Annotated in this window: 53 protein-coding genes and 1 tRNA gene (2 of these 54 cut by a window edge); 30 read left to right on the forward strand and 24 right to left on the reverse strand. The window is 73.7% G+C overall.

Annotated features, from left to right (window positions below; translation table 11 throughout):
- The 4 genes from PH189_RS10975 to PH189_RS10990 all read right to left on the reverse strand — a co-directional run.
- On the reverse strand, positions 1–711 hold the start of the coding sequence (locus PH189_RS10975; RefSeq protein ID WP_274188819.1) for a hypothetical protein. The gene continues 1,296 nt to the left of window position 1, outside the view; only the first 711 of its 2,007 coding nucleotides appear in the window; it begins with the start codon at positions 709–711; the stop codon falls past the left edge of the window.
- Positions 708–3,920, reverse strand: coding sequence for an ATP-binding protein (locus tag PH189_RS10980; RefSeq protein WP_274189044.1), 3,213 nt, complete (start codon positions 3,918–3,920; stop codon positions 708–710). Before PH189_RS10980 ends, PH189_RS10975 begins: the two co-directional genes overlap by 4 nt.
- 61 nt (positions 3,921–3,981) lie before the next feature.
- Positions 3,982–5,232 (reverse strand): hypothetical protein, encoded by a 1,251-nt coding sequence (locus tag PH189_RS10985; RefSeq protein WP_274188820.1) that lies wholly within the window; start codon positions 5,230–5,232, stop codon positions 3,982–3,984.
- 5 nt (positions 5,233–5,237) lie between these two features.
- Positions 5,238–5,504 carry a hypothetical protein gene (locus PH189_RS10990; RefSeq protein ID WP_274188821.1) on the reverse strand — a complete coding sequence of 89 codons (267 nt, stop codon included), beginning with the start codon at positions 5,502–5,504 and terminating at the stop codon, positions 5,238–5,240.
- A 455-nt stretch (positions 5,505–5,959) separates the two neighbouring features.
- On the opposite strand from PH189_RS10990, the gene PH189_RS10995 reads away from it, so the two are divergent.
- Positions 5,960–8,449, forward strand: a complete 2,490-nt coding sequence (locus tag PH189_RS10995; RefSeq protein ID WP_274188822.1) for a heterodisulfide reductase-related iron-sulfur binding cluster — start codon at positions 5,960–5,962, stop codon at positions 8,447–8,449.
- 116 nt (positions 8,450–8,565) lie between these two features.
- Positions 8,566–9,144 (forward strand): dCTP deaminase, encoded by a 579-nt coding sequence (dcd, locus tag PH189_RS11000; protein WP_274188823.1) that lies wholly within the window; start codon positions 8,566–8,568, stop codon positions 9,142–9,144.
- An 8-nt stretch (positions 9,145–9,152) separates the two neighbouring features.
- On the opposite strand, the gene PH189_RS11005 is transcribed toward dcd, so the two are convergent.
- Together PH189_RS11005 and PH189_RS11010 are read right to left on the reverse strand one after the other, a co-directional pair.
- Positions 9,153–10,874 (reverse strand): diguanylate cyclase domain-containing protein, encoded by a 1,722-nt coding sequence (locus PH189_RS11005; RefSeq protein ID WP_274188824.1) that lies wholly within the window; start codon positions 10,872–10,874, stop codon positions 9,153–9,155.
- A gap of 193 nt (positions 10,875–11,067) precedes the next feature.
- Positions 11,068–11,658: a hypothetical protein gene (locus PH189_RS11010; RefSeq protein WP_274188825.1), complete on the reverse strand. Its 591-nt coding sequence runs from the start codon at positions 11,656–11,658 to the stop codon at positions 11,068–11,070.
- A 257-nt stretch (positions 11,659–11,915) separates the two neighbouring features.
- On the opposite strand from PH189_RS11010, the gene PH189_RS11015 reads away from it, so the two are divergent.
- Together PH189_RS11015 and PH189_RS11020 are read left to right on the forward strand one after the other, a co-directional pair.
- Positions 11,916–11,989, forward strand: a tRNA-Gly gene (locus tag PH189_RS11015).
- A 121-nt stretch (positions 11,990–12,110) separates the two neighbouring features.
- Positions 12,111–12,620: a GNAT family N-acetyltransferase gene (locus tag PH189_RS11020; RefSeq protein ID WP_274188826.1), complete on the forward strand. Its 510-nt coding sequence runs from the start codon at positions 12,111–12,113 to the stop codon at positions 12,618–12,620.
- Positions 12,621–12,642: 22 nt separating this feature from the next.
- Here the strand turns inward: PH189_RS11020 and PH189_RS11025 are convergent, their stop codons facing one another.
- From PH189_RS11025 to PH189_RS11040, 4 genes are all read right to left on the reverse strand, one after another.
- Positions 12,643–13,041, reverse strand: coding sequence for a DUF6841 family protein (locus PH189_RS11025; protein WP_274188827.1), 399 nt, complete (start codon positions 13,039–13,041; stop codon positions 12,643–12,645).
- Positions 13,042–13,078: 37 nt separating this feature from the next.
- A complete protein-coding gene (locus tag PH189_RS11030) occupies positions 13,079–13,558 on the reverse strand; it encodes an SRPBCC family protein (protein ID WP_274188828.1) in 480 nt (159 codons plus the stop codon).
- Positions 13,558–13,926, reverse strand: coding sequence for an ArsR/SmtB family transcription factor (locus tag PH189_RS11035; RefSeq protein ID WP_337994081.1), 369 nt, complete (start codon positions 13,924–13,926; stop codon positions 13,558–13,560). The genes PH189_RS11030 and PH189_RS11035 overlap by 1 nt, the downstream gene beginning before the upstream one ends.
- 70 nt (positions 13,927–13,996) lie before the next feature.
- Complete coding sequence (locus tag PH189_RS11040; RefSeq protein ID WP_274188830.1) at positions 13,997–14,875, reverse strand: aminoglycoside phosphotransferase family protein; 879 nt, start codon at positions 14,873–14,875, stop codon at positions 13,997–13,999.
- 47 nt (positions 14,876–14,922) lie between these two features.
- Here PH189_RS11040 and PH189_RS11045 point away from each other — a divergent pair, with 47 nt between their 5' ends.
- The 3 genes from PH189_RS11045 (at position 14,923) to PH189_RS11055 (ending at position 17,949) form a co-directional block, all read left to right on the forward strand.
- Positions 14,923–15,861: an alpha/beta hydrolase gene (locus PH189_RS11045; RefSeq protein ID WP_274188831.1), complete on the forward strand. Its 939-nt coding sequence runs from the start codon at positions 14,923–14,925 to the stop codon at positions 15,859–15,861.
- Positions 15,862–16,334: 473 nt separating this feature from the next.
- A complete protein-coding gene (locus PH189_RS11050) occupies positions 16,335–17,072 on the forward strand; it encodes a transglycosylase SLT domain-containing protein (RefSeq protein WP_274188832.1) in 738 nt (245 codons plus the stop codon).
- Between the two features lie 31 nt (positions 17,073–17,103).
- Positions 17,104–17,949 (forward strand): oxidoreductase, encoded by an 846-nt coding sequence (locus PH189_RS11055; RefSeq protein ID WP_274188833.1) that lies wholly within the window; start codon positions 17,104–17,106, stop codon positions 17,947–17,949.
- A gap of 93 nt (positions 17,950–18,042) precedes the next feature.
- Here the strand turns inward: PH189_RS11055 and PH189_RS11060 are convergent, their stop codons facing one another.
- Together PH189_RS11060 and PH189_RS11065 are read right to left on the reverse strand one after the other, a co-directional pair.
- Entirely contained in the window at positions 18,043–19,932 is a 1,890-nt protein-coding gene (locus tag PH189_RS11060) for a propionyl-CoA synthetase (RefSeq protein ID WP_274188834.1), read from the reverse strand.
- A 122-nt stretch (positions 19,933–20,054) separates the two neighbouring features.
- Positions 20,055–21,320, reverse strand: coding sequence for an amidohydrolase family protein (locus PH189_RS11065; protein WP_274189045.1), 1,266 nt, complete (start codon positions 21,318–21,320; stop codon positions 20,055–20,057).
- Between the two features lie 194 nt (positions 21,321–21,514).
- Between PH189_RS11065 and PH189_RS11070 the strand changes: the two genes are divergently transcribed.
- A complete protein-coding gene (locus PH189_RS11070) occupies positions 21,515–21,991 on the forward strand; it encodes a hypothetical protein (protein ID WP_274188835.1) in 477 nt (158 codons plus the stop codon).
- Here PH189_RS11070 and PH189_RS11075 read toward each other — a convergent pair.
- The 5 genes from PH189_RS11075 to PH189_RS11095 all read right to left on the reverse strand — a co-directional run bounded on the left by PH189_RS11075 (position 21,939) and on the right by PH189_RS11095 (position 24,895).
- Positions 21,939–22,454: a polyketide cyclase gene (locus tag PH189_RS11075; RefSeq protein ID WP_274188836.1), complete on the reverse strand. Its 516-nt coding sequence runs from the start codon at positions 22,452–22,454 to the stop codon at positions 21,939–21,941. The genes PH189_RS11070 and PH189_RS11075 overlap by 53 nt on opposite strands.
- 34 nt (positions 22,455–22,488) lie before the next feature.
- Positions 22,489–23,196 carry an NYN domain-containing protein gene (locus tag PH189_RS11080; RefSeq protein ID WP_274188837.1) on the reverse strand — a complete coding sequence of 236 codons (708 nt, stop codon included), beginning with the start codon at positions 23,194–23,196 and terminating at the stop codon, positions 22,489–22,491.
- A 41-nt stretch (positions 23,197–23,237) separates the two neighbouring features.
- A complete protein-coding gene (trmB, locus tag PH189_RS11085; RefSeq protein ID WP_274189046.1) occupies positions 23,238–23,924 on the reverse strand; it encodes a tRNA (guanosine(46)-N7)-methyltransferase TrmB in 687 nt (228 codons plus the stop codon).
- A gap of 132 nt (positions 23,925–24,056) precedes the next feature.
- Positions 24,057–24,347 carry a hypothetical protein gene (locus PH189_RS11090; protein WP_274188838.1) on the reverse strand — a complete coding sequence of 97 codons (291 nt, stop codon included), beginning with the start codon at positions 24,345–24,347 and terminating at the stop codon, positions 24,057–24,059.
- 101 nt (positions 24,348–24,448) lie between these two features.
- Positions 24,449–24,895: a hypothetical protein gene (locus PH189_RS11095; RefSeq protein WP_274188839.1), complete on the reverse strand. Its 447-nt coding sequence runs from the start codon at positions 24,893–24,895 to the stop codon at positions 24,449–24,451.
- A gap of 125 nt (positions 24,896–25,020) precedes the next feature.
- On the opposite strand from PH189_RS11095, the gene PH189_RS11100 reads away from it, so the two are divergent.
- The 7 genes from PH189_RS11100 to PH189_RS11130 all read left to right on the forward strand — a co-directional run bounded on the left by PH189_RS11100 (position 25,021) and on the right by PH189_RS11130 (position 34,517).
- Positions 25,021–26,463, forward strand: coding sequence for a dynamin family protein (locus PH189_RS11100; protein WP_274188840.1), 1,443 nt, complete (start codon positions 25,021–25,023; stop codon positions 26,461–26,463).
- A 10-nt stretch (positions 26,464–26,473) separates the two neighbouring features.
- The gene (locus tag PH189_RS11105) at positions 26,474–28,162 is read left to right on the forward strand and encodes a dynamin (RefSeq protein ID WP_274188841.1); all 1,689 of its coding nucleotides are present in this window, start codon (positions 26,474–26,476) and stop codon (positions 28,160–28,162) included.
- 9 nt (positions 28,163–28,171) lie between these two features.
- Positions 28,172–28,531 carry a DUF6802 family protein gene (locus PH189_RS11110; protein ID WP_274188842.1) on the forward strand — a complete coding sequence of 120 codons (360 nt, stop codon included), beginning with the start codon at positions 28,172–28,174 and terminating at the stop codon, positions 28,529–28,531.
- 41 nt (positions 28,532–28,572) lie between these two features.
- A complete protein-coding gene (locus PH189_RS11115) occupies positions 28,573–30,090 on the forward strand; it encodes a TldD/PmbA family protein (RefSeq protein WP_274188843.1) in 1,518 nt (505 codons plus the stop codon).
- The gene (locus tag PH189_RS11120) at positions 30,087–31,505 is read left to right on the forward strand and encodes a metallopeptidase TldD-related protein (protein WP_274188844.1); all 1,419 of its coding nucleotides are present in this window, start codon (positions 30,087–30,089) and stop codon (positions 31,503–31,505) included. Before PH189_RS11115 ends, PH189_RS11120 begins: the two co-directional genes overlap by 4 nt.
- Positions 31,506–31,602: 97 nt before the next feature.
- On the forward strand, positions 31,603–32,487 hold the full coding sequence (locus tag PH189_RS11125; RefSeq protein WP_274189047.1) for an NAD-dependent protein deacetylase: 885 nt from the start codon (positions 31,603–31,605) through the stop codon (positions 32,485–32,487).
- A gap of 200 nt (positions 32,488–32,687) precedes the next feature.
- Positions 32,688–34,517: a phosphoenolpyruvate carboxykinase (GTP) gene (locus PH189_RS11130; protein ID WP_274188845.1), complete on the forward strand. Its 1,830-nt coding sequence runs from the start codon at positions 32,688–32,690 to the stop codon at positions 34,515–34,517.
- Positions 34,518–34,594: 77 nt separating this feature from the next.
- On the opposite strand, the gene PH189_RS11135 is transcribed toward PH189_RS11130, so the two are convergent.
- Together PH189_RS11135 and PH189_RS11140 are read right to left on the reverse strand one after the other, a co-directional pair.
- A complete protein-coding gene (locus PH189_RS11135; protein WP_274188846.1) occupies positions 34,595–34,789 on the reverse strand; it encodes a YbdD/YjiX family protein in 195 nt (64 codons plus the stop codon).
- Entirely contained in the window at positions 34,789–37,050 is a 2,262-nt protein-coding gene (locus PH189_RS11140) for a carbon starvation CstA family protein (RefSeq protein WP_274188847.1), read from the reverse strand. Before PH189_RS11140 ends, PH189_RS11135 begins: the two co-directional genes overlap by 1 nt.
- A 134-nt stretch (positions 37,051–37,184) precedes the next feature.
- Between PH189_RS11140 and PH189_RS11145 the strand changes: the two genes are divergently transcribed.
- Together PH189_RS11145 and PH189_RS11150 are read left to right on the forward strand one after the other, a co-directional pair.
- Positions 37,185–38,384 carry an alkaline phosphatase family protein gene (locus PH189_RS11145; RefSeq protein WP_274188848.1) on the forward strand — a complete coding sequence of 400 codons (1,200 nt, stop codon included), beginning with the start codon at positions 37,185–37,187 and terminating at the stop codon, positions 38,382–38,384.
- Positions 38,385–38,465: 81 nt separating this feature from the next.
- Positions 38,466–38,858 (forward strand): ankyrin repeat domain-containing protein, encoded by a 393-nt coding sequence (locus tag PH189_RS11150; RefSeq protein WP_274188849.1) that lies wholly within the window; start codon positions 38,466–38,468, stop codon positions 38,856–38,858.
- Here PH189_RS11150 and pntB read toward each other — a convergent pair.
- Positions 38,845–40,251, reverse strand: coding sequence for a Re/Si-specific NAD(P)(+) transhydrogenase subunit beta (gene pntB, locus PH189_RS11155; protein WP_274188850.1), 1,407 nt, complete (start codon positions 40,249–40,251; stop codon positions 38,845–38,847). The genes PH189_RS11150 and pntB overlap by 14 nt on opposite strands.
- Entirely contained in the window at positions 40,252–41,784 is a 1,533-nt protein-coding gene (locus PH189_RS11160; RefSeq protein ID WP_274188851.1) for a Re/Si-specific NAD(P)(+) transhydrogenase subunit alpha, read from the reverse strand.
- A 231-nt stretch (positions 41,785–42,015) separates the two neighbouring features.
- Between PH189_RS11160 and PH189_RS11165 the strand changes: the two genes are divergently transcribed.
- From PH189_RS11165 to PH189_RS11200, 8 genes are all read left to right on the forward strand, one after another.
- Positions 42,016–42,273 (forward strand): hypothetical protein, encoded by a 258-nt coding sequence (locus PH189_RS11165; RefSeq protein WP_274188852.1) that lies wholly within the window; start codon positions 42,016–42,018, stop codon positions 42,271–42,273.
- A gap of 36 nt (positions 42,274–42,309) precedes the next feature.
- Positions 42,310–42,612 carry a carboxymuconolactone decarboxylase family protein gene (locus tag PH189_RS11170; protein WP_274188853.1) on the forward strand — a complete coding sequence of 101 codons (303 nt, stop codon included), beginning with the start codon at positions 42,310–42,312 and terminating at the stop codon, positions 42,610–42,612.
- 63 nt (positions 42,613–42,675) lie between these two features.
- Positions 42,676–43,749: an LLM class flavin-dependent oxidoreductase gene (locus PH189_RS11175; RefSeq protein WP_274188854.1), complete on the forward strand. Its 1,074-nt coding sequence runs from the start codon at positions 42,676–42,678 to the stop codon at positions 43,747–43,749.
- 45 nt (positions 43,750–43,794) lie between these two features.
- Positions 43,795–45,939: a molybdopterin oxidoreductase family protein gene (locus tag PH189_RS11180; protein WP_274188855.1), complete on the forward strand. Its 2,145-nt coding sequence runs from the start codon at positions 43,795–43,797 to the stop codon at positions 45,937–45,939.
- The gene (locus PH189_RS11185) at positions 45,936–46,283 is read left to right on the forward strand and encodes a molybdopterin oxidoreductase (RefSeq protein ID WP_274188856.1); all 348 of its coding nucleotides are present in this window, start codon (positions 45,936–45,938) and stop codon (positions 46,281–46,283) included. The genes PH189_RS11180 and PH189_RS11185 overlap by 4 nt, the downstream gene beginning before the upstream one ends.
- A 2-nt stretch (positions 46,284–46,285) precedes the next feature.
- Positions 46,286–48,892: a nitrite reductase large subunit NirB gene (gene nirB, locus PH189_RS11190; protein WP_274188857.1), complete on the forward strand. Its 2,607-nt coding sequence runs from the start codon at positions 46,286–46,288 to the stop codon at positions 48,890–48,892.
- Positions 48,889–49,212 carry a Rieske (2Fe-2S) protein gene (locus PH189_RS11195; RefSeq protein WP_274188858.1) on the forward strand — a complete coding sequence of 108 codons (324 nt, stop codon included), beginning with the start codon at positions 48,889–48,891 and terminating at the stop codon, positions 49,210–49,212. The genes nirB and PH189_RS11195 overlap by 4 nt, the downstream gene beginning before the upstream one ends.
- Before the next feature lie 74 nt (positions 49,213–49,286).
- Complete coding sequence (locus tag PH189_RS11200; protein ID WP_274188859.1) at positions 49,287–50,051, forward strand: maleylpyruvate isomerase family mycothiol-dependent enzyme; 765 nt, start codon at positions 49,287–49,289, stop codon at positions 50,049–50,051.
- Here PH189_RS11200 and PH189_RS11205 read toward each other — a convergent pair whose 3' ends face one another.
- Positions 50,052–50,813 (reverse strand): hypothetical protein, encoded by a 762-nt coding sequence (locus tag PH189_RS11205; protein WP_274188860.1) that lies wholly within the window; start codon positions 50,811–50,813, stop codon positions 50,052–50,054.
- Here PH189_RS11205 and PH189_RS11210 point away from each other — a divergent pair.
- Positions 50,803–51,063, forward strand: coding sequence for a hypothetical protein (locus PH189_RS11210; protein WP_274188861.1), 261 nt, complete (start codon positions 50,803–50,805; stop codon positions 51,061–51,063). The two genes, PH189_RS11205 and PH189_RS11210, sit on opposite strands and share 11 nt — an antisense overlap.
- Positions 51,064–51,092: 29 nt before the next feature.
- Here PH189_RS11210 and PH189_RS11215 read toward each other — a convergent pair whose 3' ends face one another.
- On the reverse strand, positions 51,093–52,052 hold the full coding sequence (locus PH189_RS11215) for an NADP-dependent oxidoreductase (RefSeq protein ID WP_274188862.1): 960 nt from the start codon (positions 52,050–52,052) through the stop codon (positions 51,093–51,095).
- Between the two features lie 116 nt (positions 52,053–52,168).
- Between PH189_RS11215 and valS the strand changes: the two genes are divergently transcribed.
- Positions 52,169–54,736: a valine--tRNA ligase gene (gene valS, locus PH189_RS11220; protein WP_274188863.1), complete on the forward strand. Its 2,568-nt coding sequence runs from the start codon at positions 52,169–52,171 to the stop codon at positions 54,734–54,736.
- An 8-nt stretch (positions 54,737–54,744) separates the two neighbouring features.
- Positions 54,745–55,725 carry a DUF6925 family protein gene (locus PH189_RS11225; protein ID WP_274188864.1) on the forward strand — a complete coding sequence of 327 codons (981 nt, stop codon included), beginning with the start codon at positions 54,745–54,747 and terminating at the stop codon, positions 55,723–55,725.
- A 37-nt stretch (positions 55,726–55,762) separates the two neighbouring features.
- Here the strand turns inward: PH189_RS11225 and PH189_RS11230 are convergent, their stop codons facing one another.
- Positions 55,763–56,080, reverse strand: coding sequence for an adhesin (locus PH189_RS11230; protein WP_274188865.1), 318 nt, complete (start codon positions 56,078–56,080; stop codon positions 55,763–55,765).
- A 170-nt stretch (positions 56,081–56,250) separates the two neighbouring features.
- Between PH189_RS11230 and PH189_RS11235 the strand changes: the two genes are divergently transcribed.
- Entirely contained in the window at positions 56,251–57,330 is a 1,080-nt protein-coding gene (locus tag PH189_RS11235; protein WP_274188866.1) for a hypothetical protein, read from the forward strand.
- A gap of 72 nt (positions 57,331–57,402) precedes the next feature.
- On the forward strand, positions 57,403–57,671 hold the 5' portion of the coding sequence (locus tag PH189_RS11240; protein WP_274188867.1) for a hemerythrin domain-containing protein. Its footprint extends 241 nt past the window's final position; 269 of the gene's 510 nt are visible here — the first part of the coding sequence; the start codon lies at positions 57,403–57,405; its stop codon lies off the right edge, out of view.

The following is a 57,671-nucleotide window of genomic DNA, read 5'->3' on the forward strand; positions in this document are numbered from 1 at the left end:
GAGCAGGACGCCGTCGAGCATGCTCGACCAGCGCACCGGGGCGGCGTACGCCGCGGCGGCGATCGCGAGGGCGATCACCGCGATGCCGGCGCGCTGCGCCTGGCGCGAGAGGTCACCGCGCATCGCGAGCACCAGCAGGATCGCCGCGAGCACGATCAGCGCGAGGCCGACCCACGTCGAGAACACCGCGGTGTACATCGCCTGCGTGCCGGCCTGCACGATCCCGTCGAGCGGGCTGAGCAGCCCCGAACCCTGCTCGATGAGGTAGTGCGACCAGTTGACGCCGCCGACGACGAGCTTGGCGAGGTTGAAGAACTGGTTGCCCAGCCACGTGTCCGTGGCCGCCGCGGGGTCGCGGGCCGCGCCCGGGCCGCAGCCGAGGTCGTAGGTCCACCAGACCTGCCCGGCGTAGCCGACCTCGTCGTAGACGCTGCCCGGGGCGCCCACCCCGAGCGGCGCGGGGTCGAGCGAGCCGACGAGACCCGTCCCCGGCCGGTCGGGGTCCGGGGCCGCCTTGCAGTCCAGCGGGGCCGCCGAGGCGGGCAGCCCCACGAGCACGAGGCCCGTGACCAGCGTGACGACGGTGACGAGCGCCCGGCGCCGGCCGCGGCTCGGACGACCTTCACGCTCGTCCCGGGCGCGCTGTGCGCGCCGGGACCGCCGCCACCCCACGACGAGGGCGGCGGCGAGGATCGCGACGACGAGGGTCACCCCGGGTCCCCCGGGCGCCCGGCGCCCACCCAGCCACCGGGGTCGGGGGCGTCACGCCGCCCGGGGCTGCGGTCGGCGGGCGTCGTCACGGTGGCGTCGTCCGCCAGCTCCCCGACCGCGTCCCCGGTGGCCGGGCCCTCGTCCATGACCCAGGCGTCGGCCCAGTCGTCGTCGCCGACGGGGGTCCCGGCGGTCCCGGTGGTGTCAGTGGTGTCAGTGGTCCCGGTGTTCTCAGCGGGCGGTTCCGGGAGGTCGTCGTCGAGGTCGGGCACCAGGTCGTCGAGCCCGGGCGGCAGGGCCTCGGGGTCGTCCGGGCGCTCGTCCAGCACCAGGCCCTCGACGACCGTGCGCTCGACCATCGGGTTGCGCGACGGCGTCACCGGGCTCACCCGGGCGGTGCCCGGCGGCGGCGTCGTGGGGCGCCGCGGCGGGGCGGGCGGGGCGGGCGGCGGGCCCGCCACGGGCACGACCGGCACGGGTCCGGTGCGCTCCGCCTCGGTCTCGGGCGGCACGGACGGCGCCGAGGCGGCCGACGGCTCGACCGGCGACTCGGCGGGCGACTCGACGGGGGCCGACGGCAGCGGCCGGACCCGGCGGGCGTCCGGGTTGGTGTCGAGGGTCTCGCGCAGGTGCTCGAGGTGCGGGCCCTCGAGGTCGATCCGGATCTTCTCGACGCCGCCGTGCCCGTCGGCGAACACGAACTGGCGCGGGGTGTCGTCCGGGCGGTCGTCGTGGCGGGGGCGCGGGGACAGCGTCCCGAGCATCTCCTCGTAGCCGACCTCGGTGGGCACCCGGAGCAGGCGCAGCGCCTCGGCCTGGGCCTCCTCGTCGTCGGTGCGACCGACGAACACCGCGTTGACCAGCGACGCGAACCCGGGCACGCGCAACAGGTCGCCCGCGAGCTGCGAGGCGAACAGCGCCCGGACGTTGAACTTGCGGGAGTCGCGGGCGAGACGGTCGATGAGCACCTTGCCGGTGGGGATCTGGGACAGGAAGTGGGTCTCGTCGAGCGCCACGCCCTTCCGCAGGTTCCGGTCGGCGGTGTAGATCGTGCGCTGGGTCAGCCAGGACGCGAGGTTGAGCAGCTCGACGGCGAGCGACTCGCCGTCGGTCCACTCCTCGCGGGGGCTCCCGGGGCGCGGCAGCGCCATGCCCTGCATCGTCAGGACGGTGAGCCGGTAGTTCTCCTCACCGACCCAGGGGTCGGCGCGCGGGTCGGCGTTCTCGTCGGGGAACAGCAGCGCGGCCTGGGGCAGCTCGCGGCGCTCCTCGAGGAAGTCGGCGACGACGTCGGCGTGCTCCTCCCCCTCGCGGGCGTGGCGGCGCAGCACAGCGATGACCTGGCCGGGATCGCGATCCGGGGCGCCGCCGACCTCGCGCACCGCGCGCAGCAGCACGATCCGGGTGTGGGGCATGCGCGCCACGTCGAAGGGCAGCAGGCCGGTGAGCACGTCGAGCACGAGGCGCCGGCGGGTCGCGGCGGCCAGCGAGCGCTCGCGGCGCCAGGCCTTGTCGGGGTCGTCCTCGTCGAGGAAGTGGTCGCGCCGGGGCTCGGCCACCACCCGGTAGGGGTTGAGGATGCCGGGGTCGGCGCCGAGCAGGTGGATGTGCCGCGAGAACGGCGCGAGCTCCGGGAGCTTGGTCAGCTCCGCGAGCGGGCCGGAGGGGTCGAGCACCGTCCAGCGGGCCCCGGCGCGCAGCGTCTTGTAGACGAGTAGTCCGGTGAGGAACGACTTACCGGAGCCGAGACCACCCACCACCGCGGTCAGACCCGAGGCCCGGCGCACCTCCTGGGCCATCCACGGGTCCCACGCCACCGGACGGCGGGTGGCCGTGCAGGTCTCGCCGATCATGACCCCGCGCCGGTCGCCCACGGACGCCGACGCGGCCGGCACGCCCGCCGCCACCCAGGTCACCGACCCGCGCCGCCGGTAGGCCGTCGACGCCAGCGGCTCCCCGGGGATGAACTCGCGGGCGTAGGCGTACTGGGCCTCGGGGTGCTCCATGGCCACGCGCGGGCGGTAGAGGTCGAGCACCTGCTGGGCGCGGGTCAGCGCCTCGCCCTCGTCGCGGCCCGAGACCGCGACGCGCCACCACCCGTAGACCCGGGTGTTGAGCTGCGTGAGCCCGCCGGAGAGCTCGTCCTCGATCTGCAGCACCCGGTCGGCCTGGCGCGACAGCGACATGGGCGGGTCGAGGTCGTGGTCGTGCGTGTAGTGCCGGATCTGGCTGCGCACCTTGCCCATCTGGCGCTGCAGCTCGCCGGCGACCTCCTCCGGCTTGCGCACGTAGATGCGCGCGGACCACTCGACGGGGAACGGCAGCCGGTCGCTGCGCTGCATCCAGGGGTCGTCGGCCTCGGGGATGCGCAGCCCGTCCATGAGGCCCACCGAGAGCACCGCGACGTGCCGCTGCACCGGCTGCGTGCCGAACCGTCCGAGGACCTGCACGGTCGGCGCGTACGGCTCCTGGTGCAGCGCGACGCCGTCGGTGAAGGCCGCGAGGTCCTCGGTCTCCCAGTGGTCGCCCGAGGTCGGCGTCACCGTGCGGGGGGCGGGCAGCCCGAGCGAGCACGAGCGGTGCATCAGCCACGCCATGTCCTCGGCGGTCGCCGGCACCGCGTCCAGCCCCGCGCGCGACACCAGCGCCTCGACGTGCGCGATCTCGGACTCCAGCGCGGCGAGCTCCGCGGTCGCCGCCGAGGGCATGAGCCGGCCCAGGAGCGGGGCGGCGCCCTCGAGCCAGCGGTCGACCATCGAGCGCCCCGAGACCTCGACGCCGACGAAGACCTCCTTGTCGGACATCGACAGGCCCATGAGGTGGCGCTGCTCGCCCTCGAGGAAGCCCTCCCACGACAGGGCGCCCGCGACGTCGGGCAGCCGGCCGGGCGCGTTGTGGTCGAACGTCTCGGCCCACAGCGCCACCGGGTAGGGCCGCGACGTCACGCGGACGTGCAGCCACCGGCCCTGCAGCTCGCCGAGCTGGGTGGCGATCTGGCGGATCAGCGTCTCGCGCTGCGAGTCGCTGCGGAAGCTCCACGGCTGCGGGGCCAGCCGGTACCAGGCGGTGACGCTCGACGCGGTGCGCGCGAGGTTGCCGTCGATGGCGCGCAGGGCGATCGCGGAGCGGTAGCCCTGCGCCGGGGACTCGCCCAGCAGGGAGCGTCCGCGCCGGCCGGACGCCTGCGTCGTGCCGGTGGCAGGACGCAGCCCCGTCGTGCGGTGACCGGACTCGAGCTGCCGGGGCTCGCCGTCGGACGGGCCCCGGGCCCTACCGCGGCGCAGCACCGTTGTCCCCTCGGTCGCCCCCTCGCCCGCTCCCTCGCCCGCTCTCAGGGCGCCCCGCGCTACCGCGCGTCCCCGGGCCAAACGGCGCGTCGGGTGCCGACGGGCCGGACGGCTCGTTGGACATCGGCCAGCCCGGGCGGCGCCGCGGGCGGCTGGGGCGTCGCTGGGTGCGGTCGGGGTCGGCGTCGGCGGCCGCCGCCGTGCGCCGGTGCGCCGGCACGGCCTCGCGGCGGGCCCGGCCCACGCCCGTCCACGCCGCGACGGAGGCGTCGCCGGCACGCCGGTCAGCTGCTGGCGGCAGGGCCGGGGACTCCTTCTCGGTGCCGGTCCTCTTCGAGGCGGCCTTCTCGGGGGCGGCCTTGTCGGGGGCGGTCCTCTTCGGAGTGGCCTTCGTCGTCGTGACCTTCTTCGACGTGGCCTTCGCGGCCCCGGTCCCGAGGTCCGCGCTGGAGGGCGGACCGAAGTCGGCGTCCGGCGCCGCCGGCGCCCGCCCCGGCGAGCCCGAGCGCCGCGCTCGCGTGCGGCGCTCCTGCGCGGCGCGCGCCGCGCGGCGGTGGGAGGGGACGGCGTCCTGGAGGCCGGGCGTGAGGTGCTCGCCGGCCCGCGCGGACGCGGAGCGCTGCGGCCGTGGGGCGGGCTCGGGAGCCGGGGCCGTGGTGGTCGACGGAGCGGCGACCGGAGGCGCGGCGGCCGCCGGCTCCTCGGTCGCGGCGGGCCGGCCCGGGTGGGCCGCCCGCTCGCCGGGCGCCTCGTCGTCCCGCGGCGGCGGGCCCCAGGAGTCGTCGGCCTCCGCGGGTCCCTGCGGCGCGATCACACGCTCCGACCGGTCGCTGCCGCGGGGCAGCGCGATCGCGGTGGGCGCGCCGGTGAGGCGGGGACGGTCGCGGCGGACCGTGACGTGGCCGGTGGTGAGGGCCCCGCCGATCACGCGGTCGCGGGCGCGCGGACCGCGCAGTTCGTGGACGAAGAGCGTCAGCCACTCGAGGAGCGGGCGCTCGTCGTTGATGCGCCGCGACACGAAGCGCGTCACGGCGACGGTGATGAGCAGCGCCCAGGCGACGGAGAAGAAGCCGAGGTCGATGCCGAGGCGCCGCTGGACGAACATCACGACGAGCATGACGAGCAGGCCCACGCCGTAGGCGGAGTAGCGGGCACGCCAGGGGAAGGTCGCCCGCGGGGGGCCGAGCCAGACGGCGTCGACGCGGTACACGTCGTCGTCGGTGCGGATGTGCACCCGCGTCACCCCGTGATGAGCTGGGCGAAGAACGCGCCCACACGCGCCCCCGCACCCGGGGTGAGCGCGATGCCGAGCGCGATCAGGCCGATGATCAGACCGATGGCACGACGGGCGACGCCGGCGTTGTCACCGCGACCGCCGATCCACAACATGATGATCGCGATACCCAGGAGGATCAGCGGGACGATGTTGTCCTGGATCCACCCCTGGAGCCCGCCGGTCCCCGGGGCCTGCGCGACCAGGTCGGCGCCGAGGAACGTGACGGTCATGGCGGTCCTCCTGCGGACGTGCTCATCGATGTGCCGGGGCCCGTTCTCGACCGGTTGAGTAAACACGGCAGGTGAGGTGTTTCAAAGCTTCCCTCGCCCCGACACGCGGCGCCCTGGAGAAGCGCCGGAACGCCGGTTCCGCACTCCCTTCCCCCACAGGCGTCGCTGCATCGTCCACCCTCCGCGACCGCATCGGGCGCGCGACACGCCCTCATGGTCCGGACGAGCCCGGAGTGACGTTCAGCGCTCGGACGGTCATCACCGTCCGACGCGGACCGCCGACGTTCACGTCTGCAAAGCATCGCCCGATGGTGTGGTCGACACCCAGTTACCGCCGAGTAGCTTCGGTCACCCTTCGCGGCGCCGATCCCCCGACCGGCGGTTACAGTGCCGCCGACGCAGTCGTTGTTCTCACCGGGTCACCACCACGACCCGGCACTCGGGGAGGTCCCGTCGTGGTCGTCCGTTTGGTCCTGGGCCTCGCCCTGACCCTGGTCGTGGCCGTCGTGGCCGCGCGCAGGGCCTGGTGGCTCTACACCCTGATCTCCTCCGGCCAGCCCGATGCCAAGCGTGCCGAGGGTCTCGGCGGGCGGGTGCGCGCGCAGTTCGTCGAGGTGTTCGGGCAGCGGAAGCTGCTGCGCTGGTCGATCCCCGGCCTCGCCCACCTCTTCACGATGTGGGGCTTCATCATCCTGCTGACGGTCTACATCGAGGCCTACGGCGCGCTGTTCGTCGAGGACTTCCACATCCCGCTGATCGGGCGCTGGGCGGCCCTGGGCTTCCTGCAGGACTTCATCGCGATCATGGTGCTGATCTCGATCATCGCCTTCGCGATCATGCGCATCCAGCAGGCCCCGGAGCGCCGCGCGCGGACCTCCCGCTTCTACGGCTCCCACACCGGCGGCGCCTGGCTGATCCTCTTCCTGATCTTCTGCGTCGTCTGGACGCTGTTCGCCTTCCGAGGCGCCTCCTCGGCGGCGGGCAACCTGCCCTACGAGTCGGGCGCCTGGGCCTCGATCGGTACCGGGTACCTCTTCTCCGGGCTGTCGCCGGAGACGCTGTTCGTGCTCGAGACCGTCTTCCTCATGCTCCACATCGCCGTGGCGCTGATCTTCCTCGTGGTGGTGCTCTACTCGAAGCACCTCCACATCTTCATCGCGCCGATCAACGTCTCGGCGAAGCGCATGCCCAAGGCGCTCGGGGCCCTGCAGCCCCTCGAGCACGAGGGCAAGCCGATCGACTTCGAGGATCCGCCCGAGGAGGCGTCCTTCGGCCGCGGCAAGATCGAGGACTTCACCTGGAAGGGCATGCTCGACTTCGCGACATGCACCGAGTGCGGTCGCTGCCAGAGCCAGTGCCCGGCGTGGAACACCGGCAAGCCGCTCTCGCCGAAGCTGCTGATCATGGACCTGCGCGACCACATGTTCGCGAAGGCGCCGTACATGATCGGCGGCAAGGACATGCCCGACGAGGGCGCCGCCACCCAGGCCGGCGCGGACAACCCGGGCCACGAGTCCCACGGCGTCCCGGAGTCGGGCTACGAGCGCCACCGCGGCACCGACGTCCTGCAGGCCACCCGTCCGCTCGTGGGCGACGCGGAGTCCCTCGGCGTCATCGACCCGGACGTCCTCTGGTCCTGCACCACCTGCGGCGCGTGCGTCGAGCAGTGCCCGGTCGACATCGAGCACGTCGACCACATCGTCGACATGCGCCGCAACCAGGTCATGATCGAGTCGGAGTTCCCGGCCGAGCTGGGCGTCCTGTTCCGCAACCTGGAGAACAAGGGCAACCCCTGGGGCCAGAACAACTCCTCGCGCATGGACTGGGCGAAGGACCTGCCCTTCGACGTGCCCGAGTTCGACGGCGAGCTCGCGCCCGAGACCGAGTACCTGTTCTTCATCGGCTGCGCCGGCGCATTCGACGACAACGCCAAGAAGACGGTGCGCGCGGTCGCCGAGCTGCTGCACATCGCCGACGTGAACTACGTCGTGCTCGGCAAGGAGGAGAGCTGCACCGGCGACCCGGCGCGGCGATCGGGCAACGAGTTCCTCTTCCAGATGATGGCCATGCAGACCAAGGAGATGCTCGACGCCGTCTTCGAGGGCCGCGAGCCGGGCACGCGCAAGATCGTCACCACGTGCCCCCACTGCATGAACACGCTCGGGCGCGAGTACCCGCAGCTCGACGGCCACTACGAGGTCGTCCACCACACCCAGCTGCTCAACCAGCTGGTGCGCGAGAAGAAGCTCGTGCCGGTCGCGCCCGAGGCGTCGCCGGTGCCGGCCGCCAAGCTCGACATCTCGCCGGTGACGGGGCTGCAGTACCACGGACCGCACTCCGACGGCACCGAGCGCGGACTGATCCCCGCCAACGGGCACGCGACCGAGGGCCACGACGCCGACCAGGCCGCGCCCGCCCCGGTCGCCCTCGCCGAGAAGGAGTCGACGAACGGGCACGGGTCGACCGGGAACGGGCACGCCCCGGCCCGCAAGACCGTGACCTACCACGACCCGTGCTACCTGGGCCGTCACAACGAGGTCTACACGCCGCCGCGCGAGCTGGTGGAGGCCGCCGGGGCCGAGCTCAAGGAGATGCCCCGGCACGCCGACCGTGCGCTGTGCTGCGGCGCCGGCGGTGCGCGCATGTGGATGGAGGAGCACATCGGCAAGCGCATCAACATGGAGCGCGTCGACGAGGCCATCGCCACCGAGACCGACACGATCGCCACCGGCTGCCCGTTCTGCCGCGTGATGCTCACCGACGGCCTCACCGAGCGCCAGAGCGAGGCCAAGGCCGTCGGCACCGAGGTCATGGACGTCTCGCAGATGCTCCTCGCGGCCGTCAAGCGCGGTCAGCCCACCGAGGGCGCGGAGACCGACGGCGTCGGCGACTCCGACCCGGACACTGCGGCCACCTCGGCCAACGTGCGCAATCCCGAGAGCTGATCGGCTCCACCCCGCGGGACACGAACGGCGCTTTCGCTGCTTCTCGAGCAGCGGGGGCGCCGTTCGTTCGTCCCGGCCCGAGGGCTCCCCGTCCCGATGCCCGATAGGGTCCCCGCGTGCTGCTCTCCGACGGCGACATCCGTGCTGAGATCGCGGCCGGGCGCGTCGGGCTCGACCCGTTCGACGCGACGCTGCTGCAGCCCTCGAGCGTCGACCTGCGACTCGACTCGCACTTCCGCACGTTCAACAACCACGCCTACACGCACATCGACCCGGCGCTGCAGCAGGACGACCTGACGCGCATGGTCGAGCCGGCGCCGGACGAGGCGTTCGTGCTGCACCCCGGCGAGTTCGTCCTCGGCTCCACCTACGAGGTCATCACGCTGCCGGACGACGTTGCCGGGCGATTGGAGGGGAAGTCGAGTCTAGGCCGTTTGGGCCTCTTGACTCATTCCACTGCCGGATTCATCGACCCCGGCTTCTCCGGCCACGTGACGCTCGAGCTCTCGAACGTCGCCAACCTGCCGATCCGGCTGTGGCCGGGGATGAAGGTCGGGCAGCTCTGCCTGTTCCGGCTGTCCTCGCCCAGCGAGCACCCCTACGGCTCACCGGTCTACGGCTCGCGCTACCAGGACCAGCGGGGGCCGACGCCGTCGCGCTCGTACGTCAACTTCCGGCGCGGCCTGCCCCGCTGACGGAGACCTCAGCCGACGAGCTCGCCCGCGCGGTGCACGCGGTTGCGGCCCGAGTTCTTCGCCGAGTACAGCGCCCGGTCGGCCTCGCTGAGCAGGGCCTCGCCGTCGCCCGCGTGCTCGGGCAGGCCGGCCACGCCGAACGACGCCGTCACGAGCTGCTTGTCGCCGCGCCGGAAGTCGGCCTCGACCCGGGAGCGCAGGCGCTCGGCGAGCTGGGCCGCCTCCTCGGGGCCGCCCCGCGTCACGAGGATCGCGAACTCCTCGCCGCCGTAGCGGTAGGCCGTCTCGCCGTCGCGCATGGCGGTGCGGATGGTGCTCGCGACCTCCTGGAGCACGACGTCGCCCTGCTGGTGGCCGTAGCGGTCGTTGAGCTCCTTGAAGTGGTCGAGGTCGAGCATGATCACCGACATCGGCGAGCCGTGGCGCTTGGCGTTGGCGACGGCGGAGTCCAGGTCCGCGCCGAGGCGACGGCGGTTGGCGAGCTGGGTCAGCGGGTCGAACTGCGAGAGGCGCTCGGTGGCGGCGTGCAGGCGGCTGGCCTCGATCGCCGAGCCGGACAGCGTCGCGAGCATCTCGACCGCCGACAGGCGCTGGCCGTCGACCTCGCCCTCGGGCGAGTCGTAGCACTCGAGGATCCCGATCACCCGCGCACCGACGACCAGCGGCACCGCGACGGCGGCGTCCTCGCCGGTGTCGGGGTCGCCACGCGAGATCTGCCCGTAGCGCGCCGACCGTCCCACGACGCCGACCCCGAGGTGGCAGTGCTCCTCGAGGGGCGCCACCGCGCCGCGGTCGGAGTCGTAGGCGAGCTCGAGGCCGCTGCCGTCCTCCTCGAGCAGCCAGAGCAGCACCCGGCCGTCGGTGACCGCGACCGCCGCCTGCACGGTGGAGTCGATGACGTAGCGGGTGTTGAGACTGCCCGCGATCTCGCGGGTCATGATCAGGATGGTGCGCAGCCGGTCGGTCTGGGCCTGCAGACGCTCGGCCTGGGCGGCCGCCTCCTCGCGCTGCCGACGCAGGGCCACGGTCATGTCGGCGAGCCCGTCGCGCAGCGCCACCAGCTCCGCGGACCCCTGCACGGGCTCCGGTGGGGCCAGCCGGCCCTCGCTGATCCCGCGGACCGACGCGAGCAGGCCGTCGACCGGAGCGACGACGTGGCGCTGCAGCCGGTACCGCCCGCGCAGGGCGACGACGAGCGTCGCGATGCCGATCAGCGCCAGCAGAACCCCGATGACGAACTGGTTCACCACGGCGCTGCGGTCGGCCGACTCGATCGCCGCGAGGGTGTCCGCCCGAGTGGCGTCCTTGCGGGCGCGGTAGTCGTCGAAGAGCGCCGTGCCCTGCTTGAGGAACGCCTCCGCGCCGCCGGGCGGCGGCAGCTGGCGGGCCTGGTCGGCCCACTCGGCGCGCCAGCGCTGCTGCGCGAGCAGGAGGGCGAGCACGTCCTGGCGGAGCTGGGGCTCCTCGAGGAGGTTGACCATCTGCGTGTCGGCGGCCGCGAGCGCGGGCGCGGCACCGGTCGCGGCGTCGGCGAAGAACTGGTCGCCGGTCGCGAGGTAGCCGCGGAGCGAAGCGTCCGTGTCGAGCATCGCCTGGTGGGAGTCCTCGAGCGCGAGGAGCCCGCTCTGCAGCCGGGCGTCGGTCGGCCCCGTCACCGCCACGGACCACGCGAGCCGGAAGACGACGAGCAGCACGATGAGGAGCGCAGCGATCGACACCGTGAGGCCCAACCGCTGGACCTCGTGGATCAACCTGGGTGCTCGCCTCACCGACCCCCGCCTTCCTGGTGCGCCGCCTGTCACCAGGTCCATCAGGCTTGCGGGGCATGACGTTAGCCGCGAGCGGGTACTGGCTCTACTTTTTGTGCGCACTTCATCACTGAGTGATGACCGAAGGCCCTGTGATGGCTCTGGGTGACCTTCGTCAGGCGGACAACGTGTGATCCGTCGGCAGCCGGAGGACCCGCGGGGCGTCCGTCGCCGCCAGCCGCTCGCGCACGAGGCGCTGCGCGGCGGCCACCGAGCGGACGTCGGCCGTCCGGACACCCTTGGCGTGCTCGATCTCCGCGGCGTGCTGCGTCGCCACGAGCGCGGCGATCGCCGCCTGGTTGGCGGTCTCCACGGCCGTCCCCCCGTCGACCGGCAGGGCCACGAGGGGGACCGAGCGCCACACCGCCACCTGGGCCGCGACGAGCGCGGTGGGCGACCCGCCGCGCACGAGGACGGCGCCGGGACGGTCGTCGGCCACGAGGGCGTCGATCCGGGGGAGGAGGACGGCGGCCTCGGCGGCGGGGCCGGCCTCGGCGTCGTCGACGATCAGCACCCGACCCGCGAGGGCACCGAGGTCGTCGAGGGCCTCGTCGACGGCCATCGGGTCGCGCCCCGTGGCGACGAGCACCGGGAGGACCTCCCGATCGCGGGCTCCGAGCGCCGCGAGGACGTCGGCGTCCTCCACCGAGGCGACGAGGACGAGGAGCTCGGGGAGAAGGCCGTCCTGCTGCTCACAGGCAGTCATCTCGACCTCCTCCGCCGGGGTCTCGTGTGGCATGTCGCTGACCAGCCAACACGAGACGCGGCCCCAGCTGCAGGGCCTGGTGAGGGATCTACCCCGACGACGCAACGGCCCGTCACGCAGTGTGCGACTTGGTCGCGTCCAATCCGTGATCGCACCGTGATGGGGCGGCGAATCACACGGATGTAGTCACTCAGGGGGTCCGAGCACCGGGCCCTCCACCGGGCCGGACGGCCGCCGTGTACGCTCTCCGACGACGCGCGAGTGTAGTTCAATGGTAGAACATCAGCTTCCCAAGCTGAATACGCGGGTTCGATTCCCGTCACTCGCTCCACGACCATCGTTGCAGGTCACAGGCCCGTCGCCCGAACACTCGGGAGGCGGGCCGTTCTCGTTCCAGAGGCATCGACGGGATCTCCGTTGCCCTGCCCCGCCCGTCACGACACCCTGCGCGGGTGCTGGTGCGACGGGAACGACGCGAGGACGTGGACGTGGTCCGTGAGGTCGTCGCGGCGGCCTTCGCCGGGGACGACGGGCGGGAGCCGATCGAGGTCGGCCTGCTCGCGAGGCTGCGCGACGACCCCGGCTGGCTGCCCGCCTACTCGCTCGTCGCGGCGGAGCCGGGCGGGCCGGTCGTCGGGCACGTCGTCGCGACCCGCGGCGACGTCGACGGACGGCCCGCCCTCGGCCTGGGCCCGCTCGCCGTGCACCCGACGTGGCAGGGCCGGGGCGTGGGCTCGGCGCTGATGCACGCGGTGCTCGGTGCCGCCGAGGGGCGCGACGAGGCGCTCGTCGCCCTGCTCGGTGCGCCGTCCTTCTACGGCCGGTTCGGGTTCCGCCCGGCGAGCGACCTCGGGATCGTCGCGCCCGACCCGGCCTGGGGAGCGTCCTTCCAGGCCCGGCTGCTCGCCGGGCCGGCGCCGCGCGGCTTCTTCCGCTACGCGGCGCCGTTCGCCGAGCTCTGAGGCCCGCGGCGGCCGCTCCCCCTCAGGCCTTCCCCACCGCCAGGGCGGCGATCCGCGGCCCGTCGGGGCCCTCGGCGATGAGGTAGCTCGCCGAGAAGCTCGCGATCTCGGTGTCGTCGGCGGCGCGGCGCCGGAACCGCGCCTCGTACCGGGCGCAGGTGTCGTTGAGGACCACCGTCACGGAGGCCTCGACCTCCGTGCGGTCGAACCCGGCGTGGCGCAGGCCCTCGATCTGCGCGCGGGTGACCCCCACGACCTGCTCCGCGTCGTGGAGCCACCCGGTGCCGCCCGGCGAGCTGAGCAGCATGGGGACGCCGTAGAACCCGAGGATCGCCTCGACGTCGTCCCGCTCACCGCGCCCCAGCGCGACGAAGCAGTCCAGGTAGGTGGCGAACCAGAGCTCGACGTCCTCGGAGGTCACGGCACCATCCTGCCCACTGACCGCCCACAGCCCGGCCTCAGCCGGCGAGGAGCTCGTCGAGCCGCTCGTAGCCCTCGCGCACGCCGTGGTCCATGCCGCTGGAGAGCACCAGGTCGCGGGTCTCCACCGAGTCGTAGAACGAGAGGCCTTCGATGCGGGTCCGACCGTCGCCGAGGTCGGTGAAGGTCACCGTCTCGAGGCTGACGCCGTCGGGGAAGCCCTCGAAGGTGAAGGTCTGGACGATCCGCTCGTTCGGCCGGACCTCGTGGAACGAGCCGTAGAACCGGTACTCGCCGTTCTCGTCCCGGTGGGTGTACCGGTAGGCCCCCCCGGTCTCGCAGTCGAAGCGGTCGATGTCCATCTCCAGCCCGCGCGGGCCGAGCCAGCGTCGCACGAGGTCGGGCTCGACGTGGGCGCGGAAGACGCGCTCGCGCGGGGCGTCGAACTCGCGCGTGATGGTGATGGTCGGCGCGTTCGGGTCCGCCGCGATCGTCGTCTCGCGGGTCGTGGTGTTCATCAGGAAGCTCCTCGTTCGCTGTCGGGTCGGGGGGTCGGCTGTTCGGTGTCCATCTCGGCGAGGACGTCGTCGAGACGGCGGTAGCGCTCCTCGGCGCGACGTCGGTAGCGCTCGATCCACTTGGTCATCAGGTCGAAGACCTCCGCCTCGAGGTGGACCGGCCGCCGCTGCGCCTCGCGGCTGCGGCTGACGAGGCCCGCCTCCTCCAGCACCTTGAGGTGCTTGGAGACCGCCTGGACGCTGACGTCGTAGGGCTCGGCGAGCTCGTTGACGGTCGCGTCCGCGGCGGTCAGGCGAGCCACCATGTCGCGCCGGGTGGGATCGGCGAGCGCCGAGAACACCCGCGAGAGTTGGTCGTCCACGTCCACTCCTTGTTCAACCTTGCGGTTGAGTAAGACGGTACCCCTCACCCCCAGAGTGTTCAACCCCGGAGTTGAACTAGAGCAGCGAGACGAACCAGTGGATCGAGGAGTCCCACGCCTCGGTGTCGCCGAAGTGGTCGCGCAGGCCGAGCAGGAAGGCGCCGAGGTGCAGCGCCCGCAGCCGCGCGAACGTGGCGAGCCCGGGGACGTCGCCGTAGCCCGCCCTCGCCGCGGCGACGCCGTCGGCGTCCCACCCGAACATGCCGAGGTCCCACGCCACGGGGCCGCGGCAGGCCTCCTCGAAGTCGATCCACACGGCGCCGCGCCGGCCGACGACGAGGTTGTTGCCGTGCACGTCGCCGTGCAGCGGCTGGACGTCGACCTCCGGCCTGCGCGCCCGCGGGAGCAGCTCCGCGGCGGCGTCGCGCAGGCGGGCGACCTCGTCGGCGGACAGCAGGTCGGGATGGCGGGCGAGCGCCCCGAGACCGGACTCGATGTCGCGGGCGATGGGCTCGAGGTCGGGCAGATCGCCGGGGAAGGCGGCGAGCGCCGCGTGCAGCTCCCGCAGCATCCCGGCCTGGGTCGTCGGGGCGACCGGTTCCGCGGCCGGATCGGGCTCGACCCAGGTCCAGAAGCTGAGGTGGTGCCCGTCCTCGAGGTGCGGGCCCGGGGGCACCTCGGCGCTGGGCGGGGCGACCGGGACGCCCTGGCCGGCGAGCCAGGACCCGACGGCGAGGTCGCCGGCGACGTGCGGGTACGGGTCGCGGATGTCGGCGGTCCAGGTGGGGACGCGCACGACGACCGGCGCGGGTCGCAGGTGGAGCACCACGGAGAACTGGTCGCCCAGGACGACGGGGGCGTCGGTCGGGAGGCCGTGACGGCGGGCCGCGGCCAGGGCGGCGGCCCGCGCGGCGCGGGAGCGGGCGGCGCGGCGCTCGGCGGGCGACGGCGGCACGATCTCCACGGTAGCGAGCACCGGCGAGGAGACCCGAGGATGCCGACGTGACCGACCCCCGCATCGACCCCGAGATCGCGACCGCGGTCGCCCGCCTCGAGGCCGACGGCTGGCTGCCGATGCGCCGCGAGACCGTCGCCGAGGCCCGCCGCGTCTACCGGGACCTGGCGCTCGCGCGCCGCGGCGACGCGGTGACCGAGGTGGGCTCGGTGCACGACGACGTGGTGTCCGACGCCGTGACCGGGACCGACGTCGCCGTCCGCGTCTACGAGCCGGCGAGCGCGCGGCAGGAGGTCACGGTGGTCTGGCTGCACGGGGGCGGCTGGGTGCTCGGCGACCTCGAGACCGGCGACGCCTCGGCGCGGCGGGTCTGCACGCATCTCGGTGCGACCGTCGTGTCCGTCGACTACCGGCTCGCCCCGGAGCACCCGCATCCCGCGCCGCTGACCGACGCCCACGCCGCCCTGCGCTGGGCCGCGGCCCGGCGGCCGTCGGACCGTCTGGTCGTCGCCGGGGACAGCGCAGGCGCAGGCCTGGCCGCCGGCACCGCCCTGCTCGCCCGGGACTGGGGCCCGCAGCTCGACGCGCAGCTGCTGCTCTACCCCGGGCTCGACCCGTCGATGGCGTCGGCGTCGGTGGCGGAGAACGCGGACGGGCCGTTCCTCACCCGCGCGGACCTGGAGTGGTTCTGGGAGCGCTACCTGCCCGATCCCGCGCTGCGCCACGACCCGTCGGTGGCCCTGCCCGAGGCGGCCGGCGACCTGCGCGACGTCGCCGCGGCCGTCGTCGCCACCGCCGAGCTCGACCCCCTGCGTGACGAGGGCCGGGCGCACGCCGACGCCCTCGAGGCCGCCGGCGTGGCCGTCCGTCGACTGGAGGGCGGCGGGCTCGTCCACGGCTACTTCGGCCTCGCCGTGGCGTCGAGCGAAGCACGGGCGGAGGGCGACCGGGCCCTCGACGCGCTCCGGGACCTGCTCACGGGCTGAGGCCGACACGCAGGACCCGCCCGACGGCGGCACGCTGCGCCGAAGGGTCGTGGAGCCCTGGGGCGTCCGCGGGCCGCCCGTCGAGCGGCCGCCCACCGGACGATGGACCGCCCGCCGCACGCCGGAGCCCGCTCGCGGGGATGGCTGGGTGCGCATGAGCGACCCGGTCCCGCCCGTCGGACCTCTCGTCGCCACGACACGGGGACGACGCCCGTTCGAGGCCTTCAGGACCCCCCAGCCCTTCGGCGCGGCCATCCGAAAGCTCGCTATGTTGCGACGGTCCGATCACGGATAGGTCACGGCGACAGCTCCCCCACTGCGCTGCCGGACCTGGAGTCGATACGAGCGAGGTGACCGTGCCCCGACACGGCCTAGGCGAGCCGGACACCGTTCCGTTCTCCCTGAGTGGTACCCGGACGACGACGCGCGGAACCTCCCGGTTCTCCCCGCGCTCCACCCCCGGCACCATCCTCGTGGCCGCCGTCGCCGCTGGTGCGGTCCTCCCCGCCGTGCAGGCCCTCAGCACGGCCCACGTCGCCGACGCGGAAGCCCCGCAGGCGCCGGACCCCGCGTCGACCACGGCCGCGCTCTCCCTGGCCTCCCAGCACCGCGCCGCGGGCACGGCGGGCCACTCGAGCTCGGTGAGCCCGATCGCGATGCCGGCCACCTCGACCGGGACCGCGAGGCACGCGGCCTCCTCGTCGTCCGACGACGAGCCCAGCGCCGGCGACGCCTCCGACGTCTCCTCGATGCTCAAGTCGATCGAGTACGAGCGCGAGAACGGGCCGCTGGAGTTCGGGCGGCCCTACTCCGCCGGCAACGAGCGCACCCTCGACGGCCAGATCGCCAAGGCGCTCGGGCTCATGGGCCTGCCGCAGCGCCTGGCCCCCGGCGTCAAGAAGATCATCATGCGCGAGTCCACCGGCAACGCCGACGCCGTGAACAACTGGGACTCGAACGCGGCGAACGGCACCCCGTCCAAGGGCCTCATGCAGCTCATCGACACGACGTTCCAGAACGCGGTGCTGCCCGAGCTCGCCGACCGCGGCATCTTCGACCCGGTCGCCAACATCACCGCGGGTGTCCGCACGATGATCGCGAACCACAGCATCGACGACGTCCTGGCCGGCGGCCTGCGGAACTCGTCGGGCAACTACATCGGCTACGGCGGCGCGGCGATCCCCGACGACGGCCTGGGCCTCGCCGACTGACATCCCGTGCCGGTGCGGGTATGCCGGGAGCATGAGCGAACGAACCTGGCTGATCACCGGCGCCTCGCGCGGGCTCGGCCGCGCCCTCACGGAGACCGTGCTCGAGGCCGGTGACCGCGTGGTGGCCACGGCGCGCGACGCCGACGCCCTCGACGACCTCACCGCGAAGCACCCCGAGCGGCTCCTGACCCGCGACCTCGACGTCACCGACCGCGACGCCGTGTTCGCGGTGACCAACGAGATCGCCGGCGAGACCGGGCGCATCGACGTCCTCGTCGCCAACGCCGGCTACGGCCTGGCCGGCGGGGTCGAGGAGGTCACCGAGGAGGAGGCGCGCCAGCAGGTCGAGGTGAACCTGTTCGGCGCGCTCTGGTCGATGCAGGCCGTGCTGCCGACCATGCGCGCCCAGCGCCGGGGACACCTGCTGCCCATCTCGAGCATCGGCGGCGTCGGCGCCTTCCCCAACACCGGGCTCTACCACGCGACGAAGTGGGGCCTGGAGGGCTTGTCGGAGTCGCTCGCCCAGGAGGTCGAGCCCTTCGGCATCCACGTGACGATCGTCGAGCCGGGCCCGTTCCGCACCGACTGGAACGGCGGCAGCATGGTGCGCGCGACGCCGATGCACGCCTACGACGACGTCCTCGGGCCGCGCCGGGCTGCGATGGACGGCTCGTCCGCGTTCACCCAGCCCGGCGACCCCCGCCGCGCGGGCGAGGCGATGATCCGTGTCGTCGACGCCGACGACCCGCCCCGGCGTCTGCTGCTCGGCGAGTTCGCGGCGGACCTCGCCCCGAAGCTCTGGGCGCAGCGCATCGACGAGGCCGGGGCCTGGCGCGACGTCGCCGTCGGCGCCGACTTCCCGCCCGACGAGCGCTAGCCGGACACCGCAGCCAAGCGCTTCTGCCACCAGCTCGTGGCAGGGTCAGGACGGCTGACGGATCGCCGTCCTGACCCTGCTCGAGACGCCCGCCTAGACCTCCGGCCCCTTCTGCAGCACCGGGCGCAGGGTGTCCAGCACGCTCGCGTCGTCGATGGTCGAGGGCACGGCCTCGTCCTTGCCGTCGGCGATCCCGCGCATGGTCTTGCGCAGCACCTTGCCCGAGCGGGTCTTGGGCAGCGCCGGCACGATCGCGACGTTCTTGAACGACGCGACCGCCCCGACGTCGTCGCGGACCATCTTGACGAGCTCGGCGTTGAGCTCGGCCTCGTCGCGCTCGACGCCGGCCTTGAGCACGACGAACCCGCGCGGGACCTGGCCCTTCATCGCGTCGTGCACGCCGATGACCGCGCACTCGGCGACGTCGGGGTGGCCGGAGAGCACCTCCTCCATCGAGCCGGTGGACAGGCGGTGCCCGGCGACGTTGATGACGTCGTCGGTGCGGCCCATGACGTAGAGGTAGCCGTCCTCGTCGAGATAGCCGCCGTCGCCCGTGAGGTAGTAGCCCTCGTAGCGCGACATGTACGACTCGCGGAACCGCTCGTCGTCGTCCCACAGCGTCTGCAGGCAGCCCGGGGGCAGCGGGAGCTTGATCGTGATCGCGCCCTCCTCGCCGCGGGGCAGCACCGACCCGTCGACGTCGAGGATCTCGACCTGGTAGCCGGGGACGGGCACCGACGGCGAGCCGGCCTTGAGTTCCATCGGCTCGAGCCCGCGCAGGTTGGCCGCGATCGGCCAGCCGGTCTCGGTCTGCCACCAGTGGTCGACCACCGGTACTCCGAGCTTCTCCGACGCCCACGTCCAGGTCTCGGGGTCGAGGCGCTCGCCGGCGAGGAAGAGCGTCTCGAGGCTCGAGATGTCGTAGTCCTGGAGGAGCACCGCGTCGGGGTCCTCCTTCTTGATGCCGCGGAACGCGGTGGGTGCGGTGAACAGCGCCTTCACCCCGTGCTCCTGGACCACCCGCCAGAACTGGCCGGCATCGGGCGTGCCGATCGGCTTGCCCTCGTAGAGCACGGTCGTCGCCCCGATGAGCAACGGCGCGTAGACGATGTAGGAGTGCCCGACGACCCACCCGACGTCGGACGCGGTGAACATGACCTCGCCGGGCCCGACGTTGTAGATGTTGGGCATCGACCACGCCAGGGCGACGGCGTGGCCACCGTTGTCGCGCTGGACGCCCTTGGGCTTGCCGGTGGTGCCCGAGGTGTAGAGCACGTAGAGCGGGTCGGTGGCCGCGACGGAGACGCAGTCGGCGGGCTCCGCGGCCTCCACCGCCCCGGCCCAGTCGAGGTCGCGCGCGGTCATCGCGGCCTCGGCCTGCGGGCGCTGGAAGATGATCACCGGGCCCGGGTCGTGCTCGGCGAGCTCGACGGCCTTGTCGAGCAGGGGCTTGTACTCGATGACCCGCTTGCCCTCGATGCCGCAGGACGCGCTGACGATCGCGGCGGGCCGGGCGTCGTCGATCCGGACGGCCAGCTCGCGGGCGGCGAACCCGCCGAAGACGACGCTGTGGACGGCGCCGATCCGCGCGCAGGCGAGCATCGCGACGGCCGCCTCGGGGATCATCGGCATGTAGATGATCACGCGGTCGCCCTTGTCGACGCCGACCGAGCGCAGCACCCCGGCGAAGCGGGCGACCCGGTCGCGCAGCTCGGAGTACGTGTACCGCTGGCGGTCGTCGGTGACCGGCGAGTCGTGGATCAGCGCGACCTGGTCACCGCGACCGGCGTCGACGTGGCGGTCGAGCGCGTTGTGGCAGGTGTTGAGCTCGCCGCCCTGGAACCACCGCGAGAACGGCAGCGCGGACGCGTCCATGATCGTGTCGGGCTCGCGATACCAGTCGATCAGGCCCGCGGCCTCGCGCCAGAAGCCGTCGGGGTCGGTCATGCTGCGGTCGTAGGCCTGCTGGTACTCGCCACTCATGGTCGCGACCCTAACGACGCGACGAGGCCCGGCGCACCGCCCGAAGCGACGGGCAACTCGTTCTGGCCGGCCTCCCGCCTCGTGCGTGATCTTCCGAGCGATAGCTCAGAAGACCACGCACATCAGGACTTGACCTTCGCCCCCACGCGGCGGGCGCCGGCGAGGACCTCGGCGGGGTCGACGCGGGTGAGGTCGCCGTCGGCCAGGACGGGCTCACCGGCCACCCACACGTCGCGCACGCCCCGGGCGCCGCTCGCCCAGACGAGGTTGGACACCAGCTGGGCGTCGTCGTCGGGGTCGACGAAGGCGAGGTCGTCGAGCGAGACGTGCACGACGTCGGCCCAGGCGCCGGCGGTGAGGGTGCCGAGATCGTCGCGGCCCAGGGCGGCGGCCCCGCCCCGGGTGGCCAGGGCGAGGGCGTCGCCGGCGGTCAGAGCGGTGGCGTCGGCCCCGCGCTGGCGGGCGAACAGCGAGGCGAGGCGCTGCTCCTCCCACATGTCGAGGTCGTCGTTCGAGGCCGGCGAGTCGGTCCCCAGGCCCATCCGGACGCCGGCGGTGCGCAGCTCGGCGACGCGGGCGACGCCGGCAGCGAGCTTGGCGTTCGACCCCGGGCAGTGGGCGACGGCGACGTCGTGGCGGGCGAGGATCGCGATGTCGTCGTCGGAGAGCTGGATGGCGTGCGCGGCGAGCACACGGCCGCCGAGCGAGCCGGTCCGCTCCAGCATCGCCGGCACCGACCCGAACTCGGCGCGCACGGCGTCGTCCTCGCCGGGGGCCTCGGCGACGTGGAGGTGCATCAGCGCGCCACGCTCGCGGGCGAGCGCGGCCGTGGTCACGATCGCCTCGGTGGGCAGCGTGTACGCGGCGTGAGGGCCGTAGCCGAGCTCGAGGCGCTCGCCCGGCCCGGAGCGCAGGCCGTCGGCGTCGATCCATGCCGAGACCGCGTCGCGCATCTGCTCCCAGGTGCCGAGGCGTTCCATGCCCGGCGCGGTGATGATGCCCGGGGTCAGCAGGACGCGGGACCCGATCTCGAGGACGGCCTCGGCGACGTGCTCGGCCTGGAAGTACATCTCCGCCGACGTCGTCACGCCGCCGCGCAGCATCTCCGCCGTGCCCGCGAGCATCCCGGCGCGGACGTCGGCGCCGTCGAGCTTGGCCTCGGCGGGCCAGACCACCTCGGTGAGCCAGCGCATCAGCGGGAGGTCGCCGCCCAGCCCGCGCAGCACGGTCAGCGGCGTGTGGGCGTGGGTGTTGACGAGGCCCGGCATGAGCAGGCCGTGGACCCGCGTGACCGGCGCGTCCGTGGTCGGCGCGGTGTCGGCGGGGCCGACGTGGGCGATCCGCCCGTCGTCGTCGACGTCGACCACCGCGTCGCGCAGCACCGACATGGACGCGTCGCAGGGAAGGACGACGGGAGCAGCGAGGCGGCGCACGGTCTCAGACTGTGCCACGGCCCGCGCCGCCCGAACCGGGTGAGGACGGCGAGCACGCGACGGTGGCCGTTCCGGGTAGGGACAGCCCCACCCCGGACGGGGCGCCTGCCGGCTGTCCCGGCCCCGCGGTGACGCGGAGGGTGGCCCGCATGTCGATCCTCGCCGTCTCATCTCCTGTCCCCCGTTCCCTGCGCGCGGCGGTCGTCGTCTGGCTGATCGCCGTCGGCGCCGGGGTCGCCGAGACCCTGGTCCACCTCGCCCTGCCGGACCCTCCCGGACCGGCCGCGCTGGCCAAGCGCGCCGTGATCTACGCCGGTGGGGTCGTCCTCGTGCTCGCCCTGCCGGAAGGCCGCACCCTCGTGCGGTGGACGGTCGCCGTGCTGCTCGGGGTGGTGGGGACGGCCTCGCTGGTCGTCGCGCCGCTGACCTGGCTCGCGAGCGGGGCCTCGCCCGTCGACCACCTCGCCGCCGCAGGCGCGCCGGACCTCGCCGTCGCCGCCCTGCGCGTGGTGCACCTGGCGGCGGTCGTCGTCGCCCTCGTGCTCATGTTCCGGCCGTCGGTGAACGCGTTCTTCAGTTCGCGCCGGCCAGCTCGGCGAGCGTCCGGAGCTGGCGACGCATCATGACGAGATCACCCCAGGCGAGGACGTACCGCAGGAGCCCGCCGCGACGGGCGCCGTCCACGGTGACCGTGGCGACGAGCCGGGAGCCGCGGGGGTCGGGCGCCACGGCGTAGGTGATCGCGAACTCCGCGAGCGAGCCGGTTCCGCGCCGCCGGAGCCGCACCGTCAGCTGCTCGCCGGGGTCGAAGGAGTCGATGACGAAGAGCACCATCAGGCGCTGCCCGACGCGCAGGTCCTCCGCGCCCGGGGTCAGCAGTCGCGGGCTCCGTCGGCCGCGGTTGTCGATCAGGTCGTAGCTGTAGGGCGCGACGGTGAGCTGGCAGACCCAGAGCCACAGGTCCTCCGGGCTCGCCGCCGACGTCACCCCGCGCGTCCACCGGGCACGAGGAACGGGCACCAGCGCGTCCGCCGGCGTGTACCGGGCGCGCTCGTCGGGCCTCGTGCCCCAGTGCTCCGGCAGGTCCACCCACGTGAGTGTGCGTGGTCGGAGGTCGACGGGGCTACCGCTCGAGGAGCGACCGCAGCGAGCGCAGCGGCGGCAGCCAGGCGCCGGCGTCGGGCAGGGTGTCGAGGCTGACGCGCGGCAGGGGCTCGCGGAAGACACCGTCGATGTCCTCGAGGTCGAGGAAGTCGACGATCTCCGAGGACACCGCGAACGCGGCGTACTCGCGGAAGCCGATGACGGTGACCGTGACGCCCTGGGCCACCAGGTCCTCGAGCGGCTCACGGAACGCCCGGCCGTCGCCGGAGGCCACCACGACGTGCGCGAGCCCGCCCTCGGACCGGCGCAGCTCGATGTGGGCGAGCATGTCGTCGTCGACGTCCGAGTCGTCGGCGGACTTGGGCTTGGCGAACACCGCGAACCCGACGTTGCGCAGCGCCTCGACCCAGGGCCGCACGATCTCCGTGGAGCCCGGCACGACGTTGGTGAACACCGTGGCCTCGGCGACGCCCTCGGGACCGGCCTCGCCGAGCAGCCAGCGGCCCACCGCGTCGAAGCGGGGCCGGAACGCCGACGTCGGGCGCGTGCCGAGCAGCGAGCCGAGGCTCATGTCGATGTTCGGCGCGTCCCAGACGAGCAGCGTGCGCGCGGGCGGCGCCTCCGTCGTGGGCTCCACACCGATGCCCTCGTCGACCCGCACGTCGGCACCACCGGCGATGTCGGTGGGCGGGCTGGCGAGATCGGCGGGCGACGGCGCGGGTGACACGGGGCCGACTCTAACCGCCCGGCGTCGGGTCCGATGGGTGCTCAGGACTCGCCCCCGACGGCCTCGGTGCGCACCAGGAGGAGATCCCGGCTCGGGCGGCCCTCCTGCTCGGCGCGGGCCTCGAACTTGGTGCGCGGGCGCCACGCCGGGCGCGGCGCGAAGCCTCCGTGCGGGTTCTCGAGCAGCGGCTCGGCGTCGGTCACCTCGAGCATCCACTCGGCGTAGTCGGCGACGTCGGTGGCGAGGTGCAGCGTCGCGCCGGGCGCCAGGCGGGAGGCCATGAGGGCGACGGTCGCGGGCTGGACCAGGCGGCGCTTGTGGTGCCGGCGCTTCGGCCACGGATCGGGGTAGAAGACGCGCAGGCCGGCGAGCGAGTCCGGGGCGACGAGGTCCTCGAGCACGACGACGGCGTCCCCGCGCAGCAGTCGCAGGTTGGCGAGCTCCTGCTCCTCGAGGCGCATGAGCAGCTGGGCGAGCCCGGGGGGATAGACCTCGACGGCCACGTGGTCGGCGTCGGGCTCGGCGGCGGCGAGGGCGGCGGTCGTCTCACCCATCCCGGAGCCGATCTCGAGCCGCAGCGGGGCCCGTCGGCCGAACCAGGCGGGGGCGTCCAGGCGGCCCCCGTCGAGCGGCGGCCGCGGGCCGTCGGGGTCCCGGTCGAAGCCGGCGGCGTTCGCCCCGTAGCGCGTCCAGAGTCGGTCCCACGCCCGCTGCTGGCCGGCCGTCATCCGCCCGCCGCGGTCGGTGAAGCTGACCACCGAGCGCCGCGGGACGTCCGGTCCGGACGTCGGGCGCGTGTCGTGATCGGTCTCCACCTCCTGATCCTCACATCCCGCGCCTCGGGGCGAGAGGTGCGGGAGTCAGGACCGGCGCAGCGGGGCCAGCGACGCGTCGTCGGGGGTGATCCGGATACGGACGGCCGCGTCGGGCAGCCCGAGGACGGCGCCGACGAGCCTGCGGGCCGCGGCGTCGGCCTCCGCGAGGCGGTCGACCACGACCTGCTGCCCGGAAGGGCCGAAGCGCAGCGTCCATCCGCCGGAGGCGAAGGTGGCGGTCACCGCGTGCACCACGTCGGTGAGTCGTGGCAACGGCCGGGTCATGGGCTCCGCCACGACCGCCGTGCGGCGCCGGGTCAAGGGGACGAGGGTCACACCTGCACATCGCGCAGATCACAGCTCGGGTTAGCGGATCGGCGGGAGATGACCCGGTCGGGCGATCGATGGACCTCGGACGGCCCCCGTGGGAGACGAGGTCAGCGCCCGCCGCCGCCGGACGAGGGACCACCCTCGATCACCTGCTGACGCTGCGTCTGCCGCGCGCGCCGCTGCTGCTCGTACTGGCTGCTCATCTCGGACTCGATGGTCTCGCTGCGTCGCCGGCTCCGGACACGGGCGAGCAGCAGCAGGGTCAGCCCGTGGAGCACGCCGAGCAGGAGCATCACCCCGCCGAGCTGCGTGATCACGATCTGGACCGTGCCCTGCACGTCGAAGGGCCGGTAGGTCGAGATCAGGGCGAGGAAGCCCAGCGCCACGAGGTGGAACAGCACCCCGAGCAACCGGTTCGTCGAGACCGCCGTCTCCTCGGAGTCGAAGACGTCGCGCAGGAACCCGATCCCCGAGCGCATGAGGATCTGGCCCACCACCAAGGTGATGATCGCGCCGACCACGACGATGAAGAGATACGTGCCGGTGTCGAGCACGGGGTGCCTTCCTCGCAGGTGACGGTTGGTGAGCAGTCTCCCCCGACGGGCGATCACGCGAAACCCTCCGGGGTCCTGCCGAACCGGCCTCGCGGGCACGGTCCGGCGCCTACGCTGCCACGGCTGTGGGCCCCCTGCGCAGCGCCGTGGTCGCGACATGCCGTGCGCTGTCCCCGCGGGTGTCGCTGCCGAGCGCCGACGCGGTGGAGGCGATCGCCGACCGGATGCTCGCCACGCCGTCCCTCGTCGTGGCCGGGCCCGTCTCGTCGGGCAAGTCGACGCTGGTCAACGCCCTGGTGGGACGCCGGGTCGCGCCGACGGGGGCGGGCGAGTGCACCGGGCTGACGGCGCACTACGTCCGCGGCCGCGCCGATCGGCTCGACGTCGTCCTCGTCGACGGCACCCGGCGGCCGCTGCCGCTCGCCGCGGGCGGGCGGGTGCCCGCCGCGGTCGGCGACCGGCTGGGCGTGCGCCCCGAGGACGTCGACCACCTGGTGGTGACGCTCACCAGCGCGGCGCTGGACGACCTGACGGTGATCGACACCCCGGGCACCGGCTCGGCGCGCCGGCCGGGCGGCACGTCGGGAGGCGCGCACGCCGAGGCCGCGCTCGTGGTGCTGCCGGCGACGGCGCACGCGGGAGACCTCGACGTGCTGCCCGGGCCGGCGGCCCACGGCCCGGCGGGGGTCGTCGCCGTGCTGGGACGGGCGGACACGGTGGGTCCCGACGACGGCCGCGATCTCGCCGTCGAGCTCGGGCGACGGCTCGGCGACCGCGTGGGGCCGGTGACGCCGGTGATCGGGCTGCTCGCCGAGACCGCGGTCACCGGGGCACTGCGCGCGGAGGACGTCGGCGCGCTGCGGGTGCTCGCGGCGGCCGACCCGGCGGTGCTCGAGGTCGCCCTGCTCGACGCCGAGCTCTTCACGACCGCCGAGCTGCCCCTGCCGATCGAGGCCCGGACTCGGCTGCTCGAGCTGCTCGACGTGCGCGGCCTCGCTCTCGGGATCGCGCTCCTGCGCGCCGACGCCGCCGCGGGGGTCGGGGAGCTCTGCGACGCCCTGCTCGCGGCGTCCGGGCTCGCGACGCTGGTCCGACGGCTGCACGACGAGGTGCGCGCCCGTACCGACCTGCACGCCGCGACCGCGGGGGTCCGCGACCTCGCCACGCTCGGCGAGGCCCTGGGTCGCGCCGAGGCGCAGGACGGCGCCGGGCGGGACGAGGGCACCCGGGTCGCCGACGCGGCCGCGGCGCTGGCGCGCCGGGACGCGTTCACCGAGCGGGCGCTGCTCGCCGCTCGCGCGCGGCTGTGGGCGGGCGCCCTGGGGCTGCCCGCCGAGCTGCTCGACGAGGTCGACCGGCTCGCCTCGGCCGCGCCCCCGGACGTCCGCGCGGGCCGCCCGGGCGCCAGTCCGGTGGAGGTGGCCGGGCACGTCGCCCGGCGCGCCGCCTGGTGGCGGGCGTACGGGTCGTGGGGCTCGCCCCGGCGCATCGCCGACCTCGCCCACGTCGTCCATCGCACCTACGTCGGGATGTGGCAGGACCTGACCGCGCGGACCGGTCCGCCATGACGGCTCCGCCGTGACGGGGTCCGTGCGGGACGTCCCCGCCGAGGTCGCGCGCACCCGCGAGGCGCTGACGACGCTGCTCGCCCGTCTCGACCCGGACGCCGCCGACCGCGCCGCGGCCCCGGCCCCGCCGGCGCGTCCGACCGTGGTGCTCGTCGGGGCGCCGGGACGGGGCCGCCGGGAGCTGCTGGCCGCGCTGCTCGGCCTGGACGAGGTCACCCTCGAGCACGCCACCTACGACGACCTCGGTGTGCCGCTGCTCGAGGAGCTGGACCTGCTCGTCCCCGTCCGCGGTCCCGACCCCGGGAGCTGGCCGGTCGACGGCGCCACGGCGGCGCTCGTGCTCGCCGACGCCGCCGCCCCGCTCGGCGCCGAGGAGGTCGACGCGCTCGCCCGCGCGGCGGGCCGAGTGGACACCGTGGTGTTCGCGCTGACCCGCACGGAGGCGCACCGCGGCTGGCGCACGGTGCTCGAGGCCGACCGCGCCCTGGTCGCCGAGCACGTCCCGCGGCTCGCCGGGGCGCCGTGGTTCCCGGTCTCCGCCGATCTCGCCCGCCGTGCGGGCACCGCGCCCCCGGAGGCGGCCGGGGCGCTGCGCCGCCGCTCCGGCCTGGCCGCCCTGCAACGCGAGCTGCACCGTCTCGTCGCGCGCCGGCGCCGGATGCTCGCCGACGCCAACGCGCTGCGCCTGCTCGCCGCCGGGCTGGACGGCGTCGCGGCCCGCGCCGACGCGACCCGGAGCGCCCTGCGCGCCCCGGTCGACGGCGTCGGCGACCTCGCCCGGCGGCGCGACGAGCTCCTCGCGGCCCGGGCCGCCCTGCGCCGTGACCACCACACGCGCTGGCGCGCCGACCTCGCCGCCGCCCGGGTGGCCGCCGCCGACGACCTCGGCGCGCGCGTCCGCGCCCTCGGGACGGCCGTGCGCGGGCGCATCGACGACGCCGACCGCGCCGGGCTCGCCGCGATCCCGCGCGAGCTCGCCGCCGAGGTGGAGACGCTGGCGTCCGTCGTCGTCGAGGGCCTCGGCGCGCGGCTCCGCGCGCTGGTCGCGGCGACCCTCGCCGACCTCGTCCCGGCCGGTGAGCTGCCGGCGCTGCGGGTTGCCGATCTCGGGGTCACCGACGTCGGCGAGCCCGGCCTCGTGCCCCCACCACGGACGCGTCCCCCCGAGGACCGCCTGCTCGTGGTCGCCGGGGCGTCGGGCGGGCTCGGGCTCTCCCGTCTGGCGCTGCTGCCGCTGCTCGCCGTCCCGATCGCGCCCGTAACACTCGGCGCCGCGCTCGTCCCGGTGTCGGTGGGGCTCGGGCTGGGCGCCGCGGGCTGGGTCGCGCGGGCCCGGCGCCTCGCCGCCGACCGCGCGCACCTGCGCCGGTGGACGGCCGAGGCGCTTGCGGAGGTGCGCGGCGACCTCGACCGGGTGCTCGCCGACGCCCTCATCACCACCGAGCGGGAGGTCACGCTCGCCCTCGACGCCGCGCTCGAGCACCGCGCGCGGGACCTCGACGACGCGCTGGCCGCCGCGGAGCGCGCCGTGCGGCACGCGGGCGCCGACCGGACCGCCGCCGACCGGGCCGCCGCCCACACGGCCGCGGAGGCCCGCGAGGGGCGCGACCGCGCCGAGACGCTGCTGCGGCGGCTGGCCGCGTTGCGGGACCGCGTGGATGTCCCCGAACCGCCACCACGGGAGACGGCGGCGACCTAGCCTCGCGCCATGGTCGAGCTGCCCGACGACTCCGCGCTCCACCCCGAGGCGCATGTCGATCCCGGTGGCCCTGCCGCCGAGCTGCTGGTCGCGGCGCCCGACGGCCCGCACGCGCTCGGTCCGGCCACGGTCGACAGCGACGCCGACGGGCGCGCCGACACCGCCGTGGTCGCGGGGCCGGACGCGCTCGAGCTGGGCACCGACGTCGACGGCGACGGGCGCGTCGACGTGCTCACCCGGGTGCTCGGCGACGGCACGGCGACCACCGCCACCGCGCCGGAGCTGCCGGGCGAGGGCTGGGACGAGGGCCCGCCACCGCCCGCCCCGACCATCGATCCGGTCACCGGACGGTGGGTCCGCGGCGGTTGATCCTCCAACCCGGTCGCCCTCGGCCGGTAGGTTCGGCGGCCGTGACCAGCAGCAGGACGCACGCGGTGGATGCGGACTTCCTCGCCCTGCCCCTCGCGGCCCTCGCCGACGCCGCGCTCGACGCCGCGCGCCGGGGCGGGGCCCAGCACGCCGACCTGCGCGTGCACCGCCTGCGGACCCAGCACCTCGAGCTGCGCGACGGCCGGGTGGTCGTCGCCGCCGACTCCGAGACCCTCGGGCTGGCCGTGCGCGTGCTGCGCGACGGCGTGTGGGGGTTCGCCGCCCACGTCGATCTGACGCCCGAGGTCGCGGTGGCCACGGCGCGCCGCGCCCTCGACGTCACCGCGACCCTCGCGTCCCTGGCCACCGAGCGCGTCACGCTCGCCGACGAGCCCGTGCACGCGGGCGCGGTCTGGGTCTCGCCGTACGACGTCGACCCCTGGGCCGTGGACGTCGCCGAGAAGATCGGCCTGCTCACCGACCGGTCGACGGCGTTGCTCGCGGCGTCCGGCGTCGACCATGTCTCGGCGAGCCTCGTGCAGGTCAAGGAGCAGAGCTTCTACGCCGACACGGCGGGCACCACGACGACCCAGCAGCGGGTGCGCGTCGACCCCGACATCTCGATCACCACGGTCGACCGGGCCGGCGGGGCCTTCGAGTCGCTGCGCACCCTCGCGCCGCCGGCCGGGCGCGGCTGGGAGTACCTCACCGGGACGGGCTGGGACTGGGGCGCCGAGCTCACCGAGCTCCCCGAGCTGCTCGCCGAGAAGGTGCGGGCGCCGAGCGTCGTGGCAGGGCCCACCGACCTCGTCATCGACCCCACCAACCTGTGGCTCGTCATCCACGAGTCGATCGGGCACGCCACCGAGTACGACCGGGCCATCGGCTACGAGGCGGCGTACGCCGGCACGAGCTTCGCGACGCCCGACAAGCTCGGGACCCTGCGCTACGGCAGCGACGTCCTCACCGTGACCGGCGACCGCACCGTCCCCCACGGCCTCGCGAGTGTCGGCTACGACGACGACGGGGTGGCCGCGCAGGAGTTCGACCTCGTCCGCGACGGCGTGCTCGTCGGCTACCAGGTCGACCGGTCGTTCGCGCCGCGCCTCGGTCTCGACCGGTCGAACGGCTGCGCCTACGCCGACTCCGCCGAGCACGTCCCCCTGCAGCGGATGGCGAACGTGTCGTTGCAGCCCGACCCGGTCTCCGACCGGCCGACGTCGGACCTGATCGGCGCGGTGGAGGACGGCCTCTACGTCGTCGGCGACCGCTCCTGGTCGATCGACATGCAGCGCTACAACTTCCAGTTCACCGGGCAGCGCTTCCACCGCATCCGCGGGGGCGAGCTGGTCGGGCAGGTCCGCGACGTCGCCTACCAGGCGACGACCACCGACTTCTGGGGCTCGCTCGAAGCCGTCGGCGGGCCCTCGACGTGGCGGCTGGGCGGCGCGTTCAACTGCGGCAAGGCCCAGCCCGGCCAGGTCGCGCCGGTCAGCCACGGCTGCCCGTCGGCCCTGCTGCGCGGCGTGACCGTCCTCAACACCGGGAGCGGATCGTGAGCACCACCGGCTCGGCCCTCGTGGAGCGCGCCCTCGCGATCGCCGCCGCACAGGTGCCGGACGCGGGCGCGGTCGCCCTGGTCCGCGAGGTCTCCGAGGCCGTCGTGCGCTGGGCGAACTCCACGATGACCACGAACGGCAACACCGTCGAGCGGCGGCTCTCGGTGGTGATGCTCGTGCCCCTCGAGGGCGGCACCGGCGCGGGCGTCGTCACCGTGCCGGCCCCCACGGGGCTCGCCGACGGACCGGAGGGCGACGCGGTGCTCACCGACGCCGTCGCGGGGGCGGTGCAGGCCGCGCGGCGGGCCGGTCCCGCGCGCGACGCGGCGCCGCTGCCCGAGCCCGCCGGCCCGGCCGACGCGCACTGGGACGAGGGCGCCGAGGACACCTCGACCGCCGTGTTCGCCCGGCTCGCCGAGGAGCTCGGCGCGTCCTTCCGGCCCGGCGAGGCGTCGTTCGGGTTCGCCGACCACCGCGTCACGACGACATGGCTGGGCACCTCCGCGGGGGTCCGCCGCCGCTGGGTCGAGCCGTCCGGGTCGGTCGAGCTCAACCTCAAGGACCCGTCCACGGGCACGTCGGTGTGGGGCGGGGAGGGCGCCACCGACATCGCCACGGTCGACGTCGCCGCCCTCGTCGATCGCCTGCGGAACCGGCTGCCGTGGGGCGCGCGTCAGATCGAGCTCCCGGCCGGGCGCTACGAGACGCTGCTCCCGCCGTCCGCGGTGTCCGATCTGATGATCTACCTGGCCTGGTCGATGGGCGGGCGGCCCGCGCAGGAGGGCCGCTCGGCCTTCTCACGCGCGGGCGGCACCCGCGTCGGCGAGCGGCTCGGGGACCTGCCCCTGACGCTCGCGGGCGACCCGGCCGGCGCCGGGTTCGCCGACCTCGCCTACACCCCGGTGCTCGCGACGACGTACTCCGGCGACGAGGTCTCGGTGTTCGACAACGGCGCCACCACGGGGCGTGTGGAGTGGGTGCGCGACGGCACGGTCGCGACGCTCGCCTACCCGCGGGCGGCGGCCGCCGAGTACGGGGCGCCGTTCGCGGCGCCCACCGACAACCTCGTGCTCACCGGCGGCGAGGACGCCACGCTCGAGGAGATGGTGGCGTCGACCGGACGCGGCCTGCTGCTGACCTGCCTCTGGTACATCCGCGAGGTCGACCCGACGACGCTGCTGCTCACCGGCCTGACCCGTGACGGGGTCTACCTGGTCGAGGGCGGCGAGATCGTCGGCGAGGTGAACAACTTCCGCTTCAACGAGTCGCCGCTCGACCTCCTGCGCCGCGCCACCGAGGCCGGCGCCACCGAGCGCACGCTGCCCCGCGAGTGGAAGGACTGGTTCACCCGCGCCGCCATGCCCCCGCTGCGCGTCCCCGACTTCCACATGACGTCGGTGTCCCTGGGCCGCTAGGTGCGCTTCGCGCATGTGAGCACTTCGGAGTGCCGTGGCACTCCGAAGTGCTCACATGCGCCGGAGGCGCACACTGGAGGGCGTGATCCGCTCGGTGATGCGCTACACCGCGCCCCAGACGGCGTGGGAGGCCGAGGTCCCCGTCCGCGGGGACGTCGCCGCGCTCGCGACGCTGCTCGCCGAGGGCGGGGCGGTCGTGCTCACCGGCGCCGGGATCTCCACCGACTCGGGCATCCCCGACTACCGGGGGCCGACGAGCGCGCAGCGCCGCCACGCCCCGATGACCTACGACGCGTTCGTCGGCGACCCCGTCGCCCGGCACCGCTACTGGGCCCGCAGCCACGTCGGCTGGCCCCAGATCGCCGGCGCCCGGCCCAACGACGGGCACCGGGCCGTCGCGTCGCTGCAGCGCGCGGGCCTTCTGCACGGCGTCATCACCCAGAACGTCGACGGGCTGCACCAGAAGGCGGGGGCGCGCGACGTCGTCGAGCTGCACGGGGCGCTGGGTCGCGTCGTCTGCCTCGGCTGCCGCGTGGCATTGGGCCGGGCACGGGTCCAGGAGGACCTCGCCTCCCTCAACCCGGACTTCGACACGCGGGCCACGGAGATCAACCCCGACGGCGACGCCGAGCTGCCCGACGCCGAGCTCGACCGCTTCACGATGACCGGCTGCCCGTCCTGCGGCGACGGGCCCCTGAAGCCGGACGTCGTCTTCTTCGGCGAGTCCGTGCCGCGCCCGCGGGTCGACCACTGCTTCGAGCTCGTCGAGCGGGCGCGCTCGCTGGTCGTCCTCGGCTCCTCGCTCACGGTGATGTCGGGGTTGCGCTTCGTGCGTGCTGCGGCCCGTCGTGACCTCCCCGTCGCCGTCGTGACCGCCGGGCCCAGCCGGGCCGACGACGTCGCCGCCGTCCGTCTCACCGAGGCGCTCGGAGAGGTCCTGCCAGCGACGTTGGCGACGCTCGGCCTCGGCGAACGGCCCTGAATCGTTCAGCTTGATCGTGGAAGTGAGTCCCCCGACAGCGACTCGGCGGTGTCGCGGACAAGAAGTCTCGTTAACGTCGAAGACCACCGTCGGAGGCTGATCCCGGGCACGTCGCCGTGTCCGGGGATGCTTCCGTTCCCGAGGCGACCGGGCCGCTTCGCGGTCTCGGGCGTTCGGCGATCGAGCGACCGAGGAGACGCATGACTGCCGTTCCGACCATCCAGGGACTCGACAACCCGCCGATCCGACGCCGTGAGGTGCTCGACTGGGTGAACGAGGTCGCGGACCTCACCACACCCGACAGGGTCGTGTGGTGCGACGGGTCCCAGGACGAGTGGGACCGGCTCACCTCCGAGCTCGTCGAGGCCGGGACCTACGTCCGGCTCGACCCGGCCAAGAAGCCGAACTCGTTCTACGCCGCCTCCGACCCCGACGACGTCGCGCGTGTCGAGGAGCGCACCTTCATCTGCTCGGTGAACGAGGCCGACGCGGGGGTCACCAACAACTGGATGGACCCGGCCGAGATGAAGGCCACGATGAGGGAGCTCTACCGCGGCTGCATGCGCGGTCGGACGATGTACGTCATCCCGTTCTGCATGGGGCCGGTGAACGCCGAGCACCCGAAGCTGGGCGTCGAGATCTCCGACAGCGCCTACGTCGTCACCTCGATGCACATCATGACGCGCATGGGGCCCGAGGTTCAGCGGCGCCTCGACGAGGGCGACACCGAGTGGGTCCCGGCGCTGCACTCCGTCGGCGCTCCCCTCGAGCGGGGCCAGCAGGACGTCAAGTGGCCGTGCAACGACACGAAGTACATCAGCCACTTCCCCGACACCCGCGAGATCTGGAGCTTCGGGTCCGGGTACGGCGGCAACGCGCTGCTCGGCAAGAAGTGCTACTCGCTGCGGATCGCCTCGGCGATGGCTCGCGACGAGGGCTGGCTCGCCGAGCACATGCTGATCCTCAAGCTGATCAGCCCGGAGGACAAGGCGTACTACATCGCCGCCGCGTTCCCGTCGGCCTGCGGGAAGACGAACCTCGCGATGCTGCAGCCCACCATCCCGGGCTGGCGCGCGGAGACCGTCGGCGACGACATCGCCTGGATGCGATTCGGTGCCGACGGCCGGCTCTACGCGGTGAACCCGGAGTTCGGCTTCTTCGGCGTGGCGCCCGGGACGAACTGGAAGACCAACCCGAACGCGATGCGCACCATCGAGCAGGGCAACGCCCTGTTCACCAACGTCGCGCTGACCGACGACGGCGACGTGTGGTGGGAGGGGCTCGAGGGCGACCCCGAGCACCTCACCGCATGGACCGGGGACGACTGGACGCCCGGATCGGCCAAGCCGGCCGCCCACCCGAACTCGCGCTACACCGTGCCGATCTCGCAGTGTCCCGTCGTCGCGCCCGAGTGGGACGACCCGCAGGGCGTGCCGATCTCCGCGATCCTCTTCGGCGGTCGCCGCAAGACGACGATCCCGTTGGTCACGGAGTCCTTCGACTGGCAGCACGGCACCTTCATGGGCGCCACGATGTCGAGCGAGATGACGGCCGCGGCCAAGGGCGGCAAGGGCCAGGTCCGCCGCGACCCGATGGCGATGCTGCCCTTCCTCGGCTACAACGTCGGCGACTACTTCCAGCACTGGGTGGACGTGGGCAAGAACGCCGACGCCACCAAGCTCCCGTCGATCTTCTACGTCAACTGGTTCCGCCGGGGCGAGGACAACCGCTTCCTGTGGCCCGGGTTCGGTGAGAACAGCCGCGTGCTCAAGTGGATCATCGAGCGGCTCGAGGGCAAGGCCGCCGCCACCGAGACGCCGATCGGCCACGTCCCCAGCGCCGACCAGATCGACGTCGAGGGCCTCAGCGAGCCGATGGAGGACATCGAGGCGTCGCTGCGCTTCGACGTCGACGAGTGGCGCGAGGAGCTGCCTCTCATCGAGGAGTGGTTCGCCAAGATCGGCGATAAGCTGCCGACCTCCATGCGCGACGAGCTCGACTCGCTCAAGCAGCGCCTCGACGCGAGCTGATCCCGCTCTTCCCGACCGAACGAACGGCGCTTTCGCTGCTTCCGTAGCAGCGAAAGCGCCGTTCGTTCGTCCCGGGGTCAGCAGCAGCGTCCCTGCGGGTGGCGTTCCTGGTGGTCGGTGCGCGCCCGCCAGAAGGCCCGCTCACTCATCGGCGGCTCGTCGTGACCGGCACGCGCGTGGTGCGCGAGGTACCGGTCGTAGGCGTCGGCCCCGAGCACCCCGCGGAACCACCACCGCACGGCCCGGTAGCCCTGTCCGAGGGCGGCGACCATCAGTGCCCGCCTCCCCGCGAGGGCGCCCCCGCCGAGGCGAGCCACTGCTTCTCGAGCTCCTTCTCCGCCGGGGTGGGGATCAGCCCCGAGGGCCCGTAGCGCCGCGACGGGACGGGCTCGTCCTCCTTGCCCGGGGACCCGCCCGACCGGACCGAGCGCACGGCGGCGACGGTCGCGGCTGTGAGCACGATGAGGGTCAGCACCAGGAAGATGATCGACAAGGTGCCCTGGATGAACGTGTTGCGCACGACCGCCTCCATCTGGGCGGGGTTGCGTGCCGCACCCATGCTGGTGCGACCCGCGGCGATCGCGTCCCGGTAGGCGAAGTGCTGGGCCCAGTACCCGACGCCGGGCACCGGCGAGAAGATCTTGTACAGCGACGCGGTCACCGTGATCACCGCGACGGTGACCAGGGGCACCAGCACGATCCAGAGGTACTGCACCGTCCCGCGACGCGCGATGATCGCGAGACACACGGCGAGCGCGATGGCCGCGAGCAGCTGGTTGGCGATCCCGAACAGCGGGAAGAGCGTGTTGATCCCGCCCAGCGGGTCGGTCACACCCATGATCAGGATGCCGCCCCAGCCGCCGACCATGACGATCGTCCCGATCCACGCCCCGGTGCGCCATGAGGTGTCACGGAAGCGCGGGACGAAGGTCCCCACCGCGTCCTGCAGCATGAAGCGCGCCACCCGGGTGCCGGCGTCCACGGCGGTGAGGATGAACAGCGCCTCGAACATGATCGCGAAGTGGTACCAGAAGCTCGCGAGCGCGGCGCCGCCCAGGAACTGCGACAGGATCTGCGACAGGCCCAGGGCCAGGGTCGGCGCACCGCCCGTCCGCGACACGATGCTCTGCTCACCCACCATCGCCGCGGTCCCGGCCAGCTCCTGGGGGGTGATGTCGACGCCCGCCAGCCCGAGCGAGTTGACCCACACCGCCGCCGTCTCGACCGTGCCCCCGGTCAGCGCCGTCGGTGCGTTCATCGCGAAGTAGATGCCGCGGTCGATGGAGATGGCCGCGACCAGGGCCATGATCGCGACGAACGACTCCATGAGCATGCCGCCGTAGCCGATGAAGCGCGTCTGACGCTCCTTCTCGATCAGCTTCGGCGTGGTGCCCGACGAGATGAGCGCGTGGAAGCCGGAGAGCGCCCCGCAGGCGATCGTCACGAACAGGAAGGGGAACAGCGGACCGGGGACGACCGGCCCGTCCGACCTGGTGGCGAACTCGCTGAACGCGGGGGTGGCGATGTCCGGCCGCACCACGACGACCGCGACGGCGAGCAGCACGATCGTGCCGATCTTCATGAACGTCGAGAGGTAGTCGCGGGGCGCGAGCAGCATCCACACCGGCAGCACCGCGGCGACCACGCCGTAGATCACGACGCACCAGGCGAGGGTCGTGCGGCTGAGGGTGAACGCCTCGGCCAGCCCGCTCTCGGAGATCCAGCCGCCCGCGATGATCGCGAGCAGGAGGAGGGCCACCCCGATCACGGAGACCTCGCCGACCTTGCCGGGCCTCAGGTAGCGCAGGTAGAAGCCCATGAACAGCGCGATCGGGATCGTCATGGCCACCGAGAACACGCCCCAGGGGCTCTCGCCCAGGGCCTGGACGACGACCAGCGCGAGCACCGCGATCAGGATGATCATGATGGCGAGCGTCGCGATCACCGCGGCGGCGCCGCCGACCACCCCGAGCTCGTCGCGCGCCATCTGGCCCAGCGAGCGCCCGCCGCGGCGCATCGAGAAGAACAGCACGAGGTAGTCCTGGACCGCGCCGGCGAGCACCACGCCGACGATGATCCAGATGGTGCCCGGCAGGTAGCCCATCTGCGCGGCGAGCACCGGACCGACGAGCGGGCCCGCGCCCGCGATCGCCGCGAAGTGGTGCCCGTAGAGCACCCGGCGGTCGGTCGGCAGGTAGTCCTGGCCGTTCTCGGAGTGCTCGGCCGGGGTGGCGCGCCGGTCGTCGGGACGGAGCAGCTTGCGCTCGATGTAGGTCGAGTAGAAGCGGTAGGCGATGAGGTAGGTGGCCACCGCGGCGAACACGAACCAGATCGCGTTCACCGTCTCGCCCCGGATGAGGGCGACCATCACCCAGCCCAGTCCGCCGAGCAGCGCGATCGCGGCCCAGACGGCGATCCGCGCGGGCGTCCAGCGGCGGCGCTCGTGCTCGAGCACCTCGTCGTCGACCGCCGGTGGCAGTTCCTGGTCGGGCGGCGCGGCCACGCCGCCCGCTCCCCCTGACGTCGTCGTCATCGCGACCTCCGCTCGGAACGGATCGGACTTCCGGGGGAGGATAGGTCCTGGGCCGCCGCGGTGTCCTTGATCAACTCACGCGAAGTGTCCGCTCGGTGACCGTCCGCCGCGAGTGGCCCCTACGATCAGCCCGCATGGACCAGCTCGGCGGGCCGCCGTTCCGGCCGACCCCCGCCGTTGGCACGTTGGCCGACGTCTCGCCCGCCCTGGCCGCCGCGCTCGGCGTCGACGGGTTCGACGACCACCTCGGCGTCGGGCCGGCGCGCGGCACGGCGCTGATGCTCATCGACGGGCTGGGCGCGGACCTGCTCGCCGAGCACGCCGACCGCGCACCGGTCCTGGCGGAGCTCGCGGCGCGCGGGCAGACGCTGCTGGCCGGGTTCCCGTCGACGACGGCCGTCAGCGTCACGAGCCTCGGCACCGGTCTGACGTCGGGCGAGCACGGCATCGTCGGCTACAGCATGGGCGTGCCGCCGCTCGACGACCCGGGCGCGCCGGCGGAGACGGTGCTCAACACCCTGCGCTGGTGCGCCCACGGGGCGACCGACCCCGTGGACCTGCGGCGCGAGCTGCCGCCCGAGGACGTGCAGTCCGCGCCGACGGTGATGCAGCGCGCCGCGCGGGCCGGGGTCGCGGTCACCACGGTCGCGCCGGAGATCCAGCGCCGCTCCGGCCTCACCCGGGCGGCGCTGCGGGGCGGCCGCTTCCACGGGGTGTCGGCCCTGGGCGACCTGGCCGCCGCGGTGATCGACGCCCTCGCCACCACAGCGGCCGAGGAACGCGCGTTCTGCTACGCCTACCACGGCGACCTCGACATGCTCGGGCACACGTTCGGCCCGGGCTCGACGCCGTGGCTCATGCAGCTCACGGTGATCGACCGGCTCGTCGGCGCCATCGCCGAGGAGCTGCCGTCGGACACGCTGCTCGCCGTCGTCGCCGACCACGGCATGGTCGGCACCGACTCCGGCTGGCGGATCGACCTCGACACCAGTCCCGAGCTCCTCACCGGTGTCCGCCGGCTCGCGGGCGAGGCCCGCGTGCGCCACGTGTTCACCGCCGCCGGAGCCGCCGACGACGTGGCCGCGGCCTGGCGCTCCGAGCTGGGCGACGCGGCGTGGGTGCGCACGCGCGACGAGGCGATCGACGAGGGCTGGTTCGGCCTCGAGGTCACCGACACCGCCCGCGGGCGCATCGGCGACGTCGTCGCGGCGGCGCAGGGGAACTGGACGCTCGTGCGCTCCCGCATCGAGCCGATGGAGACCGCGCTGATCGGCCACCACGGCTCGCTGACCGACGCCGAGCAGCGCGTCCCGCTGCTGCTCGCCCGGGGCTGAGGGGCGCTGCGCGCAGGTGAGCAGTCCGGGGTGCTCGGGCACCTCGAAGTGCTCACCTGCGCGGAGCGCACACTGGCCCCGATGACCGAGGAACCCTCCGCCGACGTCCGCGACCTGGCGACCCGCGTCTTCGACATGGCCCGCGACGGCGACGCCGCCTCGCTGGCGACCTACGTCGACGCCGGGGTGCCGGTGGATCTGACCAACGAGAAGGGCGACACGCTCGTCATGCTCGCCGCGTATCACGGGCACGCCGACGCGGTGGCCGTGCTGGCCGCCCGCGGGGCCGACGTCGACCGTCTCAACGACCGCGGTCAGGCACCCGTCGCCGGCGCGGTGTTCAAGGGCGAGGACGCCGTGGTCCGCGTCCTCGTCGAGGCCGGCGCCGACCCCCTCGCCGGGCACCCCACGGCCGTCGACACCGCCCGGATGTTCGGTCGCGAGGACCTGCTGGCCCTGCTCACAGCGCCTTGAGGATGTCCTCCACGCGGGCCTTCGCGTCACCGAAGATCATCGAGGTGTTCGCGCGGAAGAACAGCGGGTTCTGCACGCCCGCGTAGCCCACCGCCATCGAGCGCTTGAACACGACGACGTTCTTGGCCTCCCACACGCGCAGGACGGGCATGCCGGCGATCGGGCTGCCCGGGTCCTCCATCGCGGCGGGGTTGACCGTGTCGTTGGCCCCGATGACGAGCACGACCGACGTCGACGCGAGGTCGTCGTTGATCTCGTCCATCTCGAGGACGACGTCGTAGGGCACCTTGGCCTCGGCGAGCAGGACGTTCATGTGGCCCGGGAGGCGCCCGGCGACGGGGTGGATGCCGAACCGGACCTCGATGCCGCGCTCGACGAGCCGCCGGGTGAGGTCCGCGACCGGGTACTGCGCCTGGGCCACGGCCATGCCGTAGCCCGGCACGATCACCACCGACGACGCCTCGGCGAGCATCTCCGCCACGGCGTCGGCGTCGACCTCGCGGTGCTCGCCCTCCTCGGTGCCCGACGACGTGCCCGACTCGACGCCGAACCCGCCGGCGATGACCGAGAGGAACGAGCGGTTCATCGCCTGGCACATGACGTAGGACAGGTACGCACCCGAGGACCCGACGAGGGCGCCGGTGACGATGAGCAGGGTGTTGTCGAGCAGGAAGCCCGACGCGGCCGCGGCCCAGCCCGAGTAGCTGTTGAGCATCGACACGACGACGGGCATGTCGCCGCCGCCGATCGAGGCGACGAGGTGCCAGCCCAGCGCCAGCGCGACCGCCGTGATCGCGATCATCAGGCCGAGCGAGGGCGTCACGGTGAAGCCGACCGTCAGCGCGGCGAACGCGACCAGCGCGCCGAGGTTGAGGGCGTTCTTGCCCGGCAGCGTCAGCGGGCGTGACTTCATCCGCCCGGAGAGCTTGCCGTAGGCGACGAGCGAGCCGGTGAACGTCACCGCGCCGATGAAGACGCCGATGCCGACCTCGACGGAGTGGATCCCGAGGAGCTCCGGGGCGACCGTGGTCTGCGCCGCACCCTCTGCTTCGACCTCGAGGTAGCCGTTCCAGCCCACGAGCACCGCGGCGAGGCCGACGAAGCTGTGCAGCAGCGCGATGAGCTCGGGCATGCCGGTCATCTCGACGACGCGGGCGCGCCACAGCCCGATGCCGCCGCCGACCAGCATGGCGACGGCGAGCAGCGCGACCCCGCCCGCGGTCAGCGACTGCGCCGCGAGCACCACGGTGGCGACGAGGGCGACCGCCATCCCGGCGATGCCGTAGGCGACGCCGGCGCGCGCGGTCTCGTGCTTCGAGAGGCCGGCGAGGCTCATCACCGTGAGCAGGGCCGCGACGATGTAGGCGGCGGTGGCCGCCGTGTCCGCGCTCATCTACGACGGCCCCCTCGTGAACATCGCGAGCATCCGTCGGGTCACGGCGAAGCCGCCGACGATGTTGATGCTGGCCAGCAGGACCGCCACGGCGGCGAGGATCGAGACGACCGGCCCGTGCTGACCGAACTGCAGCAGCGCCCCGACCACCACGACGCCGGAGATCGCGTTCGTCACCGACATCAGCGGGGTGTGCAGGGCGTGGTGGACCTTGCCGATGACGTAGTAGCCGATCACGACGGCCAGCACGAACACGGTGAGGTTGGTGGCGAGCGCCGGTGGCGCGAAGGCCGTCGCGGCGAAGAGCACCGCGAACGCCACGGCGATCAGCGCGTAGCGCCGGGCCGGCGAGGTCGGCTTCGCGGGCCCCACGACCGGGGTCGACGCCGTCGGCTCGACCGGCGCGCTCGGCGCGGCGGACACCGAGATCGGTGGCGGGGGCCAGAGCACCTCGCCGTGGTGGGTGACGGTGACCCCGCGGACGACGACGTCGTCGAGATCGAGCACAAGCCGGCCGTCCTTCTCCGGGACGAGCAGCTTGAGCAGGTTGAGCAGGTTCGTGCCGTAGAGCTGGGAGGCCTGCGCGGGCAGCCGGGCCGCGAGGTCGGTGTCGCCGACGATGATCACGCCGTTCTCGGTGACGACGACCTCGTCGGCCACCGAGCCCTCGACGTTGCCGCCCTGGCCCGCGGCCATGTCCACGACGACGCTGCCGGGCTTCATGAGCGCGACGTCGGCGGCGGTGAGCAGCCGCGGCGCCGTACGGCCCGGGATCAGCGCGGTGGTGATGACGACGTCGACGTCCGCGGCCTGCTCGGTGTAGATCTCGGCGGCCCGCGCGTCGTAGGCCTCCGAGGTCGCGCGGGCGTACCCGTCGGTGCTGGCCTCCTGCTGCACGTCCACCTCGAGGAACGTCCCGCCCAGGGAGCGGACCTGCTCGGCGACCTCGGGGCGCGGGTCGGTCGCCCGCACGACGGCGCCGAGGCTGGACGCCGCCCCGATCGCGGCGAGGCCGGCGACCCCGGCCCCGGCGACGAGCACCGTGGCCGGCGGGACCTTGCCCGCGGCCGTGACCTGTCCGGTGAAGAAGCGGCCGAAGCGGTGCGCGGCCTCGACCACCGCGCGGTAGCCCGCGATGTTGGCCATCGAGCTCAGCACGTCCAGCGACTGCGCCCGCGAGATGCGCGGGACGGCGTCGGTGGCGAGGACCGTGATGCCGCGCCGGGCGAGGTCGGCGAGCAGGTCCGGGTGGCGCGCGGGCGCGACCATCGCGACGAGCGTGGTCCCGGGGGCGAGCCGGTCGAGGTGCTCGGCGTCCGGCGTGCGCAGCGCGAGCACCACGTCGGCGGACCAGGGGTCACCGATCTCCGCGCCGGCCGCCGCGTAGGCGTCGTCGGTGAAGCTCGCGCGCTCCCCCGCCCCCGGCTCGACGATGACCGTCGCCCCCAGGTCGATCAGGCCCACGACCGTGGCCGGCGTCGCGGCCACGCGGGTCTCGCGGCCCCCAGGCTCCCGGGGCACACCGATGCGCACCGTCGCGCTCCTCTGCTCTCACGCCCGACCTGCGCCGTCACCGGGGACGACGCCGTCGGGGCCGCCCGGTCGTTCGTCCGAACGGGCTGTCGATGGCGACCCTAATCTCACGTCGGTGAAACATTCGCGTGGAGGTCCTGTCTCACATCGGGACGATCGTCACCGCAACGTGGGGGCAACACCGGCTCCCTAACGTCGACGGGTCAGCGATCACCGACGGAAGGTGCCCTCGTGGCCCGCATCCCTCTGCACGATCCCGACGACCCCGGCCTCGACCCGCACGCCAAGGCGCTGCTCGAGTCGGTGAAGGACGCCCAGCCCGACGTCGGGCTGCTCAACGTCCACCGCGCGATGGCCAACCACCCGGTGGCCATGGAGCAGTTCTTCGCCCTGGCGCAGACCGTCTACCTGCAGAACTCGCTGCCCACGGACCGGATGCGCGAGCTCCCGTACCTGACCAGCGCCGTCGCCAACAACTGCTTCTATTGAACGCCGACCCATCTGGTACTCGGTCGAGCATCGGGATTGACCGACGAGGAGATGTCGCACCTCCTCGACGACCCGCTCCCGGAGGGGATGTTCTCCCCCGCCGAGGAAGCGATCATCGTCTTCGCCCGCACCTCCACCTGGATGCGGCCGATCAGCGATGAGATCTGGAAGGACCTGAAGCACCACTTCACCGACCGGCAGATCATCGAGATCTCCTGGACGGTGGGGCTGGACCAGCTGGTCAGCCGGTTCCACGCGACCGTGCAGACCGACGTCGACGGCGTCACCACCGATCAGCTGACCTCGTGTCCGGTGGCGCTGCCCCCCGCACCGTCCTGAGGGGCGGGTACGACGCCCCGCCGGCGCGGAATCACGGGCCGCCGGCGGGGCGTTGTACCCATCATGCGTGATCCCGTGCTCTCGGTCCTCGACCTCTCGCCGGTCCCCTCCGGCACGCCGACCTCGGCGGCGCTGCACGAGACCATCGAGCTCGGCAGGACCGTCGAGCGCGCCGGCTACCGGCGGATGTGGCTCGCCGAGCACCACGGCATCCCGAGCGTCGCGAGCTCCAGCCCCGAGATCCTGATCCAGGCCGTCGCGAGCGCGACGAGCACGCTGCGCGTCGGGTCCGGCGGGATCATGCTGCCGAACCACAGCCCGCTGAAGGTCGCCGAGACGTTCCGCGCGCTGGCGGGGCTGCACCCCAGCCAGGATCCATCAGGGACACGCATCGACCTCGGCCTCGGCCGCGCCCCGGGCACCGACCCGCGCACCGCCATCGCGCTGCGCCGCAGCCGCGAGGCCCTGACCGCCGACGACTTCCCCGAGCAGTTCGCCGAGGTCCGCGGCTACGTCGACGGCTTCCCCGAGGGCCACCACTTCGCCGGGATCGCCGCCATGCCGAACGACGTGCCGCTGCCGCCGGTGTGGATCCTCGCCTCGAGCTACTACGGCGGGCAGGCCGCGGCCGCGTTCGGCACCGGCTTCGCCTACGCCGGGCACTTCGGCGGCGCGGACCCCGGCCAGGCCACCCGCATCTACCGCGAGCAGTTCCGCCCGAGTGATGCCGCCGGGGCCCAGGACCCGCACGTCATCCTCGCGGCCGCGGTGATGTGCCACGAGGACCCCGAGCGCGCCCGCGCCATGGGTCGCGCGCACGCCCTGTCGATGGCCCGCCTGCGCACCGGCAACCCGGGTCCGCTGCCGAGCCCGGAGGAGGCGGTGGCGCACGACTGGAGCCCCGCCGAGCTGCAGGTCGAGCAGGCGATGGCGTCGAAGATGACGGTCGGCACCCCCGACCAGGTCCGCGACGACCTCGAGCGCCGGGCCCGCGAGGCGGACGCCGACGAGGTCATGCTCGTGACGCCGATCCACGACATCGCCGAGCGTCGGCGTTCGTACGAGCTGGTGGCGCAGGCCTTCGGGGTCTCCGGTCCGGCGGTGACGAACGCCGCGCCGTCACTCGCCCAGGTGTAGTGCTCGTGTAACCGTCCGGAAACAGCTCCCCCGCAGCGTGGGGGCATGCCCTCGCCCACCACCCGGGCGGTGACTCCGGTGTCGAGCCACTGCCCGTACTGCTCGCTGCAGTGCGGGATGACGCTGACCCCGCGGGAGCAGGGTGCCGGCCCGGTGCTCGAGGTGGCCGGTGCGAACTTCCCGACCAATCGCGGCGGGCTCTGCGAGAAGGGCCAGTCGTCGGCCGAGCTCATCGACCACCCGGAGCGACTGACGACGCCCCTGGTCCGCGACCACCGCGAGGCGGCCTTCCGCGAGGCGACCTGGGACGAGGCCTACGACCGCATCGTCACGGCGCTGACCGTCGCCCAGGAACGCCACGGCCGCGACGCCGCGGGGCTCTTCGGCGGGGGCGGGCTGACCAACGAGAAGGCCTACCAGGCCGGCAAGTTCGTGCGGGTCGCGCTGCGCAGCGCGTCGATCGACTACAACGGCCGCTTCTGCATGTCGTCGGCGGCGGCCGCGGCGACCAGGGCGTTCGGGATCGACCGCGGGATGCCGTTCCCGCTGGCCGACATCGCCCGCGCGGACACCGTCATGCTCGTCGGCTCCAACCCGGCCGACACCATGCCGCCGGCGATGCGCTGGTTCGCCGCCGGCGCCGAGCGCGGCGCGCGTCACCTCGTCGTCGATCCCCGCTACACCGCGACCGCGGCGACGGCCGACGTGCACCTGCAGCCGGTGCCGGGGACCGACCTCGCCCTGGCCAACGGGCTGCTCCACCTCGCGATCAAGCACCGTCTCGTCGACGCGGGCTACGTCGCCGAGCGCACCTCCGGCTGGCCGGCGGTCCGGCGCGCGATGCGCCAGTACTGGCCCGACCGCGTCGAGCGGATCACCGGGGTCCCGGTGGCCGTCATGGAGCGCGCGGTGCACCTGCTCGCCGAGTCGCGGGCCACCATGATCCTGTCCGCGCGCGGTGCCGAGCAGCACGCGAAGGGCTCGGACACGGCCCTGGCCTGGATCAACCTGGCGCTCGCCCTGGGCCTGCCCGGCCGCCCGTACTCGGGCTGGGCGACGATGACCGGCCAGGGCAACGGCCAGGGCGGGCGCGAGCACGGCCAGAAGGCCGACCAGCTGCCCGGCTACCGGATGCTCGCCGACCCCGCCGCCCGCGTGCACGTCGCCGGCATCTGGGGCGTCGACCCCGACGAGCTCCCGCAGCCCGGGGTCTCCGCCTACGAGATGCTCGACCGCCTCGGCACCGACGGCGGCGTGCGGGCGCTGCTGGTCATGGCGTCGAACATCGCGGTCTCGGCGCCGCGGGCCGCCCACGTGCGGGAACGGCTCGCCGCGCTCGACTTCCTGTGCGTCTCGGACCTGTTCCTCAGCGAGACCGCCGAGCTCGCCGACGTCGTCCTGCCCTGTGCCCAGTGGGCCGAGGAGGAGGGCACGATGACCAACCTCGAGGGCCGTGTCCTGCGGCGGCGCCGGGCCGTCGAGGCCCCCGACGGCGTGCGCAGCGACCTCGAGGTCCTCGCCGAGATCGCCGACCGGCTGGGCCGCGGGGCGTTCTTCGACCGCGAGCCCCGCGCGGTGTTCGACGAGCTCCGCCGGGCGAGCGCGGGCGGCACGGCCGACTACGCGGGCATCAGCTACGAGCGCATCGACGACGAGCGCGGCGTCTTCTGGCCGTGTCCATCCGAAGATCACGAGGGCACGCCGCGCCTGTTCCAGGACGGCTTCGCCACCCCGGACGGCCGCGCCCGCTTCCACGTCGTGCACCACCGCGACGCCGCCGAACCGCCCGACGACGAGTACCCCTACCGCCTCACGACCGGGCGCAGCCGGGCGCACTACCAGTCCGGCACGCAGACCCGGCGGACCAAGGCGCTGCTCGACGCCGAGCCCGAGCCGGTCGTCGACATCCATCCCGACCTGGCCGCGCGGCTCGGCGTCGTCGACGGGAGCGACGTGTCGCTGCGCACCCGGCGCGGGGCGGCGCGGATGCGGGCGCGGCTCTCGCCGGAGATCCGCCCCGACACCGTCTTCGCCCCGTTCCACTGGTCGGGCGTGGCGACGATCAACGACCTCACGAACCCCGCCCTCGACCCGGCGTCGCGGATGCCCGAGTTCAAGACCTGCGCGGTCGCGCTGAGCCCTTGCGAGACCGCCGACGACGACCCCGCACCGGAGGACACCGCCTCATGATGACCACCCCCCGATTCCTGCAGGGCGCGTTCGCGTTCGAGGGGCACGGGCTGGCCAAGCCCGCGCTGCTGGACCCGAGCCTGAGCTACACCGTGCCCGAGGGGGTCACCGGCCAGGTGCTCTACGTCCGCGCCGGCAACTCGTCCGACGAGCTCGTGTCCGTCCTGCTGGCCTTCGACGGCACGCCGTCGCGGTGGCTCCCGGTCGGCGCGAAGAGCGACATGCACGTCTCGCTGCGCGTGGTCGAGGACCTCCTCGCCGGCAGCACCGTCGAGATCCACTATTCGGCCCCCGAGGGCGCCACCGGCACCCTCGTCGTCGACTGCGGACTGGTGGAGGTCTAGGGGTGACGCAGACCGCGGAACGACCGGAGACCGAGCAGGAGAACCCCTCGAAGACCCGCCTCGTGGTGGTGGGCAACGGCATGTCCGGGGCCCGCGCACTCGAGGAGATCCTCGCCCGCGGCGGCGGGGACACCTTCGCCATCGAGGTCTTCGGCGACGAGCCGTACGGCAACTACAACCGGATCCTGCTGTCCGAGGTGCTGGCCAACGCGGCGGGTGAGGCCGTCGACAACGAGGACGCCGACGGGGAGGACGAGCTCTACCTCAACCCGCTGGACTGGTACGACGAGAACGGCATCACGCTGCACGCCGGCGTCCGGATCGTGCGCATCGACCGGCACGCCAAGGTCGTCTACGGCGACGACGGGTCGGTGACGCCGTACGACACGCTCGTCCTCGCCACCGGCAGCCGCTCGTTCTTCCCGCCCATGGAGGGGATGTGGGCGTCGAAGACCGAGCTCACGCCAGGGGTGTTCGGGTTCCGCTCGCTGGACGACGCGACGTCGATGCTCGCCCACATCGCCGGAGACGCAGCGCAGCGGAGCTCGACCCTCGAGAAGGAGCACCGGACCGCGGTGGTCATCGGCGGCGGGCTGCTGGGTCTCGAGGCCGCGGCCGGGCTGCAGGCGCACGGGGTCGCGGTCCACGTCGTGCACCCCACCGAGGTGCTGATGAACCAGCAGCTCGAGGCCGAGGCGTCGAAGGTGCTGCGCTCGAAGCTCGAGGACATGGGCATGCACCTGCACCTCGGCGTGAAGACGAACGAGATCCTGACGGACGAGGGCCGTGTCTCCGGGGTCCGCTTCACCGACGGCTCGGACCTCGCGTGCGACATGGTCGTCGTCACCGCCGGTATCCGCCCCAACATCGGGCTCGCGATGGTGTCGGGGCTCGAGACGCAGCGCGCGATCGTCGTGGACGACAAGCTGCGGTCGGTCGACGACGACTCGATCTTCGTGGTCGGCGAGTGCGCGCAGCACCGCGGCGAGGTCTACGGCGTCGTCGGGCCGTTGTGGGAGCAGGCCGCGGTCCTCGCCGACGTGGTCACCGGGTCGAATCCCCACGCCGAGTACCACGGCTCGCGGCTGGCGACGAAGCTCAAGGTGGCCGGCGTGGACGTCGCGCAGATGGGCGTGAAGGTCCCCGAGAGGTCGTCGGACGAGTTCGTGCAGTTCTCCGAGACCGGGCGCGGCGTCTACCAGACCGTCGTCATCCGCGACGGCACGCTGATCGGCGCGACGCTCGTCGGCGACGTCAGCAAGGTCGCGGCGCTGACCCAGGCCTTCGACAGCCGTTCGGCGCTCCCCGAGGAGCGCATCAAGCTGCTCTTCGACCTCGGCAGCGCCGCCGACGCCGCGAGCGCCGCCGACCTCCCGGACGACACCCAGATCTGCAACTGCAACGGCGTCTCGAAGGGCGACCTCGTCGCGTGCGTCCACGACGGCGCCGAGTCGGTGTCCGCGTGCATGGCCGCGACCCGGGCGGGCAAGGGCTGCGGCTCCTGCAAGGGGCTCGTCAAGGAGGTCGTCGAGGCGGCGCTCGGGGGCGCGGGCGCGGAGGACCCGGCCGAGCACTACTACGTCCCGGGCATCCCCCTGGACAAGCCGACGCTCATGGCCGAGATCCGGTCCCGGGGCCTGAAGTCGGTCTCGAGCGTGTTCGCCGAGCTCGCCCCGGACGGCAAGGACCACGTCGGCTCGAAGATGGGGCTCACCGCGCTGCTGCGCATGATGTGGCCCGACGACCACGTCGACGAGCGCGACGGCCGGTTCATCAACGACCGGGTGCACGCCAACATCCAGCGCGACGGCACGTTCTCCGTCGTGCCGCGCATGTCCGGCGGCGTCACGAGCCCCGACCAGCTGCGCCGCATCGCCGACGTCGCCGACAAGCACGAGATCCCGATGGTGAAGCTGACCGGCGGCCAGCGCATCGACCTGCTCGGCGTCCCGAAGGAGAAGCTCCAGGAGGTCTGGGCCGACCTGGACATGCCGTCGGGCTGGGCGTACGGCAAGAGCTTCCGGACGGTGAAGACCTGCGTCGGCACCGACTTCTGCCGGTTCGGGCTGGGCGACTCCACCACGCTCGGCATCGACATGGAGGAGCGCTACAAGGGCATCGAGGGCCCGGCCAAGATGAAGCTCGCCGTCTCCGGGTGCCCGCGCAACTGCGCGGAGTCGATGGTGAAGGACGTGGGGCTGGTGGCCATCGAAGGCGGTCAGTGGCAGATCTACGTCGGCGGCGCGGCCGGGGCGACGATCCGCAAGGGCGACATCCTCGCCACCGTCGACTCGCACGACGAGGCGCTGCGGATCACCGGCCGCTTCCTGCAGTACTACCGCGAGAACGCCAACTGGCTCGAGCGCACCTACGACTTCGTGCCCCGCATGGGCCTCGACCACCTGATCGGCGTGATCGTCGACGACGCCGAGGGCATCGCCGACGAGCTCGACGCGCGCATGCAGGAGACCGTCGACCGCTACGCCGACCCGTGGGCGACCGATCAGACCGAGGCGACGCCGGGCCAGTTCCACGACGCGCTGCCGCTGGTCCCGCTCCCGCAGGTGCCCATCAGGACGAGCTCGAGCCGGGAGGGGGTGTCGTCGTGAGCAGCACCGAGGAGGCCGTCGAGGCGCGCCTCGGCCCCGTCGACCAGATCCCGGTCGGCGAGGGCCGAGCGTTCCTCGTCGGCGACGAGCCCGTCGCCGTGTTCCGGCCGCGCTCGGGCGGGCTGCACGCGCTGCGGGCGATCTGCCCCCACCGGGGCGGGCCGCTCGCCGACGGGCTCGTCGACGGCGAGGTCGTGATGTGCCCCCTGCACAACCACCAGTTCTCCCTGGTCGACGGCTCCTGCGCGACCGGCGCGGACGACGTCGCGGCGTACACCGCGACCGAGGAGGACGGCGAGCTCGTGGTCCGTTTGGGCTGACGCCCTCGTGAGTGCTCGTCCGTGTCAGGACACGGACAAGCACTCACGAGCCCGGAGGGCAAAGAATGGGCGCCATGCCGACCGTCGCCCGCTACCTCGACGAGATCGTCCTGCACACCGCGGCCTTCGCGGACGCCGTGCACACCGCAGGCCAGGAGGCGCGTGTCCCGTCGTGCCCGGACTGGTCGGTGCGCGACCTCGCCGAGCACCTCGGCGCCGTGCACCGCTGGTGCGCCGGCACCGTGTCCCGGCCCGGGGAGAAGCTCGTGCGCCGGGGGCCCACCGACCCGCCGATGCCGACCGCCGACGACGAGGTCTCGACCTGGCTCCTCCAGGGCGCCGCGACGCTGACCCAGGCGATCCGCGACGCCGGCGAGGACACGGTCGTCGGCGGCTTCGGGACGATGGTGCCGGTCTCGTTCTGGGCCCGGCGTCAGTGCCACGAGACGCTCGTGCACCGCGTCGACGCCGAGCTCGCGGCGGGCGGTCCGGTGCTGGCCGGCGTCGACCCGGTGATCGCCGCGGACGCCGTCGACGAGCACCTGGCGATGGTCGCGATGGGGGCCGGGCGTCGTCTCGAGCTGCGCGCGGACGGCGCGACGCTGCACCTGCACGCGACGGACGAGGGGCTGGACGGCGCCGGCGAGTGGGTGGTGACGCTCGGCGCCGAGGGCCCGGTGATCGAGCACGCACACCGCAAGAGCGACGCGGCGGTGCGCGGTCCGGCGAGCGCCCTGCTCACCGTGCTCACCAGCAGGAGGAGCCCCGAGGACGCCGGTGTCGACGTCCTCGGGGCCTCGCAGCTGCTCACGCTGTGGCGCGAGCAGGGGGCCATGTAGCTACAGCGACCCGGTGAAGACCGCGTGCTCGTGGTCGAACGAGGGCACCACGTCGACCTGGGCCTCGCCCGCGTCGGTCGTCGTGGAGAACGCGACGTCGTAGGTCAGGCTGCGGCCGGGCTGCAGCTGGTTCTGCGGGGGCAGGCCCATCTCGCTGTCGAAGACCTGCGAGGCCGGAGCGCCGGCGGTCGACATCGCGACCGACAGCAGGGTGGGGTCGAAGGCCTGGCCGGTGTTGTTGGTGACGCGCACGGTCACCTGGAACGCGTGCGGGTTGGTGTTTCCGGCCGCGTAGCTCGACGGGTCGTAGGCGGTGGGCCGGTCGACGGTGACGGCCAGACCGTCGGCGTAGGTGAAGGTCTGGCCGAAGCCCACCGCGGACGTATCCGGGGCGTCGGTGCCGGCCGCCGGCGCGGTGGCCGGGGTGGTGGCCCCGACCGCGGACAGGTCCTCGCCCAGCTGGGTCACGGCGTTGGCGACGATGACCATGCCGGTGATCCCCAGGGCGATCGCCAGGGCACAGGCGACGACGCCGGTCACCGCAGTCTTGATGTTGGTGGCGACGCGGCGACGGGCGCGCTGCAGGCCGACAAGGCCGAGCACCAGACCGACGATCCCCAGCAGGATCGCGCCGATGCCGAACAGCGGGATCAGGCCGATCACCAGGCCGCACAGGCCCAGCACCAGCCCCGCGATGCCGAGGCCGTTGCGCGGTGGCACGGGCGGCTGGGCCATGCCCGGCATCCCCAGCATGCCCGGCACGGGCGGCACGGTCCCCGTCCCCGGGCTCGGCGCCATCCGGGGCGCCGGCACCGCCGCCGCGCGGGCGGCGTCGAGTGCGGCCCGCGGGATCGGCACGGTCGGCGGCTCGACCGGCGCCGAGGTCTCGGCGGGAGCGCGGTGCCGCGGCGGCTGGACGGTGGTCATGGTGTGCGTGTCCCCCGACGAGATGCGTGGTGTCCGCCGGATGGCGGACCTGCCGCTGATGTCGTCGGGGGCGACGATCCGTTAGCACCCGTCACCGGAACGAGTGAACGGTCCTCAGAGGGTCAGCACGAGCTTGCCGAACGTCGAGCCCTTCTCGAGCTCGCGGTGCGCAGCGGCGGCGTCCTCGAGCGGGAACGTGCCGGCGATCCGGACCGTCAGGACGTCCTCGTCGATGAGCCGGGCGATCCCGGTGAGGGCGACGCCGTCGGGCTCGACGAGGAAGTCGGTGACCCGCTTGCCCTCGGCGTGCGCCCGCTCGGTGAGGCCCTCCGGCACGCCGGAGGGCACGCAGACCAGCAGGCCGCCGGGGCGCATCACGGCGAGCGAGGCGGGGCCGTTGGTCTCGGTCAGGTCGACCGCGACATCGATGTCGCCCGTGGCCTCGGCGACGTCCTCGGTGCGGTGGTCGATCGCCTCGTCGAGCCCGAGCGCGACCAGGTCGGCGTGCTTGCCGGCCGAGGCGGTGCCGATGACGTAGGCCCCGCGGGCCTTCGCGATCTGCACCGCGAGGTGGCCGACGCCCCCGCCGGCCGCGTGGATCAGCACCCGCTGGTCGCGCTGGACGTCGGCGGTGTCGACGATGATCTGCCACGCGGTGAGGGCGGCGAGCGGGGTGGCCGCGGCGGTCACGTCGTCGACGTCGTCGGGGATGCGCGCGAACTGTCGGGACGGGGCGGTGACGTACTCGGCGTAGCCGCCGGCCTGCCGCGGGAACCAGGGCATCCCGTACACGCGGTCGCCCACCGCGAAGCGCGTGACGCCCATGCCGACGGCGTCGACGACCCCGGCCACGTCCCAGCCCACCGTGAACGGCGGGGCGGTCATGTCTCCGCCGGCCGAGCCGAGCCCGGCCCCGCCCGCGCGCACCTTGGTGTCGACGGGGTTCACACCCGCGGCCGTCACGCGGACCCGGATCTCGGTGGGGATGGGCTCGGGGACCGGGGCCTCGGTGAGGTGCAGGACCTCGGGCCCACCGGCGGTGTCCTGGGTGATCGCGCGCATCGTCGTCGGCATGTCCCCCGCGTGCCCCGGGACCGGCGCGGGCACACCCTGTCTGCGCAGCTCCGCTCCGCTGCGTGCGTGGCGAGCAGCCCGGAAACGCGTCGGACCCCGTCGGTAAACTGGGTGTCATGGTGCAGTCCGAGCCCGGCACACGCGTGCCCGAGAAGCCGACCCTCGACGGCCTCGAGGACCGGTGGGCGCGCGTATGGGAGGACGAGGGCACCTACGCGTTCGACCGCACGGCCACGCGCGAGCAGGTGTACTCGGTCGACACCCCGCCGCCGACGGTGTCCGGCTCGCTGCACGTCGGGCACGTGTTCAGCTACACCCACACCGACATCGTCGCCCGCTTCCAGCGCATGCGCGGCAAGCACGTCTTCTACCCGATGGGCTGGGACGACAACGGCCTGCCCACCGAGCGGCGCGTGCAGAACTTCTACGGGGTGCGGTGCGAGCCGAGCCTGCCGTACGACCCGGACTTCACCCCGCCGGAGAAGCCCGGCAAGCAGCAGGTCCCGATCTCGCGCAAGAACTTCGTCGAGCTCTGCGAGACGCTCACCGCCGAGGACGAGAAGGCGTTCGAGGAGCTGTGGCGCCGCAACGGCCTCTCGGTCGACTGGTCGCACGGCTACCAGACCATCGACGCCCGGGCCCGCGCGATCAGCCAGCGCGCGTTCCTGCGCAACGTCGAGCGCGGCCAGGCCTACGTCTCGATGGCGCCGACGCTGTGGGACGTCACGTTCCGCACCGCCGTCGCGCAGGCCGAGCTCGAGGACCGCGAGCACACGGGCGCGTGGCACCGGGTCGCGTACCACGGGTCGGACGCGGACGTGTTCATCGAGACCACGCGTCCGGAGCTGATCCCCGCCTGCGTCGCGCTCATCGCGCACCCCGACGACGAGCGCTACCAGCCGCTGTTCGGCACGACGGTGCGCTCGCCGCTGTTCGACGTCGAGGTCCCGGTGCTCGCGCACCCGGCCGCCGAGATGGACCGCGGCGCCGGCATCGCCATGTGCTGCACGTTCGGCGACCTCACCGACGTCCAGTGGTGGCGCGAGCTCGACCTGCCCAACCGCACGGTGATCAACCGCGACGGCCGACTCCTGCGCGAGACGCCCGAGTGGATCACCTCGGAGCTCGGCCGGCAGCGCTACGAGGAGCTCGCGGGCGCGACGGTGCACACCGCCAAGGAGCGGATCGTCGCGCTGCTCACCGAGTCCGGCGAGCTCGTCGGCGACGTCCGTCCCGTCACGCGCCCGGTGAAGTTCTTCGAGAAGGGCGACAAGCCGCTCGAGATCGTCTCCAGCCGCCAGTGGTACATCCGCAACGGCGGCCGGGACGCGGCCGTGCGCGACGAGATGATCGCCCGCGGCCAGGAGCTGCAGTGGCACCCGGGCTACATGCGCCACCGCTACGAGGACTGGGTGCGCGGCCTCAACGGCGACTGGCTGGTCAGCCGCCAGCGCTTCTTCGGCGTGCCCGTGCCGGTCTGGTACCGGCTCGACGCCGACGGCGAGGTCCTCCCCGACGAGGTGCTCACGCCGGCGGACGACGCGCTGCCCGTCGACCCCTCCACCGACGTCCCGGCGGGCTTCACCGTCGAGCAGCGCGACGTCCCGGGCGGTTTCACCGGCGACCCCGACATCCTCGACACGTGGGCGACCTCGTCGCTGACACCCCAGATCGCGGGGCTGTGGAGCATCGACGACGACCTGTTCTCCCGGGTCTTCCCCATGGACCTGCGCCCGCAGGCGCACGACATCATCCGCACCTGGCTGTTCTCGACGGTGCTGCGCAGCCACCTCGAGCACGACACGCTGCCCTGGGCGCACGCCGCGCTCTCGGGCTGGATCCTCGATCCCGACCGCAAGAAGATGTCGAAGTCCAAGGGCAACGTCGTCACGCCGATGGGTCTGCTCGAGGAGTACGGCTCCGACGCGGTGCGCTACTGGGCCGCCGGGGGGCGCCCCGGCGTCGACACGGCGTTCGACCGCGGACAGATGAAGGTCGGCCGACGCCTGGCGATGAAGCTGCTCAACGCGTCGAAGTTCATCCTGGGCGTCGGGGTCCCGGCCGGGGAGCCGGACCTCACCGCGGTGTCGATGCCCCTGGACCGCGCGCTGCTCGCCCGCCTCACCGAGGTGGTCGAGAAGGCGACGACGGCCCTCGACGGCTACGACTACGCCGTCGCGCTCGAGGCCACCGAGCAGTTCTTCTGGTTCTTCTGCGACGACTACCTCGAGCTGGTCAAGTCCCGTGCCTACGGCGAGTTCGACGAGGCCGGGCGCGACTCCGCGCGCGCCACGCTCGCGGCCGCGCTGCGGGTGCTGCAGCGGCTCTTCGCGCCGGTGCTGCCGTTCGTGGCCGAGGAGGTCTGGTCGTGGTGGCAGGAGGGCTCGGTGCACCGCGCCCCCTGGCCGGACATCCACGAGCTGGCCACCTCCGCCGAGGCCGACCCGCAGGTCCTCGAGGTCGCGTCCGACGTCATCGGGAGCATCCGCCGGGCGAAGTCCGAGCAGAAGCTCTCCATCCGCACCGAGGTCGAGAGCCTCTCGGTGCAGGCCGCGCCGGCCGCGCTCGAGGCGCTGCGCGCGGCGCTCGCCGACGTACGGGCCGCCGGGCGGGTGCGCGACGTCGAGCTCGTGGTGTCCGCGGACGGCGAGCTCGTCACCACCGTCGGCGATCCCACGGGCTGACCTCGCTCGTGGACGACCTCCTCGACTGGGTCGACGACCCGGACGCGGGCTGGAGCGTCGGCACGTTCGGCGCGCTCGCCGAGTTCCTGCGCGACCCCGACGAGCCGGCCGAGGTGGTGCACGCGCCGCGCCGGGCCTCGGTGGTCACGCCACGCGGGGGCGTCGCCGTCGCGCTGACCGACGACGTCCTGCCGGTCGCCTGGGAGCGCCGGGCCGGCGAGAGCTGGAGCCAGGCCGTCGCGCTGTGCCTGCCGCTGCCCTCGGGCGGGCGGTCGGTCATCACCGAGCTCGGGCCCGACGGGGACGCGCTGCGCGCCGGGGACCGCGGGGCGGTGCTCGTCGACCTCGGCGTCGGGGCGCCGCACCTCGAGGCGTGCGTGCGGACCAGCGACCCGTCGCTGCTGGCCGAGCTCCGGGCGGTCGAGGGGCGACCCCTCGCGGAGGCCGGGCACCTGGCCGCGGCGCTGGTCGAGGCCGGCCCGCACCGTGTGTTCCGCACCGGGGTCGCGCGGCTCGAGGTGTTCACCCCGATCCCGCCGCCGACCGGCGCCAGCCCGGACGGTCCGCACACCCACCTGCTGCCGCGCCTGCTCGCCCGGGGCCGGACGCACGCGGCGACGGACCCGATCCCGGCCGGTCACGTGCCGGGAGCGATCATCCATCTCCCGCATCCGACCCGGGCCGTCGACGGGCAACGCATTCCGACGCGCGCCGACCGGCACCGCCGGGGCCAGGAGATGCTGGCTCGGTTCGGCGATCCGGCGGTGACGGCGACGAAGGCGGCGGCCGACGACGCGCTGGCGACGTCGACGGAGCCGCCCGCGTGGGCGCTGCGGCGCGAGTACCGGGCGGCGGTGGAGCTGGCGCTACGGCAGTGCGAGGAGCTGTCGCCCGATCATCCCCACGTCGAGGCGTGGCGACGGCACATCCCGCGGGAGCGGGCGGACGGCCACGAGCAGCCGCTCACCCACGACCCCGCCCAGTCGTGAGCCCGGTCGTGACCGGTCGGGCGGTGAGCGGGGTGGCTCAGTCCTGGAGCTCGGACTGCGGTGTGATCGCGAACCGGAACTCGTCGCCGTCGCCGCGCTCGGCGTCCGGGACGCGCTCGACGTCGAGCACCTTGTCGTCGAGGGCCGACGCCGCCTGGGGCTCGAGGAAGATGACGGCGCCGCCACCTTCGAGCACGGTGTCGTCCGCCGCGGGGGTGGGTGCCACGGAGAGCTCGAGGCCCTCCTCCGCCATGTTGGGCGTGGCTGCGATGCGCAGACCCGACCCCTCAGGCATCTCATTGGTCTCGAGGATGGACGAGATCGCCTCGGCCGCCGTCTCCGTCAGTGCCAGCATGCCTCGTTACCATACGGATCACGGATTGGTCACGCACGTGGATGCGCGTGCCGTCACGCGACCGAATCCCCAGCTCAGGCCAGAACGACTGCCCGAACACGGAGGGGAACGACCGAATGGCCCTCCCGGTGAGCCCTGACCCCACCGATCGGCGCGCGGCCGTACTCCGAATGCTCGAGGCGTCACCGGACGGCCTCTCCGACGCCGCCCTCGCCCAGGCGCTCGGCGACGGCACCCGCCCCCAGACGGTCAACCAGCTCTGCCGGCGCCTGGTCGCCGAGGGCGCGCTCGTGCGCGTCGGCACCCGTCCGATCCTCAACCGCCTCCCCACTCCTCCCGCCCGCCGCCGGGGTCGGAAGACCACGGCTACCCCGGGTGCTCCGGACTCGACTCCCGAGGCGCCGCCCACGGAGCTGCGTGCGCGCAGGACCGGCAGCCGACGGGCGGGGACGGCCACGCCGCCGAAGAGCGGCCGCGAGTCCGCCGACCTCACGACCCCCACGCCGGACGCTTCGGAAACCGAAGCAACTCCCGCAACGGAATCGGCCCGACGGGCCCAGAAGGCAAGCCGCGCGAAGAGCGGCCGCGTGACCGCCGACGTCACGACCCCTCCGCCGGACGCTTCGGAAACCGAAGCATCTCCCGCGAGTGAGGCCACCCCCGAGCCGCAGGACACGCCCGCGTCGTCGGCGAAGCCGAAGCGGCGGAAGCAGAGCGCGGCCGAGAGCGCGGCTCCCGCGCCCGACCCCATACAGGCGCCCGAGCACGCCGAGCCGACCCCGGGCGTCGACACCCCGGCGACGTCGCAGACCGAAGCCGACGCCCCGACCTGCGGGCCGCCACCGTTCGACGCGCTGCAGGCGTGGTCGCGGGTGGCGAACGTGCAGGCGCTCGTCGCGGACTGGCTGGTGCGGCGGGGGGCGACGCTGCGCTCGGCCACTCTCGACGGGCAGGGACCGACCCGGGACCTCGTCGCGTCCCTCGACGGCGACGACGTGCACGTCGAGGTCACGGGATGGCCCGCGGACGGTGCACGGACGCATCCGACGACGATCGCCGGCGACTGGTTCGCCGGCGCGGAGCAGGCGGCGGCGCAGCGACGCCGCGCACACCCGCGGGCCCGCATCGTCATCGCGCTGCCCGACACGCGGCGCTACCGCAGCCTCACCGAGCAGCGCGCGACGTCGTTGGCGGGCGCGAATGCCGAGGTGTGGTTCGTCGACCCGGCGGGGTCCGTCCAGGCCCGGTGAGGCTTGCCTACCGGTTCGTGTCCAACGACCCGGGGTAGGACCCCGGTGCCACCACGCGAACGAGAGGGCCCCATGTCCGCCGACATCACCGAGATGATCCTCGACGACCACGACTGGTTCCGCCGCCAGTTCCTGCACCTGGCCGACCTGCGCGAGCAGCCCGAGGAGGCCGAGAAGGTCTGGGACAGCCTGGCGGTCCAGCTCGAGATCCACGCCTCCGCCGAGGAGCAGCACTTCTACCCGTCGATGGCCCGTCGCGCGGACGACGAGGAGGCCTCGGCGACCGAGGACGCGATCGGCGACCACGACGAGATCCGCGCGGGCACCGAGAAGGCGCGTGC

This window comes from Actinomycetospora chibensis (assembly GCF_028737215.1).
Lineage (GTDB): Bacteria > Actinomycetota > Actinomycetes > Mycobacteriales > Pseudonocardiaceae > Actinomycetospora > Actinomycetospora chibensis.

Bases quoted from the DNA above. Each gene is read 5' to 3' on its own strand.
- PH189_RS11135 (WP_274188846.1), bottom strand. From the start codon at position 34,789: ATGGTCGCCGCCCTCGGACAGGGCTACCGGGCCGTGCGGTGGTGGTTC.
- PH189_RS11180 (WP_274188855.1), top strand. From the start codon at position 43,795: ATGCCCTCGCCCACCACCCGGGCGGTGACTCCGGTGTCGAGCCACTGC.
- PH189_RS11175 (WP_274188854.1), top strand. From the start codon at position 42,676: ATGCGTGATCCCGTGCTCTCGGTCCTCGACCTCTCGCCGGTCCCCTCC.
- PH189_RS11145 (WP_274188848.1), top strand. From the start codon at position 37,185: ATGGACCAGCTCGGCGGGCCGCCGTTCCGGCCGACCCCCGCCGTTGGC.
- PH189_RS11065 (WP_274189045.1), bottom strand. From the start codon at position 21,320: ATGTCGGTGCTGCGCGACGCGGTGGTCGACGTCGACGACGACGGGCGG.
- PH189_RS11130 (WP_274188845.1), top strand. From the start codon at position 32,688: ATGACTGCCGTTCCGACCATCCAGGGACTCGACAACCCGCCGATCCGA.
- PH189_RS11210 (WP_274188861.1), top strand. From the start codon at position 50,803: ATGCCCGGCACGGGCGGCACGGTCCCCGTCCCCGGGCTCGGCGCCATC.
- PH189_RS11110 (WP_274188842.1), top strand. From the start codon at position 28,172: ATGGTCGAGCTGCCCGACGACTCCGCGCTCCACCCCGAGGCGCATGTC.
- PH189_RS11070 (WP_274188835.1), top strand. From the start codon at position 21,515: ATGTCGATCCTCGCCGTCTCATCTCCTGTCCCCCGTTCCCTGCGCGCG.
- PH189_RS11125 (WP_274189047.1), top strand. From the start codon at position 31,603: ATGCGCTACACCGCGCCCCAGACGGCGTGGGAGGCCGAGGTCCCCGTC.
- PH189_RS11235 (WP_274188866.1), top strand. From the start codon at position 56,251: ATGCTCGAGGCGTCACCGGACGGCCTCTCCGACGCCGCCCTCGCCCAG.
- PH189_RS11200 (WP_274188859.1), top strand. From the start codon at position 49,287: ATGCCGACCGTCGCCCGCTACCTCGACGAGATCGTCCTGCACACCGCG.
- pntB (WP_274188850.1), bottom strand. From the start codon at position 40,251: ATGAGCGCGGACACGGCGGCCACCGCCGCCTACATCGTCGCGGCCCTG.
- PH189_RS11230 (WP_274188865.1), bottom strand. From the start codon at position 56,080: ATGCTGGCACTGACGGAGACGGCGGCCGAGGCGATCTCGTCCATCCTC.
- PH189_RS11215 (WP_274188862.1), bottom strand. From the start codon at position 52,052: ATGCCGACGACGATGCGCGCGATCACCCAGGACACCGCCGGTGGGCCC.
- PH189_RS10990 (WP_274188821.1), bottom strand. From the start codon at position 5,504: ATGACCGTCACGTTCCTCGGCGCCGACCTGGTCGCGCAGGCCCCGGGG.
- PH189_RS11140 (WP_274188847.1), bottom strand. From the start codon at position 37,050: ATGACGACGACGTCAGGGGGAGCGGGCGGCGTGGCCGCGCCGCCCGAC.
- trmB (WP_274189046.1), bottom strand. From the start codon at position 23,924: ATGACGGCCGGCCAGCAGCGGGCGTGGGACCGACTCTGGACGCGCTAC.
- PH189_RS11010 (WP_274188825.1), bottom strand. From the start codon at position 11,658: ATGACTGCCTGTGAGCAGCAGGACGGCCTTCTCCCCGAGCTCCTCGTC.
- PH189_RS11055 (WP_274188833.1), top strand. From the start codon at position 17,104: ATGAGCGAACGAACCTGGCTGATCACCGGCGCCTCGCGCGGGCTCGGC.
- valS (WP_274188863.1), top strand. From the start codon at position 52,169: ATGGTGCAGTCCGAGCCCGGCACACGCGTGCCCGAGAAGCCGACCCTC.
- PH189_RS11150 (WP_274188849.1), top strand. From the start codon at position 38,466: ATGACCGAGGAACCCTCCGCCGACGTCCGCGACCTGGCGACCCGCGTC.
- PH189_RS11185 (WP_274188856.1), top strand. From the start codon at position 45,936: ATGATGACCACCCCCCGATTCCTGCAGGGCGCGTTCGCGTTCGAGGGG.
- PH189_RS11030 (WP_274188828.1), bottom strand. From the start codon at position 13,558: ATGAACACCACGACCCGCGAGACGACGATCGCGGCGGACCCGAACGCG.
- PH189_RS11060 (WP_274188834.1), bottom strand. From the start codon at position 19,932: ATGAGTGGCGAGTACCAGCAGGCCTACGACCGCAGCATGACCGACCCC.